Source organism: Pseudomonas sp. S60 (assembly GCF_016647865.1).
Lineage (GTDB): Bacteria > Pseudomonadota > Gammaproteobacteria > Pseudomonadales > Pseudomonadaceae > Aquipseudomonas > Aquipseudomonas parafulva.
On sequence record NZ_JACVVH010000022.1, the window covers coordinates 56,469 to 97,898 of the forward strand.

Consider the following 41,430-nt stretch of genomic DNA (forward strand, 5'->3'; position numbering starts at 1 on the left):
TTACTCGTGGGTCAGTTCCAGCACCCGGTCCACCAGCTTGTAGATGCCCCCGGCTGCGTCGCTGATGGTCTTGGCCGACATGTAGGCCGGGGTGGTCACCAGCTTGCGCTGCACGTCTTCGACGATGTCGTGTACGTCGCACTCTTCATGGGTACCGCCCATCTTCACCACGGCGGCGGCGGTATCGGCATCGGTACCGATGGTGCACACCACGCCAGGCCCGTAGATCTTGGCCGCCAGCGCCGGCGAAATGCAGATCAGGCCAACCGGCTTGCAGGCCGCAGCGAACGCCTCGGCCAGGGCCAGGACGTCTGCGTTGACGCTGCAGTCCGCCCCGTCAGCCGCGAAGGTGGACAAGTTCTTGGCCGCCCCGAAACCGCCCGGCACGATGAGCGCGTCGAAGTCCTCGGCCTTGGCCTCGCGGATATCCTTCACCTCACCGCGGGCAATGCGCGCCGACTCCACCAGCACGTTCCGCGATTCGGGCATCTCTTCGCCCGTCAGGTGGTTGATGACGTGCAGTTGGGCGATGTCCGGGGCAAAGCACTGTACCTGCGCACCACGCTGGTCGAGGCGCAGGAGGGTGATCACGCTTTCGTGGATTTCTGCGCCGTCATACACGCCGCAACCGGAAAGAATCACCGCTACTTTTTTTGTCATGCTCATTTCTCCAGGGTCGATGCGCTCGATACCCGCCAGCCTGGCAGCGCTGCCCAGCGCGGGGACGTCCTGTTTGGTTGGATTGCGCGGGCGCGCGGGTGTTCAGTCCTGCGACTCGCGCGCGGCCCGGCGTTCTGCCCGCAGCGTGCGGAAACGCCTGCGCAGCCACAGCCCCACACCCAGCACCAGCAAGGCGCCAAGCACCCACAGCTCGTAACGTTTGATGTTGCCCAGCAGGCCTTCGAGAATAGCGCCGAAGTGGTAGGCCGCAGCACCCAGAGCCAATGCCCAGATGGCTGCACCAATGCCGTTGAGCAGCAGGTAGCGCCGTGGCGGGTAGCCAGACAGGCCAATGGCAACCGGCATGACCGTGCGCAGGCCGTAGACGAAGCGGAAGCTCAGCACCCAGATATCCGGGTGGCGGCGGATGTGGTCCAGGGCCCGGTCGCCCATGGCCTGCCAGCGTGGCTTGCGTGCCAGGATCTTGCGCCCGTGCCGCCGGCCCATGAAGTACCACAGCTGATCCCCGGCATAGCTGCCCAGAAAGGCCACCAGGCACACGAGTTTGATATCCATGTAACCGCGGAACGCAAGAAAACCCGCAAGCACCAGAATGGTCTCGCCTTCGAAGAAGGTGCCTAGAAAAAGGGCAAAGTAGCCGAAATCCTGCAGGAATTGTTGGAGCATTTTCTGAGGTGCTGGCGAAATGAACGCGCAGCCTACCCCTTCGTGGGCATTCGGGAAAGTGTCCAAATGTGTCTCGACGTGAACAATGCCTACACGGACAATGCCTGATGCTACGCGCCATGCCTTGCCCTGTTATGTAACACAGGCGTCATAATGGGCGCTTATCTTGCCGCTCAATTGATGATAGGGCGTTAACGTCCTCAGGACCGCCAGATGAACAACGAAGTGCTCACCCCTGTCGTGATCAAAGAGGCCCAGGAGCTTCCGGAAGAACTGGTGCAAACCCCGCCAGACCTGCCCCCCGTGCCAGAGCCTCTGGTGGAGCAGGCCGCTGAGCCGGTCGCGCCGCCGCCGGCCCCTGCGCCTGCCATCGCCGTACCAGGCCTGGACGACACCAGCCTGTACATTCATCGCGAGCTGTCGCAGTTGCAGTTCAACATTCGCGTACTGGAACAGGCGCTGGACGAGAGCTACCCGCTGCTCGAACGCCTCAAGTTCCTGCTGATCTTCTCCAGCAACCTGGACGAGTTCTTCGAAATCCGCGTAGCCGGCCTCAAGAAACAAATCAATTTTGCCCGTGAGCAGGCCGGTGCCGACGGTTTGCAGCCGCACCAGGCGCTGACGCGCATCAGCGAGCTGGTCCACATCGAAGTGGACCGCCAGTACGCCATCCTCAACGATGTGCTGCTGCCCGAGCTGGAAAAGCACCAGATTCGGTTCATTCGCCGCCGTTACTGGACACCCAAACTCAAGACCTGGGTGCGCCGCTACTTCCGCGACGAGATCGCCCCGATCATCACCCCGATCGGCCTCGACCCCACGCACCCGTTCCCGTTGCTGGTGAACAAGAGCCTCAACTTCATCGTCGAGCTCGAAGGCGTCGACGCCTTTGGCCGCGACTCGGGCCTGGCGATCATCCCGGCTCCGCGCCTGCTGCCCCGGGTCATCCGGGTGCCAGAAGAGGTGGGCGGCGCGGGGGCCAACTATGTGTTCCTGTCGTCGATGATCCATGCCCACGCAGACGACCTGTTCCAGGGCATGAAGGTCAAGGGCTGCTACCAGTTCCGCCTGACCCGCAACGCAGACCTGGCACTGGACTCCGAAGAGGTCGATGACCTGGCCCGCGCGTTGCGCGGTGAGCTGTTCTCGCGCCGCTATGGCGATGCCGTGCGCCTGGAGGTAGCCGACACCTGCCCGAAACACTTGTCGGACTACCTGCTCAAGCAGTTCAGCCTGAGCGAGAGCGAGCTGTACCAGGTAAACGGGCCGGTGAACCTTACGCGCCTGTTCAGCATCACCGGGCTGGATAGCCACCCCGAGCTGCAGTACCTGCCGTTCACCCCGGCCATCCCCAAGCTGCTGCAGAATGCCGACAACATCTTCAGCGTGATTGGCAAGCAGGACATCCTGCTGATGCACCCGTTCGAGTCCTTCACGCCGGTGGTCGACCTGCTGCGCCAGGCCGCCAAGGACCCGCATGTACTCGCTGTGCGCCAGACCCTGTACCGCTCCGGGGCCAACTCGGAAATCGTCGATGCCTTGGTGGATGCAGCGCGTAACGGCAAGGAGGTTACCGCGGTGATCGAGCTGCGGGCGCGCTTCGACGAAGAGTCCAACCTGCAAATGGCCAGCCGCCTGCAAGCGGCCGGGGCGGTAGTGATCTATGGGGTGGTTGGCTTCAAGACCCACGCCAAGATGATGCTGATTCTGCGCCGCGAGCAGGGCGAGATCGTGCGCTACGCCCACCTGGGCACGGGTAACTACCACGCCGGCAACGCCCGCCTGTACACCGACTACAGCCTGCTCACCTCCGATGATGCCCTCACCGAAGACGTCGGCAAGCTGTTCAGCCAGCTGATCGGCATGGGCAAGACCCTGCGCATGAAAAAACTGCTGCATGCGCCGTTCACCCTGAAGAAGGGCATGCTGGACATGATCGCGCGGGAAACCCAGTTTGCCCTCGACGGCAAACCGGCGCACATCATCGCCAAGTTCAACTCGCTGACCGACGCCAAGGTCATCAAGGCGCTTTACAAGGCCAGCCAGTCGGGCGTGAGGATCGACCTGGTGGTGCGCGGCATGTGCTGCCTGCGCCCAGGCATTGCGGGGGTTTCGCACAATATCCAGGTGCGCTCGATCATCGGCCGCTTCCTGGAGCACACCCGGGTGTTCTACTTCCTCAATGGCGGCGAAGAGCAGATTTACCTGTCCAGTGCCGACTGGATGGAGCGCAACCTCGACAAGCGTGTCGAGACCTGCTTCCCGGTGGAAGGCAAGAAGCTGCTGTTGCGGGTGAAGAAGGAACTGGAAGCCTACCTCACCGACAACACCCATGCCTGGACCCTGCAGCCGGACGGCCGCTATGTGCGTAGCTCGCCAACCGGCAACCAGAACCCGCGCAGTGCCCAGGCGACCCTGCTGGAGCGCCTGAGCAACCCGGTACTTAACGTACGCTGAGGATGAACCCGACCCGGGCCAGCCACTCCGCCTCGTTGGCGAAGTCGGCCTGGGTCAGCTGGTTCTGCTCCAGCCAGCCCTGCGGGAAAACCACTTCAAGCCGGTCATCGTCTGCCTTGAGTTCCACTTTTGGCATCTGCTGGTTGCCACGGATGTGGTGGAACAGAATGGCAAAGCGCAGCAGCACGCACAGGCGCAGCAGCTTCACGCCTTCATCGCCCAGTTCGGCGTAGCGGTCCTTGGGGATGTTGCGGCGGTGGCCGCGCACCAGCAAGGCCATCATCTGCTGGTCCTCGCGGGAAAACCCGGCAAGGTCGGAGTGCTCGATCAGGTAGGCGCCATGCTTGTGGTAGTGGTAGTGGGCGATATCCAGGCCGATCTCGTGCACCTTGGCAGCCCAGCCCAACAGGTCGCGCCAGTTACCGCCCTGCAGGTCCCACGCGGCGGCCACCTGGTCGAAGGCGTGCAGGGCTTTGCGCTCTACCCGCGCCGCCTGGCCCTGGTCCACGTGATAGCGCTCCATTAGCGAGTTCAGGGTGCGTTCGCGCACGTCTTCGTGGTGGTGGCGGCCCAGCAGGTCGAACAGCACACCTTCACGAAGCGCGCCGTCACAGTGGTCCATGCGCTGCAGTTCGAGGGCATCGAAGATCGCCTCGAGAATGGCCAGCCCTGCGGGGAAGATGGTACGCCGGTCTGGCTTGACGCCGTCGAAGTCGATCTTGTCGACCTCGCCCAGCTTGAACAGCTTGCGCTTGACCCACGCCAGGCCTTCGGCGTTGACCTCGCCATTGCCCAGGCCGCCGGCCTTGATGGCTGCGCCGATGGCGCGGATGGTGCCGGACGAGCCGATGGCCTCGTCCCAGGTCAGGCGATGCAGGGCATTTTCGATGCTCATCAGTTCCAGGCGCGCGGCGGTGTAGGCCTGGGCGTAGCGGGCCGGGGTGATCTTGCCGTCGCGGAAGTAGCGCTGGGTGAAGCTGACGCAGCCCATCTGCAGGCTCTCGCGCAGCAGCGGCTCGAAGCGCTGGCCGATGATGAACTCGGTGCTGCCGCCGCCGATATCGGCCACCAGGCGCTTGCCTGGGGTGTCAGCGAGGGTGTGCGATACGCCCAGGTAGATCAGGCGCGCCTCTTCGCGGCCGGAAATGACCTCGACGGGGTGGCCCAGAATGGCTTCGGCACGCTGGATGAAGGTGTTGCGGTTGCGTGCTTCGCGCAGGGCGTTGGTGCCCACGATGCGTACGGCGCCTGCCGGCATGCCGTTGATCAACTGGGCAAAGCGCTTGAGGCACTCCAGGCCTCGCTCCATGGCTTCTTCGCTGAGCGTGCGCTCTTCGTCGATGCCGGCGGCCAGCTGCACCTTTTCGCCCAGCCGCTCGAGGATGCGGATTTCGGTATGGTGGGCCTTGGCCACTACCATGTGGAAACTGTTGGAGCCAAGGTCGATGGCTGCGATCAGGGACAGGTTCTTCGCGGTGGTTTGCGGCATGATCTGGTCGTTCTCGGTCGTTAACCTGGCAATCGTGCCACGATAGCAGGCTGTCGCCAACGCGTGGCACCTCGCCTTCGTACTGTGCTTGATGCAAAGCAATGTGCCATTCGATTCTATGAAGGCCATGTGACAGTTTCGATTCGCGGCGTCTTCCACAACTATAGTTACACTCAATCGTCTGCGGCTTCCTGTAGGCGGCGGGTGCAGCTATGATGGGCAACGTTTTTTTGCATACGAACCTGGAGATATCCATGAGCAGCGATCTGATCAAACATGTGACCGACGCCACCTTCGAGGCTGATGTCCTGAAGGCCCAAGGCCCGGTGCTGGTGGATTACTGGGCTGAGTGGTGCGGCCCCTGCAAGATGATCGCTCCAGTGCTGGACGACATCGCGGGTACCTACGAGGGCAAGCTGACCGTCGCCAAGCTGAACATCGACGAGAACCAGGAAACCCCTGCCAAGCACGGCGTACGTGGTATCCCGACGCTGATGCTGTTCAAGGGCGGCAACGTCGAAGCCACCAAGGTAGGCGCGCTGTCCAAATCCCAGCTGCAAGCGTTCCTCGACGCCCACCTGTGATACAAAGGCCCCGCAAATGCGGGGCTTTTCTTTTCTACTGCACTAGACGCAGAAAAAAGCAAGTGTTACATTCGGCCTCGCACTGCTTCTCCAGTGCCCTCTACATGCCGTCGCCGAAGCATCCCCAATTCGAATCAGTACGCGATCCTTTCGCCATCTAGCGGCGCGGCCTCATTAAGCCAAAGCTTAATTCTCCCTTCTTACATGATTACGTCATTCCCCTTATGAACCTGACTGAACTCAAGCAAAAGCCGATTACCGATCTTTTGGAAATGGCCGAACAGATGGGCATCGAAAACATGGCCCGTTCGCGCAAACAGGACGTGATCTTCGCCCTGCTGAAAAAGCACGCGAAGAGCGGCGAAGAGATTTCCGGTGATGGCGTGCTGGAGATTCTCCAGGATGGTTTCGGTTTCCTGCGGTCCGCTGATGCGTCTTACCTGGCCGGCCCTGACGACATCTACGTCTCGCCAAGCCAGATCCGCCGCTTCAACCTGCGCACCGGTGACACCATCGTCGGCAAGATCCGCCCGCCGAAGGAAGGGGAGCGCTACTTCGCGCTGCTGAAGGTCGACACCATCAACTTCGACCGCCCGGAAAACGCGAAAAACAAGATCCTGTTCGAAAACCTGACGCCGCTGTTCCCCAACAAGCGCCTGAAGATGGAAGCCGGTAACGGCTCCACCGAAGACCTCACCGGTCGCGTCATCGACCTGTGCGCCCCGATCGGCAAAGGCCAGCGTGGCCTGATCGTCGCGCCGCCCAAGGCGGGCAAGACGATCATGCTGCAGAACATCGCGGCGAACATTACCCGTAACAACCCTGAGTGCCACCTGATCGTCCTGCTGATCGACGAGCGCCCTGAAGAAGTGACCGAAATGCAGCGCACCGTGCGCGGCGAAGTGGTTGCGTCCACCTTCGACGAGCCACCCACCCGTCACGTGCAGGTGGCCGAGATGGTCATCGAGAAGGCCAAGCGCCTGGTCGAGCACAAAAAGGACGTGGTGATCCTGCTGGACTCCATCACCCGTCTGGCACGTGCCTACAACACCGTGATCCCGAGCTCCGGCAAGGTACTCACCGGTGGTGTCGACGCCCACGCCCTGGAAAAGCCAAAGCGTTTCTTTGGCGCTGCGCGTAACATCGAAGAAGGCGGCTCGCTGACCATCATCGCCACCGCGCTGGTCGAAACCGGCTCGAAGATGGACGAAGTGATCTACGAGGAGTTCAAGGGCACCGGTAACATGGAGCTGCCGCTGGACCGCCGCATCGCCGAAAAGCGCGTGTTCCCGGCCATCAATATCAACCGTTCCGGTACCCGCCGCGAAGAGCTGCTCACTGCCGACGACGAGCTGCAGCGCATGTGGATTCTGCGCAAGCTGCTGCACCCGATGGACGAGATCGCCGCGATCGAGTTCCTGGTCGACAAGCTCAAGCAGACCAAGACCAACGACGAGTTCTTCCTGTCGATGAAGCGCAAGTAAGCATTTCCGGCGGTTATTGATTGGGGCTGTTTTGCAGCCCTTTGCGGGTTTGCCCGCGAAGGGCTGCGAAGCGGCCCCAATTCATTTGCGCTACACTCTGCACCCCCGATCGACACGGCCAACACGAGGCTTCTGCATGCAGTATCGCGACTTGCGCGACTTCATCCGTGGCCTGGAACAGCGCGGCGAGCTCAAGCGCATCCAGGTCCCGGTCTCTCCCGTCCTGGAAATGACCGAGGTCTGCGACCGTACCCTGCGCGCCAAAGGCCCGGCATTGTTGTTCGAGAAGCCCACAGGCTTCGACATGCCGGTGCTGGGCAACCTGTTCGGTACGCCACAGCGGGTGGCCATGGGCATGGGCGCCGAGTCTGTCGACGAGTTGCGCGAAATCGGCAAGTTGCTGGCCTTCCTCAAGGAGCCTGAGCCGCCAAAAGGCCTCAAGGATGCCTGGTCAAAGCTGCCGATCTTCAAGAAGGTCGTGTCGATGGCGCCCAAGGTGGTCAAGGACGCCGTGTGCCAGGAGGTGGTGCTGGAGGGTGATGAGGTCGACCTCGGTGCGTTGCCGGTGCAGCACTGCTGGCCAGGCGACGTGGCGCCGCTGATTACCTGGGGCCTCACCGTTACCCGCGGCCCGAACAAGGACCGCCAGAACCTGGGCATCTACCGCCAGCAGGTGATTGGCCGCAACAAGGTCATCATGCGTTGGCTGAGCCACCGTGGCGGTGCCCTCGACTACCGCGAATGGTGCGAGAAGCACCCCGGGCAGCCATTCCCCGTCGCCGTTGCGCTGGGCGCCGACCCTGCGACCATTCTGGGCGCCGTGACCCCGGTGCCCGATACGCTTTCCGAATACGCCTTCGCCGGCCTGTTGCGCGGCAACCGCACCGAGCTGGTCAAGTGCCGTGGCAGCAACCTGCAGGTTCCGGCCAGTGCCGAGATCATCCTCGAGGGTGTGATTCACCCAGGCGAGATGGCCCCCGAAGGGCCTTACGGCGACCACACCGGTTACTACAACGAAGTCGACAGCTTCCCGGTGTTCACCGTGGAGCGCATCACCCATCGGCAGAAACCGATCTATCACAGTACCTACACCGGTCGGCCGCCGGATGAGCCTGCCATCCTGGGTGTGGCGCTCAACGAAGTGTTCGTGCCGATCCTGCAGAAGCAGTTCCCGGAAATCGTCGACTTCTACTTGCCGCCTGAAGGTTGTTCGTACCGCATGGCGGTAGTGACCATGAAGAAGCAGTACCCGGGGCATGCCAAGCGCGTGATGCTGGGTGTATGGTCGTTCCTGCGACAGTTCATGTACACCAAGTTCGTTATCGTGACCGACGACGACATCAATGCCCGCGACTGGAACGACGTGATCTGGGCCATCACCACGCGCATGGACCCCAAGCGTGATACGGTGATGATCGACAACACGCCGATCGACTACCTGGACTTCGCGTCACCGGTGTCGGGGTTGGGTTCGAAGATGGGCCTGGATGCCACCCACAAGTGGCCGGGCGAGACTACACGCGAGTGGGGGCGGGTTATCGTCAAGGACGAAGCCGTTACCCGGCGTATCGATGAGCTGTGGGATCAGTTGGGAATAGATTGATGCAGGTAACGTTGCAGCCGTCCGGGGCGGTGTTGGCGCTCGAGCCCGGTGAAAGGATCCTGGATGGAGCGCGCCGGCTGGGTTATGACTGCCCCAACAGCTGCCGCAACGGCAATTGCCATGTCTGCGCCGCGTTGTTGGTAGAAGGCCGCGTGCGCCAGGACGGTGAGGTGCGCGATCATGGTGAGCTGTTCACCTGCCTTGCCGAACCCCTGGAGGACTGCGTGCTGCTGTGGGATGGCGTGCTTGCCCTGGGCGAACTGCCGGTGCGTAAACTGGCGTGCACCGTGAGTGAGTGCCGCGAGGTTGGCGGCGACGTCTGGCGCGTCCGCTTGCTGGCCCCAGCGGGCAAGCCACTGCGTTACCATGCCGGGCAGTACCTGATGATCGAACGCCAGGGCGGCAAGCAGGCGGCGTTTTCGCTGGCATCCGCCCCCCATGCCGGCCGCGAGCTTGAGCTGCATGTGCTGGCGCGCGAACCCAGCGCGGTACAGTTGATCGAACAACTGCAGCACGACCGCCTGGCGCGCATTGAAATGCCCTTCGGCGACACACACCTGGCCGAACTGCCTGACGGGCCACTGGTGCTGATCGCTGCTGGCACCGGCATGGGGCAGATGCACAGCCTGGTCGAGCACTGCCGCGCTCAAGGGTTCAAGCACCCGGTCCACCTGTACTGGGGCGTGCGCCGGCCAGAGGACTTCTACCAGATCGAACACTGGGACGAGTGGTTGCAGTTGCCCAACCTGTACCTGCACCAGGTGGTCAGCGACCTGTGTGGTTGGGAAGGGCGCTGCGGCATGCTGCACCAAGCGGTCTGCGAGGACATCAGTGACCTCAACAGCGTACACGTCTATGCCAGCGGCTCGCCCAACATGATCTATGCCACCCTCGACGCCCTGGTTGAAGCGGGCATGGATGCGCACCGTATGCGTGCCGACGTCTTCGCCTACGCCCCCCGGGGCTAATAACCGAAGTTTGAACATCGGGGTATAAGGCGGTAATTGTTGCCGCCTTGATCACTAACTTTCACTGGCCTTGAAACAATAAGTTCCGGTCGTCGGCTGCTTGCATGAAAATTTCGACATGCGCTTGTCCGCCTCAACTTCCTGACTTAGCTTATACAAGGTCCGGGCCCGCTTTGTTGGCGTCCCGGCCCATGCCGGCCGCGGCGAGTGGGCACTGCGTGTGCCTCAAGGCCTAGTTGGGTTACATGTTTTTGTATGCGGAGACTCCTGGCGGCAGCTTATGTCGGCACTTGAAAGTTCGTCCTGGAAAGTTAACTACCCCCCGTCACTCGATTTTGGCCAGCCCCTCACACGTGAGCAGTTGCACACTTCCATGCAGGCCACCCTGTCGCAGCACCCGGGTGGGCCAGTGTGGTTGTTTGCCTACGGCTCATTGATCTGGCGGCCAGAGTGCAGCGCCGTGGAGCGTCAGCGGGCGCGGGTGCACGGCTATCACCGCGGCCTGTACCTGTGGTCGCACGAGCACCGTGGCACGCCAGAAACCCCTGGGCTGGTCTTCGGCCTGGACCGTGGTGGCTCCTGCAGCGGCTTCGCCTACAGGCTGGACGAGCGCACACTGGACGCCTCGCTGATGGCCTTGTGGCAACGGGAAATGCCCTACCCGGCGTACCGCCCCCATTGGCTGAATTGCCGGCTGGGCGACGGCAGCAAGGTGCAGGCATTGGGCTTTGTGCTGGAGCGCCATTTGCCGTGCTACGCAGGTAACCTGCCAGACACGCTGCTCAGCCACATTCTGGCCCGTGCAGCAGGGCGCTACGGCACTACGCGCGATTATGTCGAGCAAACACTCAACGCCCTGCGTACTCACCAGATGCCTGACCGCAGCCTGGAGGCGCGTTTCAGGCGCTGTCACAACCTGGGCGAGGCCTGAGGCGGTAGCGCCCTCACGGCACTGACACCACCAGCTTGCCCACTGCCTGCCGCTGGCCCAGCTTGTCGATGGCCGCCCCGGCCTCGGCCAGTGGGTAGATGTGCGACACCAGTGGGTTCAGCTTGCCCTCGGCGTACCAGGCAAACAGCTGCTGGAAGTTTGCCGCGTTGTCCTGGGGCTGGCGCTGTGCGAAAGCCCCCCAGAACACGCCCAGCACCGCCGCGCCCTTGAGCAGCACCAGGTTGGCTGCAAGCTGCGGGATCACACCACTGGCAAAGCCCACTACCAGCAACCGGCCGTTCCAGGCCAGCCCGCGTACCGCCTGTTCGAACAGCTCGCCGCCCACCGGGTCGTAGATCACATCCACACCGTTACCCCCGGTCAAGCGCTTGATTTCTTCGCGCAGGCTGCCTGCGCTGTAGTCGATCAGCTCGTCTGCCCCGGCAGCTTTGGCCACCGCCAGTTTCTCGGCACTGCTGGCCGCTGCGATTACCCGGGCGCCCATAGCCTTGCCGATTTCAACCGCCGCCAGCCCCACGCCACCGGATGCGCCCAGCACCAGCAGGGTTTCCCCTGGCTGCAACCGGCCCCGCTGGTGCAGGGCATGCATCGAGGTGCCATAGGTCATGCCGAAGGCTGCGGCGGTGGTGAAATCCATGCCCGCCGGTATCGGCAGCAGGTTGTAGGCCGGTACCGCCACCTGCTCGGCGAATGCACCCCAGCCGGTCAGCGCCATCACCCGGTCTCCTACCTTGAAGGCACCAGCCTTTTCGCCAACCGCCGCCACCACCCCCGCGGCCTCCCCGCCAGGTGAAAAGGGCAGGGCAGGCTGGAACTGATACTTGCCTTCGATGATCAGGGTGTCCGGGAAATTGACCCCGGCGGCACGCACATCCAGCAGCACCTCGTTTGGCTTGGGGAGCGGGCTTGCCACCTCTTCGAGTACCAGGCCACTTGCCGGGCCCAGGGTTTTGCACAGCAAGGCTTTCATCGTGGGCTATTCCTTTACGGGTAATGGCCGATAAGTGTAGGAGGCCGGCCCGCCGGGTCAACGAGCATGGCCTGCCCTGATGGGCAGGCATAAGCCCGGGCTTGGGTTTGCGCGGCGCGCTGGGTAAGCTGGCGGCAACTGTATTGAGGAGCGAATTCGTGAAAGCGTGGATCTTGATGGTACTGGCCCTGGTGCTACCTGCCGCAGCCCTGGCCGAAGAAGCCAAGGAAGGCGCGCCCAAGGTCGCCTATATCAGCCTCAACCCTCCATTCGTAGGCAATTATGCCCTCGACGGTGGCCCTCGCCTGCGGGTGTACAAGGCTGACGTAGCCCTGCGGGTCACCGGCGATGAAGCGGCCAAGGCTGTGCAGAGCCACGAGCCGTTGATCCGTAACCAGCTGGTGGCACTGTTCGCCCAGCAGACGGTAGACAGCATGAGCAATGTCGAGGCCAAGGAGCACCTGCGCCAGGAGGCACTGAAGCAGGTTCAGCAGGTGATGGAAGCCGAAGAGGGCAAGCCGATCGTCGAGGACCTGCTGTTCAACAACCTCATCGTCCAGTAAGGCGGGCGGGCTGGCTGTGAGGCCTAGCGCAAGGCCAGCACCGCCGCCCACTGCGCGGGGGTGACCGGCATCACTGAAAGGCGGCTGCCTTTTTGCACCAGTGGCAGCTCGGCCAGTTCGGCTTGCTGCTTCAGCCAGCCCAGCTCCAGCACCCGCGGCAGGGTCTGCACATGGGCTACGTCCACCGCGCTCCAGGGGTTTTTATCGGCGGTGGCCTTGGCGTCGTGATAGTGGCTTTGCGGGTCGAGGGCGGTGGGGTCCGGGTACGCCGCGCGCACCACCTTGGCGATGCCCGCAATCCCAGGCTGCGGGCAGCTGGAATGGTAGAAGAAGAACTCATCGCCAACGCTCATGGCCCGCAGAAAATTGCGCGCCTGGTAGTTGCGCACCCCGTCCCAGCGCGCCTCACCCAACCGCCCCAGGGCCTCGATGGACAGCTCGTCGGGCTCGGACTTCATCAGCCAATAGGCCATGCGCGGTGCTCCTGAAAAGTTTTGAAATAACGTATTGAACTAAACCGACAGCCGGTTGACGTCAAGGTTTGCTTGCGGACGCATGTTGTCGGAGAATGCGCCCCGTTTGAAGTGCGATGCTACGGCGCTACGCAAAAAGTCGCCGAGCACTGAACAGTTTGCCTGGGGGGCAATCGTCGATGAATCAACGTAAAAAGCCGGACCTGCTTTGGGTCCTGGTGTTCATTTTTGGCTTGGGTGTGGTCACCACCGGTTATGCGCAAGGGTTCTGGGAGCGCAAGCTGGACAACGCCTATCAGGCGGCCGCCGAGGCCAGCCAGCCGCAACGTTGACCCCCACAAGCGGCACGGCCTACTGCGGCGCCAGGTACCAGTGGTGGTCCGAGACCGTGCCCTGCAGCGGTACATCCCAACTGGCCTGCGCCAGCCGCTCCACCTTCTGGCATTCATGGGCCAGCCCCAGCAGCAGTGGCTTCTTCCACGTTTTACGGCGTGCCTGATAGGCCAGGCTGCGATCGTAGAACCCGCCGCCCATCCCCAGCCGCCCGCCCGCATCATCAAAACCGACCAGTGGTAGCAAAATCAGGTCCAGGGCCCAGATCGGGCGCTGCCGCCTGCGGTCGATGACCGGCTCAGGGATGCGAAACCGGTTGGGTTTGAGGGCTTCGCCCTGTTCGAAGCGCTGGAACACCATGCGCGTGCGTGGCCATGCATGCAGTACCGGCAAGTAGGTGCGCTTACCCCGTCGCTGGGCTTCACGCAGCAACAGGCGAGGGTCTATTTCACCATCATTGGGCAGGTACAGGGCAATGTGCCGGGCGCGCCGGAACAGCGGGTGCTGCGCCAGCTGGCGATACAGGCCGGCAGCGGCCTGGCGTTGCTGGGCGGGGGTGAGTGCGCGGCGGGCTTGGCGAAGCAGGCGACGAAGCTGGGGGCGGGTGAGCGGCGCGGTGTCGGTCATGGCACAGGCGGTCCCAGGAGTGCTGGCCGACGCTTGCGGCCAAAACGAATTGCCCGCCGAAGGGCGGGCAAGAGAATTCAGGCTCCCCGATAAGACCGCTATCGGTGTAGCCCTTGAACCCGAAAGTTCAAGGTGGAGATTGCAGGGGGCGTTAAGGCTTTCCGTCGAGCGGACATGCACACCGGCCCCAGCGTGCAACCCCCGTGGTTGTGCGTATCGGCTCAGGGACATAACCGACTGGCGCATCCCCCAGGGAGTGGCGCCAGTATACCAATCTCAACTGATTTTGGTATCCGCATCGTCGGACAGCGCCTGATCGACCCGTTCAAGCAGGTCGCGCACCTGCTCGCGGCTCGCCCCACCCGCAGGTGCAGCGGTGCGGTCTTCCTGGCGGTGCAGCATTTCGTGGGTGATGTTCAGCGCCGCCATCACCGCGATGCGGTCGGCCCCGATCACCTTGCCGCTGCTGCGGATCTCGCGCATCTTGCTGTCCAGGTAATGCGCGGCGCTCACCAGGTTGTTGCGCTCTTCGGGTGGACAGATGATCGAGTATTCCTTGTCCAGGATCTGCACGGTGACGCTATTGCTTGAACTCATGAGTCTTGCTCCAGAGCCTTGAGGCGTAAGATCATCGACTCGACCTTGCGCTTGGCGATCTCGTTCTTTTCGATGAGGTGGGCGCGCTCTTCGCGCCAGGACTTTTCCTGAGCTACTAGGAGTGCATTTTGCCGTTTAAGTTGCTCGACACGTTCAATCAGCAGCTCGAATCGGCTCATCAGTGCCTGCAGGTCTTTGTCTTGCGTGGGTTGCACTCGATTCGCTCCGTCGTTGACTCACCTGACGATGATGCCTCTCCCTGGGTGGCGCCGGCCAGTGCCGATGGTCTTGGCGCGCCTGCCGGTGCTAGGATACAAGGCCTCCATTCTAGTCATTGCGCCGTCTGGCGCCTAGCTGCCCATGCCCAATACCCAATCGCCCTACGTCGCCTTCGCCATGCTGCTGTCGAGCAATGGTCACCCTGTCACCCCGGCCGAGTTGCACGGCCTGCTCATTGGCCGCAGCTGCGCCGGTGCCGGCTTCGATGCCGATGCCTGGCTGGCCGATGCGGCCCAACTGCTGGAAACCGAACCCGGCGATACCGTACGCAACGCCCTGATCGGCCTGCAGGAAATGGTCAAGGGTGAACTCACCGGCGACGAAATGGCCATCGTCCTGCTGTTGCCTTCCGATGATGCCGCCCTCACCGACCGCGCCACCGCGCTGGGCCAGTGGTGCCAGGGCTTCATTACCGGCTTCGGCCTGAACGCCGGCGGCAAGGACCTGTCCATCGAGGCCAAGGAAGTGCTGCAGGACCTGGTCGCCATCTCCCAGGTGCAAGAAGCCCTGGAAGAGTCCGAAGACGGCGAAAGCGACTACATGGAAGTCATGGAATACCTGCGTGTAGCGCCGCTGCTGCTGTTCTCCGAGCTGGCCACGCCGGCTGCACCCGCGCCCAAGCCATCTCTGCACTGACCAACCCGGGGGTAGTCTGCCCATGAGCCGTATTCCCAAGGCCGAGTATGCCCGCCGGCGCAAGGCGCTGATGGCGCAGATGGTCCCCAACAGCATTGCCATCCTGCCCGCCGCTGCGGTTGCCATCCGCAACCGCGACGTCGAGCATGTGTACCGGCAGGACAGTGATTTCCAGTACCTCAGTGGTTTCCCCGAGCCCGAGGCGGTGATCGCCCTCATCCCTGGCCGCGAGCATGGCGAGTACGTTATGTTCTGCCGCGAGCGCAACCCCGAACGTGAGCTGTGGGATGGCCTGCGTGCCGGCCAGGAAGGCGCGGTACGCGAGTTCGGCGCCGATGATGCGTTCCCCATCACCGACATCGACGAAATCCTGCCGGGCCTGATCGAAGGCCGCGAGCGGGTGTACAGCGCCATGGGCAGCAACCCGGAATTCGACCGCCGGCTGATGGACTGGATCAACGTGATCCGCTCCAAGGCTCGCCTGGGCGCGCAGCCGCCGAACGAGTTCGTTGCCCTGGATCATCTGCTGCACGACATGCGCCTGTATAAATCGGCGGCGGAAGTGAAGGTGATGCGTAGCGCCGCGGATATTTCTGCGCGGGCCCATGTGCAGGCCATGCAGGCGTGCCGGGCCGGGCTGTATGAGTACAGCCTGGAGGCCGAGCTGGACTACGTGTTCCGCAAGGGCGGGGCGAAGATGCCGGCGTATGGGTCCATCGTGGCCGCCGGGCGCAACGGTTGCATCCTGCACTACCAGCAGAATGACGCCCTGCTCAAGGACGGCGACCTGGTGCTGATCGATGCCGGTTGTGAGATCGACTGCTACGCCAGCGACATCACCCGCACCTTCCCGGTCAGCGGGCGCTTTTCACCTGAACAGAAGGCCATCTACGAGCTGGTGCTCAAGGCCCAGGCGGCGGCGTTCGCCGAAATCGCCCCCGGCAAGCACTGGAACCACGCCCACGAGGCCACGGTACGGGTCATTACCGAGGGCTTGGTGGAACTGGGCCTGCTTGAGGGTGAGGTGCAGGCGTTGATCGACAGCGAAGCCTACCGTGCGTTCTACATGCACCGTGCCGGGCACTGGCTGGGCATGGATGTGCACGATGTGGGCGACTACAAGGTCGGGGGTGAATGGCGGGTGCTCGAGCCTGGCATGGCCCTGACCGTCGAACCCGGTATCTACATAGGTGCCGACAATCAGGCTGTGCCCAGGAAGTGGCGCGGCATTGGTGTACGGATCGAGGACGATGTGGTGGTGACCAGGCAAGGCTGTGAAATCCTGACGTCGGGCGTGCCGCGCACGGTCGCCGAAATCGAGGCGCTGATGCAGGCCGCGCGCGTATGAACCGGGTAAACCTGGCGATCATCGGTGGTGGCCTGGTGGGCGCAAGCCTGGCCCTGGCCCTGCAGGCGGGCGCCAAGGCCCGCGGCTGGAAGATCCTGCTGGTCGAGCCTTTCGCGCCCGGCGACAGCTTCCAGCCCAGCTACGATGCCCGTTCATCGGCGCTGTCCTTTGGTACCCGGCAGATCTACGAGCAACTGGGGCTGTGGAAGGCCATTGGCCGCAGGGCCGAACCGATCACGCAAATCCATGTGTCGGACCGTGGCCGCTTTGGCACCACCCGCCTGGACGCCGGCCAGGAGGGCGTGCCAGCGCTTGGCTACGTGGTAGAAAACGCCTGGCTGGGGCAGTGCCTGTGGCAAGGCCTGGACCGTGACGTGGTGAGCTGGCGCTGCCCCGCAGAGGTGTCTGCGCTGCAGGCCATCGAAGGCGGTTACCGCGTGCGGCTCAACGACGACACGCTGTTCGAGTGCGACCTGGCTGTGCTCGCCGATGGCGGACGGTCGGGGCTGCGTGAGCAGCTGGGCATCCATGTGCGCACCACGCCTTACCAGCAGAGCGCGCTGATTGCCAACATCACGCCGGGTGAAGCCCATGGCGGCCAGGCCTTCGAACGCTTCACCGAAGCCGGGCCCATGGCCTTGCTGCCGCTGCCTGAAAACCGCTGCGCGCTGGTCTGGACGCGCCAGGGCATGGATGCACAGCGCCTGGCCGAGGTGGACGAACGCAGCTTCCTGCGTGAGCTACAGGGTGTTTTTGGCTATCGCCTGGGGGCGCTGCGCCAGGTCGGTGCCCGGCACCTGTATCCGCTTTCGCTGGTCGAAGCCCAGGAACAGGTGCGGCCGCACCTGGTGGTGCTGGGTAATGCCGCGCACAGCCTGCACCCCATCGCCGGGCAGGGCTTCAACCTGTCGCTGCGTGACGTGCAGTCCCTGGCCGAGGCACTTCTGGCCGGCCCCGCGATACCGGGCGACCTGCCGACCCTGCAGGCGTACCATCGTCGCCAGCAACTGGACCAGGCCCTGACCATTGGTTTTTCCGATCAGGTCACGCGCCTGTTCGGCAGCAACCAGCCGCTGGTAGCGGCGGCACGTAACCTTGGCCTGCTCGGCCTCGACCTGCTGCCGCCGGCCAAGCGCTGGTTCGCGCGCCAGGCCATGGGCCTGGGTACCCGGCCGGACCTGCGGAGCAAAGCATGAGCAACCCCCGCAAGCTGGCGCGGCGTGCACGCATGCTGCGCTGGATGCTCAACCTCTACCCGCCGTACCTGGGGGCTGGTATCCGTGTGCAGCACATCAGCCCGGACATGCGCAGCATTCAGGTGGCGATGAAACTCACGCGCTGGAACCGCAACTACGTCGGTACCCAGTTCGGCGGCAGCCTGTATGCCATGGTCGACCCGTTCTACATGCTGCTGCTGATCGAGCAACTGGGGCGCGACTACATTGTCTGGGACAAGGCCGCCAGCATCGATTTCATTTCGCCGGGCAAGGGCCCGGTGTATGCCGAATTCCACATCGATGACGTACTGCTGGACGAAATCCGCCAACAGACCGCTACTGGCAAAAAATGCCTGCCCAGGCTGCAGGTGGATATCCGCGACGGTGCCGGCGAGCTGGTGGCGCGGGTCGACAAAACCCTATACGTGCGGCTCAAGCCGCAAGCGAGGCTGGCGTAAGGCATGGAAATGCGCGCAGATCTTCTGATAGTAGGTGCCGGCATGGTCGGCAGTGCCCTGGCCTTGGCCTTGCGCCACAGCGGCTTGCACGTGCTGCTGCTCGATGGCGGGCCGCTGACAGTGCGGCCTTTCGATGCCAGTGCCGCCTTCGAGCCACGGGTCAGTGCCCTCTCGGCCGCCAGCCAGCGCATTCTCGAGCGGCTGGGGGCCTGGGAAGGCATCGCGCAGCGCCGTGCTACACCGTACTGCCACATGCAGGTGTGGGACGGCAGCGGCACGGGTCAGATCCACTTCTCGGCCGCCAGTGTGCATGCCCAGGTACTCGGCCACATTGTCGAGAACCGTGTGGTGCAGGACGGCCTGCTGGAGCGCCTGCACGACAGCGATGTCGGCCTGCTGCCCAACGCCCGGCTGGAGCAATTGCGCCGGTCCGGCAAGGACTGGCTGGTGACCTTGCACGATGGCCGGCAACTGCGAGCGCCACTGGTGGTCGCTGCCGATGGCGCCAACTCTGCGGTACGCCGCCTGGCCGGGTGCGAAACCCGCGAGTGGGACTACCTTCACCACGCCATCGTCACCAGCGTGCGCTGCACGGCCGGCCACCAGGCCACCGCTTGGCAGCGCTTTACCGATGATGGCCCGCTGGCGTTCCTGCCGCTAAGCCGTGATGGCGCGCAAGACTGGTGTTCGATCGTGTGGTCGACCACCCCGGAGCACGCCGAGCGGCTGATGGCGCTGGACGAACCGGCATTCAACAAGGCGCTGCAGCAGGCATTCGAAGGGCGGCTGGGCGATGTGCTGCAAACCGACCCTCGGGTGTGCGTGCCGCTGCGCCAGCGCCATGCCAAACGCTACGTGGATGAAGGCCTGGCATTGATTGGCGATGCCGCCCACACCATTCACCCGCTGGCGGGGCAGGGCGTGAACCTGGGCTTCCTGGATGCTGCTGTGCTGGCCGAGGTACTGATCGGTGCCTGCGAGCGGGGCGAGCGGCTGGCCGATGTGAAAGTGCTGGGCCGCTATGAGCGCCGGCGCATGCCGCACAACCTGGCGCTGATGGCGGCCATGGAAGGCTTCGAGCGTTTGTTCCAGGCCAACCCCCTGCCGCTGCGCTGGTTGCGCAACAGCGGTTTGAAGCTGGTGGAACAGATGCCAGAAGCCAAGGCGGTGTTCGTGCGCCAGGCGCTGGGCCTGAGTGGCGACCTGCCGCAACTGGCCAAGGCCTGAAACGCCGGGGGCACCCCGTGGCCCACTGCAACATCCGGTAACGGCTAAGTGGATGAGCTGGAAAATGGGATTCACTACCATTTGCGCCTCTCTAACGATCCGAGGAGCGCTTTCCATGTTGCCACGCAAGCCCCTGTTTGCCGCACTGGCCCTTACCCTGTTCGGTGGCGCTGCCCAGGCAGCTGACGAAGTGGTGGTGTATTCCTCGCGCATCGATGAGTTGATCAAGCCGGTGTTCGATGCCTATACCGCCAAGACCGGGGTCAAGATCAAGTTCATCACCGACAAGGAAGCGCCACTGATGCAACGCATCAAGGCCGAGGGCGACAACGGGGTGGCGGACCTGCTGCTTACCGTCGATGCCGGCAACCTCTGGCAGGCCGAGCAGATGGGCATTCTGCAACCGATCAAGTCGGACATCATCGACCGCAACATCCCTGCACAATACCGCGCCTCGTCCCATGACTGGACTGGCCTGAGCCTGCGCGCCCGCACCATCGTCTACGCCAGTGACCGGGTCAAGCCTGAAGAGCTGAGCACCTATGAGGCGCTGGCCGACAAGGACTGGGAAGGCCGCCTGTGCCTGCGCACGGCCAAAAAAGTGTACAACCAGTCGCTGACGGCCACCCTCATCGAAAACCACGGCGAAGCCAAGGCCGAGCAGATCGTGAAGGGTTGGGTCAACAACCTGTCCACCGATGTGTTCTCCGACGACAACGCAGTGATCCAGGCCATCGAGGCCGGGCAGTGCGACGTAGGCGTGGTCAATACCTACTACTACGGCCGCCTGCACAAGCAGAACCCGAACCTGCCGGTGAAAATCTTCTGGCCCAACCAGGGCGACCGCGGTGTGCACGTCAACCTGTCCGGTATCGGCCTGACCAAGCATGCACCGCACCCGGAAGCGGCCAAAAAGCTGGTGGAGTGGATGACCGGTGAAGAGGCGCAGAAGCTGTTTGCCGACATCAACCAGGAGTTTCCAGCCAACCCGAAGGTCAAGCCTTCGGATGAAGTCGCCGCCTGGGGCAGCTTCAAGGCCGACAGCATCCCGGTGGAAATCGCCGGCAAGCGCCAGGCTGAAGCCATTCGCCTGATGGACCGTGCAGGCTACAACTAAGCCCGCCTCACCCCACTCGGAACCCAGACCTTGCCCCACACCCCCCAACGCCGCTGGTACCTGCCGGTCGGCCTGATCGCCACGCTGGTACTGCTGCCGCTGAGCGTGCTGCTGCTGTCCTGGCAAGCGGTGGACCTGCAGATCTGGTCACACTTGCTGGACACGCAAATGAGCCGGCTGCTGGGCAATACCCTGACGCTGGTGGTGGGTGTGGGCATCGGTGTCACCGTGCTGGGCGTCAGCCTGGCCTGGCTGACCAGCCTGTGCGAGTTTCCGGGGCGGCGCTGGCTGGATTGGGCGCTGATGCTGCCATTTGCGATTCCCGCCTACGTACTGGCGTTCGTCTTCGTTGGGCTGCTGGACTTCGCCGGCCCGGTGCAGACGGCCTTGCGTGAGGCCTTCGGGCCCATGCGCCTGCCGCGGGTACGCTCTACCGGTGGCGTGATCATCGTGCTGGTGCTGGTGTTCTATCCCTACGTGTACCTGCTGGCGCGTACGGCCTTCCTGGCCCAGGGCAAAGGCCTGATGGAAGCGGCGCGGGTGCTTGGCCTGTCGCCGTTGCAGGCGTTCTGGCGGGTGGCCCTGCCGATGGCGCGGCCAGCGATCGGCGCAGGCATCGCGCTGGCGCTGATGGAAACCCTGGCCGACTTCGGCGCCGTGGCGGTCTTCAACTTCGACACCTTCACCACGGCCATCTACAAAACCTGGTACGGCTTCTTCAGCCTCTCCACTGCCGCGCAGCTGGCCAGCCTGCTGCTGTTGGCAGTCATGCTGGTGCTGTATGGCGAGCGTCGCGCCCGGGGGGCCAGCCGCAGTGGCAGCGAACGGCCGCGCGGGCAGGCGTTGTACCGGCTGCGCGGCCTGAAGGCGCTACTGGCCAGTGGCTGGTGCCTGCTGGTATTCGCCTGTGCATTCGTCATCCCGGTACTGCAGTTGCTGTGGTGGTTCTGGCAGCGCGGGCGTTTCGACCTGGATGAGCGCTATGTGGGCCTGGTGCTGCATACCCTGTATCTGGGGGGGACGGCGGCGTTGCTCACGGTTTGCGTGGTCTTGCTGCTGGCCTTTGCCCGGCGCCAGGCACCTGCGCCCGGTGTCCGCATGGGGGTAGGGCTGGCCAACCTGGGCTACGCCTTGCCGGGCTCTGTGCTGGCCGTGTCGATCATGCTGGCGTTCAGCTATTTGGATAACCACCTGGTGATTCCGCTGTCCACTTGGCTGGGTGGTGCCGGCAAGCCTTTGTTGCTGGGTAGCCTTGCGGCGCTGCTGTTGGCCTACCTTGTGCGGTTCATCGCCGTAGCCTACGGGCCGCTGGAAAGCAGCCTGGAACGGATTCGCCCTTCGCTGCCGGAGGCCTCCCGCAGCCTGGGCGTGGGCGGCCCCAGGTTGTTTTTCAGGGTGTACCTCCCGCTCTTGGTGCCCGGTGTACTCAGTGCCGCGTTGCTGGTGTTCGTCGACGTGCTCAAGGAGATGCCGGCCACCCTGCTGATGCGCCCGTTTGGTTGGGATACGCTGGCTGTGCGGGTGTTCGAGATGACCAGCGAGGGGGAGTGGGCGCGTGCGTCGCTGCCGGCGCTGACGCTGGTGCTGGTGGGCCTGCTGCCGGTTGTCGGCCTTATCAGGCGTTCTGCACGGCGGCCCGGTCAGTCGCGCTGAGGGTGCCACTTGGCGGGCTTGCCGCTACAATGCGCGGCATTCGCGCGGCAGGTGATGGCGTAGCAGCAGGTCTGGCACAGCCGGACGGCGCCCAGTTTCGCACCGCCGCCGCTTCGCCACGCCCGGAAGGAGAAACCCATGGGACAGCGCACGCTTTTGTATGACCTGCACCTGGCACTCGGTGCCAAGACGGTCGATTTCGGCGGCTGGGACATGCCGCTGCACTACGGCTCGCAGGTTGAGGAGCACCACCAGGTGCGCAAGGACTGTGGGGTGTTCGACGTTTCCCACATGACCGTCATTGATGTCCAGGGCGACGAGGCCACCGGTTGGCTGCAGCGGCTGCTGGCCAACGACGTCGCCCGCTTGGGCGAGGTCGGGCAGGCCCTCTACAGCCCACTGCTGAGCGAGCATGGCGGCGTCATCGATGACCTGATCGCCTATCGCACCGCCAATGGCTACCGCCTGGTCACCAACGCGGCCACCCGGGCCCGGGTGCTCGGCTGGCTGCAATTGCAGGGCGAGGGCTTTGCCGTGCAATTTCAGGTGCGCCCCGACCTGGCCATTCTGGCGATTCAGGGCCCCCATGCCCGAGAAAAGGTCGCCGCGCTGGTCAGTGCCTCGCGTGCTGCCCTGATTCGCCAACTGCGCCCTTTCGAGGGCCTCGCCGACGGCGACTGGTTCTTCGCGCGCACCGGATACACCGGCGAGGATGGCCTGGAGATCATCTTCCCCGGCGACCAGGCCGTGAACTTTTTCAACGACCTGGTGGGTGCCGGCATCGCGCCCAGTGGCCTGGGCGCCCGCGATACCCTGCGCCTTGAAGCGGGCATGAACCTGTATGGCCAGGATATCGACGAAACCCACACCCCGTTGACGTCCAACCTTGGCTGGAGCATTGCCTGGGAGCCCGTTCGCGACTTCATCGGTCGCGCCGCCCTGCTGGCTGAAATCGAGCAGGGTGTGCAGGAAAAACTGGTCGGCCTGGTGCTGGAAGAACGCGGTGTTCTGCGCGCCCATCAGGTCGTGCGTGTAGCAGGGATTGGCGAAGGGGAGATCACCAGTGGTAGTTTCTCCCCTACGCTGAGCAAGTCCATCGCCCTTGCACGCGTGCCCATGGCTACGGGTGACCGGGCCGAGGTAGAAATTCGTGGCAAATGGTACCCGGTGCGCGTGGTCAAGCCGACCTTCGTGCGCCATGGCAAGGTCCTGATCTGAACCATCACATAACGGCGGGCGTACCGCTGAGCCAATCGAGGAATTCAAGACATGAGCAATATCCCCGCCGAACTGCGTTTTGCCGACAGCCATGAGTGGGCTCGCCTGGAAGCCGACGGCACGGTTACCGTAGGCATCAGTGACCACGCCCAGGAAGCCTTGGGTGATGTGGTTTTCGTGGAACTGGCCGAAGTGGGCAAGGTGTTCGCCGCTGGCGACGCAGCGGGCGTGGTGGAATCGGTGAAGGCGGCCTCGGACATCTACGCCCCGGTGGGTGGCGAAGTGATCGCCGTCAACGAGGCTTTGGCTGACAGCCCTGAGCAATTGAATGAACAGCCTTACGATGCCTGGATCTTCAAGCTCAAGCCAAGCGATGCCGCAGAGTTGCAAAAGCTGTTGGATGCTGCCGGTTACAAGGCAGCCATCGGCGAGTGATGCAATGCTCAGGGCTGCCGGGCAGCCCTTTTGCAGTCACCGGTTACAGGTTTAGTCGGCCACCGCATTCTTCGCCAGAATGGCGTTGGCCAGCTCCATGTCAGTCGCCTTCAGGCCCGGGTTCTCCACCCGTACCTGGCGCATCGCCGACTCCAGGAAGGGGCCGCGAATGGCGCCATCGCTGGCCACGAAGCTGCCAGCATCGTCCTGTGCAGCCATGACCAGCTTGTGGTCGCGTGAGGTCAGGTACGTCGACCCGGTGGTTGCGCCGGACGAAAGCACATTACGCCAGAACGTATCGGCCATGGCCGAGCCGACGGGCAGCGAAAGCAAGGCAGCGACGGTGATGGCGGTTTTGAGACGCATGATCGAACACCTCGAAGGGTGGGGGTTTAAGATGCGATTTGGATCTTTTCCAGCACGCCAAGTTCCTTGATGCCCAAGGTGGGTCAGTTACAGGCTCGCAGCACTTCCTGCTCCACCGTTTGGCCGCTTGCCAGCTTTGCCTGGGCAGCGCGGCGCAAGTCGATCAGGCCATCGGCCAGTGCCTGGCGGCGCAGGTCTGCAAGGTCCGTTCCGGGGCCGATCATTGCCTTGAGGCGCTCACTGGGTACCAGCAGCTCGAACAGCCCCGTGCGGCCCCAGAAGCCTGTGCCGCGGCAGGTGCGGCAGGCTGCGGATGCGTTGGGTTGGCAGCGCCGGCAAACCGTGCGCACCAACCGCTGCGCCATCACCCCCACCAGGGTCGCTTTTATCAGGTAGTCGGCCACGCCTAGTTCCTGCAAACGGATGATCGTTGCGCAGGCATCGTTGGTATGCAGGGTAGACAGCACAAGGTGCCCGGTGAGTGCCGCCTGCACGGCGACCAGGGCGGTTTCGCGGTCGCGTATCTCGCCAATCATGATGATGTCCGGGTCTTGGCGCAGCATCGCCCTTACGCCCTCGGAGAACCCCAGGCCCAGGCCGTGCTGCACCTGAAACTGGTTGAAGGCGGGCTCGATCCGCTCCACAGGGTCTTCGATGGTGCACAGGTTGACCTGGGGCGTAGCCAGGTAGTTGAGGCTGGCGTAAAGCGTACTGGTCTTGCCCGAGCCGGTAGGGCCAGTGACCAGGATGATGCCCTGGCGCTGGCCAAGCAGGGTTTGCCACTGTGCCAGTTGCTGCGCCTGCAGGCCCAGTTGCTCGAAGCTCTCATGCAGCCGCTGCGGGTCGAACAGGCGCAGTACCAGCTTTTCGCCGAACGAGGTGGGCAGCGTGGATAGCCGCAACTCCACTGCCTCGCCGCTGGCCAGACGGCTGTGCAACCTGCCGTCCTGAGGGCGACGCTTCTGCGCCACGTCCATGCCGGCCAGGTGCTTCAGCCGGCTGACCAGCGCCAGCGACACCCCGGCCGGGAAGCTGTAGACGGCGTGCAGCAGGCCGTCGATACGGTAGCGCAAGTGGCCCTGGTCGCGGCGCGGCTCCAGGTGAATGTCGCTGGCGCGTTGTTCCAGGGCATACAGCAGCAGCCAGTCGACGATGTGCACGATATGCGCATCATCTGCGCTTGCGTCGGTGTGGCGCCGGCCCGCTTCCAGCCATTGTTCCAGCTCGCCCAGGCTGGTCGATTGCTGGTTCTGGGCGCCTGTCACCGACTGCGCCAGGCGCTGGAACGATTGCCCGCACTCGCGTATGTGCACTGGGCTGGCCACCGCGCGCAGCACCTTGCGGCCGAGACTGCGCGCAAGGTCTGCCTGCCAGTCGTCCTGATAGGGCTGGGCGCTGGCCACGGTGACGCTGAGGGCGTCGGCTGCGACGATCAGAATGCCGTGGCGCCGGGCGAAGGCGGGTGATACAAGGCCCGACACCTGGGGCAGGTTAAGTTGCAGAGGGTCGATGCGCAGGTAGGGCTGGCCGACCTTGCCCGCCAGCCACTGGCACAAATGGTCCAGGTCCAGTGGCTGGCCGGGGGATTTGCGGTTGTCCAGGGCGCAGGCGGCGATCTGCTCAAGCGGGTGGTCGACGGGGTGTTCGGCCGCGTGTTGCAGCACGCGCAGGCTGTCGTTGGCATCCACCAGCCTGTCGGCGAGCAGGGCTTCGAGTATGCGGTGCAGGTCGAGTGTGAGGGTGTCGGGGTTGTGCATGAGGGCGTCCGTGCCTGATGGGTACGTCCATCAAGGCTAGCCGGGCGACCGCAGGCGGCAGTTGCAAAGGGTTTCGAGGTTTTGCAGAGCTGCGCTGGCGCTAGATCACTGCCAGTTCCACACGGTGTTGGTTGGTCAGGTTCACATCGGCCACGCACACCAGGTTACGAAGTTTTTGTGCAATCACCTCGGCGCGGTGCCAGCTCAGCCCGGCAATGCCGATTTCAATGGCCAGCCAATCCTCGTGCTGGCTCACGTGGACGCTGTGCGGCGTCAGAAACTGCAACGCGAAGAGGTTGAGCACGCGGCACAGGCTGTCCGGCTCGGCTTCGGCCTGCAGCTGGTAGCTCACGGTGCTGTGGGCGTTGCTGGCAGCCCAGGCGTCGGTACGGGGCATCGGGTTCATGGGCATCTCCAGGTTCATGCAGAAATTCTTGCATGCCTGAAACGGTATTGTTTCGCTATGATCGAGCTCGTTCGCTGGTAAGGCGAATAAAGTGATTCGAAAAAACACATATTGGAGAATGATCAATGCGCAGCGAACTGGATGCTTATGACCGTCGCATTCTGGAACTGCTGCAGGAAGACGCGTCGCTGTCGAGCGCACAGATCGCCGAGCGTGTAGGCCTGTCGCAATCGCCGTGCTGGCGCCGTATTCAGCGGTTGCGCGAGGAAGGCGTCATCCGGGGCCAGGTCACCTTGCTGGACCGCAAGAAAATTGGCCTGAACACGCAGATATTTGCCGAGGTGAAACTCAACGCACACGGGCGCTCCAACTTCACCGAGTTCACCGACGCAATCCGTGGGTTTCCGGAGGTGCTGGAATGTTATGTGCTGATGGGGTCTGTGGACTTTCTGCTGCGCATCGTCACGCCCGACATCGAAGCCTACGAGCGGTTCTTCTTCGAAAAACTGTCGAACGTGCCTGGCATACAGGAGGTGAACTCGATCGTTGCCCTCTCGGAAATCAAGTCCACCACCAGCCTGCCGCTGGCCCGTTGAGGGCGCAGCGGGGCGTAAGCGGGGTCAGGCCTTGAGCAGGTGCTTCCAGCCCCGGCTCTGATCCACGGCACGCGCCTGTTCGATGCGGGCTTCCAGCAACTCATCGCTGATGGGTTGCTCCGCCAGCTCATGGAGCTTTTTCAGGTCGCCGTACAGGCGGTCCATCTGCGGCGCTTCCAGTACCTGCCGGGCATGGTGCAGCCAGGCCAGCAACTGTTCGATGCGCGGCAGCTGTTCTGCCAGGTCTTCAGGGCGTTGGGTGTACAGCGGCAACTTGAGCGCGCGGCCTTCTTCACCCACCAGGTGTGCCAGCCAGCTGGCCAGTTGCGCCTTGCCCTGACGCTCGCCACGGCCCTTGCGCTCCACCGTCCAGGTACGGGCCAACAGCCAGCGCGAGGTTTCCAGCGAGAACTGGCCCCAGCGGGTGTCTTCGAGCTCTTCGGCAAACTGCTCGGGGGCTGCGCGGCGCACGTCTTCGTCGTCGTTGCCAGCCTGTACCAGCGGGCGCCAGTCTTCCAGCAGCGCATCAAGGCGGCCGCGCAGGTCGCGGGTAGCCGCACGCGGGGCGGCCTGGCCCAGGCTGGCGGTAAGGGCGCGCAGTTCGCCCAGGCATTCCACCCAGTCCTGCAGCAGCCGCCAATGGCCATTGTGGCGGTACTGCTCGGCCAGTCGCTGGCTGCTGCCCAGCAGTTGCCAGGCCAGGGCGGCGTAGGCATCGTCCACTGCCATCTCGGCGTCCAGCTCGGTGGCTGGCAGCCCCAGGTCGTAGCTGTCAGGCTCCAGCAGGCGGTAGCCACGCTCGGCCTTGCTGATGTCGCATGGCATCAGTGGCAGGCTGGCGGCAAGCTCCGCGGCGAGCTCCAGCAAGGCCTGCGGGTCACCCTCGCGCAGTTCCAGCTCCAACTCGCAGATGGCTTCCTTGCGCTTGCCGGCGACCACAAAGCCTTGGTCCAGGGCTGCTTCGATCACAACCTTGCTCTTGCCGCGGCCCCAGGCGATTTCGGCGTATTCACGGCTGAAGTCGGTGGTGAACAGCGGCTTGATGGTTTTTTTGTCCAGGCTGGCCAGTTGTGCTGGCCAGCAGCTGTCGTCGAGCTTCTTGAGGTCCAGCTTGGCCTTGTCCAGCGGCCATTCGTACTCGTTGCGCTCGGACAGCCCGGCCACGCTCTGGCCGCGGCATTTCAAGGTCTGGATGACGGCATCGCCGTCGCGGCGCAGGCGCAGGGCGACGCGGGCGGCAGAAAGCTCGCGCTCGGGGGTGTCGAAGTACTGGTTGAGCAGTTCGCGGGTCTGCCAGCCAGACTTGTTGCGCTTTTTCAGCAGCGGGTGCTCGCGCAGCGCGGCAAGGGTCTCGCGGCTGGCGCGCAGCTTGAGTTCGGTTTCTTTGTGCATCACAGGCTCGAAGGAGGGGGCGTGGTTGACGCAGAGTCTACAGCAGTCGACCGCCAACGGTTTATTCCAGACAGCGGATAGTCCTATGATGGGCAACGCTTCCGAGGAGTACGCGCATGCCGTTGCCGTCGCTGAAAGACCAATTTGCCGCCTTGATCGCTGCGCCTTCGGTCAGTTGCACCCAGCCTGCGCTGGACCAGTCCAACCGCCAGGTGATCGACCTGCTGGCGGGTTGGCTCGGTGACCTGGGGTTTGCCTGCGACATTCAGCAGGTCACCCCCGGCAAATTCAACCTGCTGGCCAGCCGTGGTACTGGCCCGGGCGGGCTGGTGCTGGCCGGGCACAGCGACACCGTGCCGTATGACGAGCAACTGTGGGCCAGTGACCCGCTCAAACTCACCGAGGTGGGCGGCCGCTGGGTGGGGCTGGGCAGCTGCGACATGAAAGGTTTTTTTGCGCTGGTCATCGAGGCGGTCATCCCGCTACTCGAGCATGGCTTCAAGCAGCCCTTGCTGATCCTGGCCACCTGTGACGAAGAGAGCTCGATGTCCGGTGCCCGCGCCTTGGCGCAGGCCGGCCAGCCGCTTGGCCGTGCAGCCGTCATCGGCGAGCCGACCGGCCTCAAGCCCATCCGCATGCACAAGGGCATCCTGATGGACCGCATCGACATCCTCGGGCGCAGCGGCCACTCCTCCGACCCGAGCCTGGGCCACAGCGCCATGGAGGCCATGCACGAGGCCATGGGCGAACTGATGGGCCTGCGCCGGCAATGGCAGGCGACCTACCGTAACCCGCAGTTCACGGTACCTACGCCGACCATGAACTTCGGCTGTATTCACGGGGGCGATAACCCTAACCGTATCTGTGGGCAATGCGCCCTGGAGTTCGACCTGCGGCCGTTGCCGGGCATGGACGTGGAACAGTTGCGTGCCGCCATCCGTGAAAAGTTGCAGCCGGTCGCCGAGCGCCACGAAGTGCGCATCGACTACGCGCCGCTGTTCCCCGAGGTGCCGCCGTTCGAGCAGGCGGCCGACGCCGAGCTTGTCCAGGTGGCCGAGCGCCTCACTGGCCACCGCGCCGAAGCGGTGGCATTCGGCACTGAAGCGCCTTATCTTCAGCAGCTGGGCTGCCAGACCATCGTGCTGGGCCCGGGTGATATCGCCTGCGCCCACCAGCCGGGCGAATACCTTGAAATGTCACGTATCGAGCCTACCGTGCGTCTACTGCGTGACCTGATCCGGCACTATTGCCTGCAGTAAACGTCCATCGCATTCAATCGTTTCTGCCTAGAGGAGACCGCGCGTGACCGCAAGCCTGTTCCGACGATGATGCCGAACGCCCCCTGTACCGCCGTTCTCCGTCCACTTACCCACAGGCCCTGTCATGCCCGATTACGTCAACTGGCTGCGTCATGCCTCCCCGTACATCAACGCCCATCGCGACTGCACCTTCGTGGTCATGCTCCCCGGCGATGGGGTTGCACACCCTAATTTCGGCAATATCGTCCACGACCTGGTGCTGCTTCACAGCCTGGGCGTGCGCCTGGTGCTGGTGCATGGTTCGCGCCCGCAGATCGAAAACCGCCTGGCCGAGCGTGGCCTTGCCCCGCGCTACCATCGCGGCCTGCGCATCACCGATGCGCCCACGCTGGACTGCGTGATCGATGCGGTGGGGTCGCTGCGCCTGGCCATCGAGGCACGGTTGTCGATGGATATCGCCGCCTCGCCGATGCAGGGTTCACGTTTGCGGGTAGCCTCCGGCAACCTGGTCACCGCACGGCCCATCGGGGTGGTGGAGGGTGTGGACTTCCACCACACCGGCGAAGTGCGCCGGGTTGACCGCAAAGGCATCAGCCGGCTGCTCGACGAGCGCTCCATCGTATTGTTGTCACCGCTGGGCTATTCGCCCACCGGTGAAATCTTCAACCTGGCCTGCGAAGACGTCGCCACCCGTGCTGCCATCGAACTGGGCGCCGACAAGTTGCTGCTGTTCGGTGCCGAGTCGGGCTTGCTGGACGAGCAGGGCAACCTGATACGTGAGCTGCGCCCGCAGCAGGTGGCGCCCCATCTGCAGCGGCTGGGCAGTGACTACCAGGCCGAGTTGCTGGACGCTGCAGCCGAGGCGTGCAAGGGCGGCGTGGCGCGCAGCCATATCGTCAGTTATGCCGAAGATGGTGCGCTGCTGAACGAGCTGTTCACCCGGGGAGGTGGCGGTACGCTGGTGTCGCAAGAGCAGTTCGAGATCGTGCGCGAGGCCACCATCGAAGACGTGGGCGGTTTGCTCGACCTTATCAGCCCGCTGGAAGAGCAAGGCATCCTGGTGCGTCGCTCCCGTGAGGTGCTGGAGCGCGAGATCGAGCAGTTCAGCGTGGTGGAGCGTGAAGGCATGATCATCGCCTGCGCGGCGTTGTACCCGATTGCCGAGTCCGATACCGGCGAGCTGGCATGCCTGGCGGTAAACCCGGAGTACCGCCACGGCGGGCGCGGTGACGAGCTGCTGGAACGCATCGAGAGCCGCGCCCGGCAGTTGGGGTTGAGTACCTTGTTCGTGCTCACCACGCGTACGGCGCACTGGTTCCGCGAGCGCGGTTTTGCACCCAGTGGTGTCGAGCGCCTGCCGGCGGCGAGGGCTTCGCTGTACAACTACCAGCGCAATTCGAAGATTTTCGAGAAGGCTCTGTAAACCTGGGGTGGGCTCTTCGCGGGAGACCCCAAAAAAACGCCGCCTGGAGGGGCGGCGTTTTCATTTACACGGTGTGCAGATACCAGTTGTACTCGAGGTCAGAGATCGAGTGCTCGAACTCCTCCAGCTCGCTCTCCTTGCACGCGACAAAAATGTCGATGTACTTCGGATCGATGTACTTGTTGAGGATCTCGCTGTCATCCAGCTCGCGCAGTGCATCGCGCAGGTTGTTCGGCAGGCTCTGTTCCAGCTGCTCGTACGAGTTGCCTTCGATCGGCTCGCCAGGTTCGACCTTGTTGGTCAGGCCATGGTGAACGCCTGCCAGCACGGCAGCCATCATCAGGTACGGGTTGGCATCGGCACCGGCCACGCGGTGTTCGATACGCACCGCGTCCGGCGAGCCAGTAGGCACGCGCAGGGCGACGGTACGGTTGTCCAGGCCCCAGCTCGGCGCATTGGGCACGTAGAACTGCGCGCCAAAGCGGCGGTACGAGTTCACGTTCGGGCACAGGAACGCCATGGACGCGGGCAGGGTCTCGAGCACACCGCCGACAGCGTGACGTAGCGCGGCGTTCTGCTCGGGATCCTCGCTGGTGAAGATGTTGTTGCCATCTTTGTCCAGCACGGAAATATGTACATGCAAACCGTTGCCTGCCTGGCCCGGGTAGGGCTTGGCCATGAAGGTGGTGTCCATCTCATGGTCGTAGGCGATGTTCTTGATCAGCCGCTTGAGCAGTACTGCGTAGTCGCACGCCTTGAGCGGGTCGGGCACGTGGTGCAGGTTGACTTCGAACTGGGCAGGGGCGCTTTCCTTGACGATGGCGTCAGCCGGGATGCCTTGTTCCTTGGCGCCTTCGAGGATGTCCTGCAGGCAGTCGGCATACTCGTCGAGGTCGTCGATCAGGTAGACCTGGGTCGACTGCGGGCGTTTGCCTGAAATGGGCGAGCGTGGTGGCTGCGGGCGGCCGTTCACGTTCTCCTGGTCGATCAGGTAGAACTCCAGTTCGAATGCGGCGCAGATGGTCAGGCCCATGTCATCGAACTTGCTCACCACCTGGCGCAGCACTTCACGCGGGTCGGCGAAGAACGGCTCGCCTTCCAGCTCGTGCATGGTCATCAGCAGCTGGGCAGTCGGGCGTTTTTGCCATGGCTCGTTGGAGAGGGTGTCCGGAATCGGGTAGCAGATGCGGTCGGCATCGCCGATGTCCAGGCCAAGCCCGGTGCTTTCGACGGTGGAACCGTTGATGTCCAGGGCGAAGAGGGAGGCCGGCAGGTTGATGCCTTTCTCGTAAACCTTGTGGAGGCTGGTGCGCTCTATGCGCTTGCCGCGCACCACACCATTCATATCTGCAATCAGAAGGTCAACGTAGAGAACCTCAGGATGTTCCTTAAGGAACGCGTTCGCTTCGTTAAGCTGAACGGCACGCGGGGGTACCGACATGATGCAACACCTTTGTTGTTAAAAATATCAATCAAGGGGGGCTTGCAGGACCAGTCAATCGAAAAGCCCAACTGATGTCAAGCCGACCCCATGATGCCCTGAAATGGCTCATCTACGGCAGATTTGCTGCATATCGGGGCGTGCCATTATCCGCTATTTCCATCGAGAAGGGCTATCTGAAGCTTGCCGTCGTTTATTTTTTACGCAGTAGTTGTGTAAAAAAATGAACGAGGCTAAGCTCGATCACACCCCAGAACACAATAAAACGAGGGTCACATGGTCCGCTTGTCACGGCCTGAAAGCGCTGCACGTACAGTGCTGCAGGGTGTTCCAGTCATGCTTGCGCGGTGCGTCGACACAAGGTCCGTACTGGCCGCAATAATTGACGTCTGGCATCGCTCGGCCCGCCCTCGTCATTGGTTTTCGCCTTTTCTCTGTATTCCTGCCCCGATACCCCATTACGGATACGCTCCACGTGCAGTGTATCCACCCCCCGCGTGGGCGGAGGGTTTTGCTTTAGCTACCTACTGCAGCCAGAATCAAGTCGCGGACCACCTTACCTCCTGAGGTATTTATGAGTAACAACCTCGACCAGCTCACCGATTGGTTGAAAGAGCACAAGATCACCGAAGTCGAATGCATGATCAGCGACCTGACAGGCATCACGCGCGGCAAGATTTCGCCCACCAACAAGTTCATCGCCGAAAAAGGCATGCGCCTGCCCGAGAGCGTGTTGCTGCAGACCGTGACCGGCGATTATGTGGACGACGACATCTACTACGAGCTGCTGGACCCAGCGGACATCGACATGATCTGCCGCCCCGACGAGGGCGCCGTGTTCCTGGTGCCCTGGGCCATCGAACCGACCGCGCAGGTGATCCACGACACCTACGACAAGAAGGGCAACCCGGTTGAGCTGTCGCCGCGCAACGTGCTGAAAAAGGTGCTCAAGCTCTACGCCGACAAGGGCTGGCTGCCCATCGTCGCGCCCGAGATGGAGTTCTACCTGACCAAGCGCGTTGAAGACCCCGACTTCCCGCTGCAACCGCCCGTAGGCCGTTCAGGTCGCCCAGAAACGGGGCGCCAGTCGTTCTCGATCGAAGCCGCCAACGAATTCGACCCGTTGTTCGAAGACGTCTACGACTGGTGCGAACTGCAGCAGCTCGACCTGGACACGCTCATTCATGAAGACGGCACGGCGCAGATGGAAATCAACTTCCGTCACGGCGATGCCCTGCACTTGGCAGACCAGATCCTGGTGTTCAAGCGCACCATGCGTGAGGCGGCGCTCAAGCACAACGTGGCGGCTACCTTCATGGCCAAGCCCATGACCGGTGAGCCCGGCAGCGCCATGCACCTGCACCAGAGCGTGGTGGACGTGGCCACCGGCAAGAATATCTTCAGCAATGCCGATGGCAGCATGAGCGAGCTGTTCCTCAACCACATTGGCGGCCTGCAGAAGTTCATCCCCGAGGCGTTGCCGCTGTTCGCCCCCAACGTCAACTCGTTCCGCCGCTTCCTGCCCGACACCTCGGCACCGGTGAACGTGGAGTGGGGTGAAGAAAACCGTACCGTCGGCCTGCGCGTACCGGACGCCGGCCCGCAAAACCGGCGGGTGGAAAACCGCCTGCCTGGCGCCGACGCCAACCCCTACCTGGCCATTGCAGCCAGCCTGCTGTGTGGCTACATCGGCATGGTCGAAGGCATTGCCGCCAGTGCGCCGGTACAGGGGCGTGGTTACGAGCGGCGCAACCTGCGCTTGCCGCTGACTATCGAAGACGCCCTGGAACGCATGGAGAACAGCCGTGCCCTGGTGCAGTACCTGGGCAAGAAGTTCATCACCGGCTATGTCGCCACCAAACGTGCCGAGCACGAGAACTTCAAGCGCGTCATCAGTTCCTGGGAGCGTGAGTTCCTGCTGTTTGCTGTCTGATCAACCCTGGTGCCGCAGCAGCGCGGCTGTCTGTCTACGGAGAAGCACATGAGCCTCAACAACCCGCAAACCCGTGAATGGCAAACCCTGAGTGGCGAGCACCACCTCGCCCCCTTCAGCGACTACAAACAGTTGAAGGAAAAGGGGCCGCGCATCATTACCAAGGCCCAGGGCGTGCATTTGTGGGACAGCGAGGGGCACAAGATTCTCGACGGCATGGCCGGCCTGTGGTGCGTGGCGGTAGGTTATGGCCGTGAAGAACTGGTGCAGGCGGCAGAGCGGCAGATGCGTGAGTTGCCTTACTACAACCTGTTCTTCCAGACCGCGCACCCCCCGGCCCTGGAACTGGCCAAGGCCATCACCGAGGTTGCCCCGGCAGGCATGAGCCATGTGTTCTTCACCAGCTCAGGTTCCGAGGGCAACGACACCGTGCTGCGCATGGTTCGCCATTACTGGGCCCTGAAGGGCAAACCGCAGAAGCAGACCGTGATTGGCCGCATCAACGGCTACCACGGCTCCACGGTAGCCGGCGCCAGCCTGGGCGGCATGAGCGGTATGCACGAGCAGGGCGGCCTGCCGATACCCGGCATCGTGCACATCCCTCAGCCGTACTGGTACGGCGAGGGTGGCGACATGACGCCGGACGCCTTCGGGGTCTGGGCTGCCGAACAGCTGGAACAGAAAATTCTCGAGGTGGGCGAAGACAACGTTGCGGCGTTCATTGCCGAGCCCATTCAGGGCGCCGGGGGTGTGATCATCCCACCCGACACCTACTGGCCGAAGGTAAAGCAGATCCTCGCCAAGTATGACATCCTGTTCGTGGCCGACGAGGTAATCTGCGGCTTCGGCCGGACCGGCGAGTGGTTCGGCTCGGATTACTACGGCCTCACGCCCGACCTGATGACCATCGCCAAAGGCCTTACCTCCGGTTACATCCCCATGGGCGGTGTGATCGTGCGTGACACGGTGGCCCAGGTACTCAGCGAAGGCGGCGACTTCAACCATGGCTTTACCTATTCTGGCCACCCTGTGGCCGCAGCAGTGGGCCTGGAAAACCTGCGCATCCTGCGCGACGAGCACATCGTAGAGAAGGCCCGCAGCGAAGCGGCACCGTATTTGCAACAGCGTTTGCGTGAGCTGCAGGGCCACCCGCTGGTGGGTGAAGTGCGTGGCCTGGGCCTGCTCGGCGCTATCGAGCTGGTGAAAGACAAGGCCACGCGCAGCCGTTACGAGGGCATGGGTGTTGGCATGATCTGCCGCAATTTCTGCTTCGACAACGGCCTGATCATGCGCGCGGTGGGCGATACGATGATCATCGCGCCGCCCCTGGTCATCAGCCATCAGGAGATCGACGAACTGGTGGAAAAGGCCCGCAAGTGCCTGGACCTCACCCTCGAAGCGATCAAATGAACCTAGCGATGTGACATTAAGTCGTTACAAGGTTGTGGTTTTCTTGAAACACAGCCTCGTAACTTGCCAGACTAGCGGCTGCTGCAGTCGCCCAAACGCAGGTACTGCGTGGCCTGGCAGCTGAACGGATGGCTAACCGAACAATCTGGAGCATGACGCATGAATAAAATGGGCAAGACGTTGCTGGCCGCAGCCCTGATGGGCGCGATGGCGGGTGCTGCACAGGCTGAAGACAAGGAATTGAACGTCTACAACTGGTCGGACTACATCGCTCCGGACACCATCGCCAAATTCGAAAAACAGTCGGGTATCAAGGTCAAGTACGACGTTTTCGACAGCAACGAAACCCTGGAGGCCAAGTTGCTGGCCGGCAAGTCGGGCTACGACATCGTGGTGCCGTCCAACAACTTCCTGGCCAAGCAGATCAAGGCGGGTGTCTACCAGGAGCTGGACCGCTCCAAGCTGCCCAACTGGAAAAACCTGGACGAAGATCTGCTCAAGGCCGTGGGTGATGCCAGCGACCCGGGCAACAAATACGCCTTCCCCTACATGTGGGGTTCGATCGGCATCGGCTACAACCCAGAGAAGATCAAGGCCGCACTGGGTGTCGACAAGATCGACTCGTGGGATGTGGTGTTCAAGCCCGAGAACATCGCCAAGCTCAAGAGCTGCGGCGTGAGCTTCCTCGACGCCCCCACCGAGATGCTGCCGGCTGCGCTGCACTACCTGAAGCTGCCGACCAACAGCACCAAGAAAGAAGACCTGAAGGCCGCCGAGGACCTGTTCCTCTCCATCCGTCCTTCGATCACCTACTTCCACTCCTCCAAGTACATCGGCGACCTGGCCAACGGCAACATCTGCCTGGCGGTCGGCTACTCGGGTGACCTGGAACAGTCCAAGACCCGCGCCCACGAAGCTGGCGACAAGGTCAAGCTGGACTACGTGATTCCGAAGGAAGGTGCCGGCACGTTCTATGACATGGTCGCCATGCCCAAGGACGCCGAGCACAAGGAAGCGGCCTACAAGTTCATGGACTTCCTGATGCAGCCAGAAGTCATGGCCGAGATCACCAATGCCGTGCGCTTCCCCAACGGCAACAAGGCCGCCACTCAATTTGTGGACAAGGACATCACCAGCGACCCGAGCATCTACCCGTCCGCCGAAGTGAAAAAGCAGCTGTACGCAATTGCAGCGCCTGATGCGGCTGTACAGCGGGTTATCACCCGTAGCTGGACCAAGATCAAATCGGGCAAGTAAGCCCGTTGCAGCACCTCTGGGCCGGGCTTTTCCGGCCTGGAGGCCAAGAATGGCAATTGATGATTGCGGCATCGAGGCTGCGAAGGTAAGTTGCGCGCCGGTTTTGCGTGTGCGGCAGCATTGTCGCTACCCAGGCACTGATTGTGAGGACCTCCCACTTGTCCAATTCTGTATTACGCAAGGCCTTCATGGCTGCAGCGGGCCTGACGCTGGCATGCAGCGTCCAAGCGGCGCCGACGGTGCACGTGTACAACTGGTCCGACTACATCGGCCCAACCACACTCGCGGACTTCGAAAAAGCCACTGGCATCAAGCCTGTGCTGGATGTGTTCGACTCCAACGAAACCCTGGAGGGCAAGTTGCTGGCCGGTAACACCGGCTACGACGTGGTCGTGCCGTCCAACCACTTTCTCGGCAAGCAGATCAAGGCGGGCGCCTTCCGCAAGCTCGACAGAAACCTGCTGCCAAACTATTCCAACCTTGACCCGTCGCTGATGAAGCGGCTGGACAAGAACGACCCGGGCAACCTGTATGCCGTGCCCTACCTGTGGGGCACCAACGGCATTGGTTACAACGTCGACAAGGTGAAGGCTGCGCTGGGCGTGGACACCATCGACTCCTGGGCTGTGCTGTTCGAACCCGAGAACATGAAAAAGCTCTCCAAGTGTGGGGTGGCGTTCCTCGATTCGGCAGACGAAATGCTCCCGGCAGTGCTCAACTACATGGGGCTGAACCCCAACAGCACCAATGCCAAGGATTACCAGGCCGCAGAGCAGAAGCTGCTGGCCGTGCGCCCGTACGTGACGTACTTCCATTCTTCCAAATACATCACCGACCTGGCCAACGGCGATATCTGTGTGGCAGCGGGGTTCTCGGGCGATGTGTTCCAGGCCAAGGCCCGCGCCGCAGAGGCGAAGAAGGGCGTGAACCTGGCCTATGCCATTCCCAAGGAAGGCGGCAACCTCTGGTTCGACGTACTGGCCATCCCCAAGGACGCCAAGAACGTCGAACAGGCCCATGCCTTCATCAACTATTTGCTGAAACCTGAGGTTATCGCCCAGGTCAGTGATTACGTCGGTTACGCCAACCCCAACCTGAAGGCTGGCGACCTGATGGACCAGGCCGTGAGGACTGACGCCGCGGTTTACCCACCGCAGGACGTACTGGACAAGATGTTCGTGAACGCAGAGCTGCCGCCCAAGGTGCAGCGCCTGATGACCCGTAGCTGGACCAAGGTCAAGTCGGGCAAGTAATCCACCAGGCCCGCACCGGTGCCTGCGCGTCAGGCCCGGCGGGCATAAAAAATCTTGTTGGGAGTTTCACTCATGGCAGTTGCCTCCGGTGCCTATAAAAAAGCCCTCGAGGGTGGCCAGCAACCCAAGCAGGTGCTGGTCAAGATCGACCGGGTCACGAAAAAATTCGACGAAACGGTCGCCGTGGACGATGTGTCCCTGGAAATCCGCAAGGGCGAGATCTTCGCCTTGCTCGGTGGGTCCGGCTCTGGCAAGTCCACCTTGCTGCGCATGCTCGCCGGCTTCGAGCGGCCCACCGAGGGGCGCATTTTCCTCGATGGTGTCGACATCACCGACATGCCGCCCTACGAACGGCCCATCAACATGATGTTCCAGTCGTACGCGCTGTTCCCGCACATGACCGTGGCGCAGAACATCGCCTTTGGCCTGCAGCAGGACCGCATGCCCAAGGCCGACATCGAAGCCCGTGTGGCCGAGATGCTGAAACTGGTGCACATGACCCAGTACGCCAAGCGCAAGCCGCACCAGTTGTCCGGTGGCCAGCGCCAGCGTGTGGCCCTGGCCCGTTCGCTGGCCAAGCGCCCCAAGCTGCTGCTGCTGGATGAACCGATGGGCGCGCTGGACAAGAAGCTGCGCTCGCAGATGCAGCTGGAGCTGGTGGAGATCATCGAGCGTGTGGGCGTAACCTGCGTCATGGTCACCCACGACCAGGAAGAGGCCATGACCATGGCCCAGCGCATCGCCATCATGCACCTGGGCTGGATCGCCCAGATCGGCTCGCCGGTGGACATCTATGAAACCCCCACCAGCCGCCTGGTGTGCGAGTTCATCGGCAACGTCAACCTGTTCGACGCCGAGGTGATCGACGATGCCGAGGGCCACGCCCTGATTGCCTCGCCAGAGCTCGAACGCAAGATCTATGTGGGCCACGGGGTTTCCACCTCGGTGGAAGATAAGCACATCACCTACGCATTGCGCCCCGAGAAGATGCTGGTCACCACCCAGCAGCCAGACTTTGAATACAACTGGTCACGCGGCAAGATCCACGACATCGCCTACCTGGGCGGCCACTCGGTGTTCCATGTGCAACTGCCGAGCGGCAAGATCGTCCAGTCGTTCGTCGCCAACGCCGAGCGCCAGGGCGCCCGCCCCACCTGGGACGATGAAGTCTACGTGTGGTGGGAAGACGACAGCGGCGTGGTACTGCGGTCATGAAGCTGCGCAAGCTCAAGCGAGCCTTCCGGCGCATCACCCCTGAGGGGCGGCACCTGGTGATCGGTGTGCCGTTCGTTTGGCTGTTCCTGTTCTTCATGCTGCCGTTCTTCATCGTGCTGAAGATCAGCTTTGCCGAAGCTGACGTGGCGATCCCGCCGTACACCGAGATCTACAGCTACGTCGAAGACAAGATCCAGCTGGTGCTCAACCTGGCCAACTACGGCCTGCTGACTGAGGACGACCTGTACATCTCGGCCTACCTCGGCTCGCTGAAGATGGCCTTCTTCAGCACCCTGTTGTGCCTGTTGATCGGCTACCCCATGGCCTATGCCATTGCCAATGCCAAGAAAGAAACCCAGACGGTGCTGCTGTTGCTGATCATGATGCCCACCTGGACGGCGATCCTGATCCGCGTCTATGCGTGGATGGGCATTTTGAGCAACAACGGGCTGCTCAACGGCTTCCTCCTGTGGACGGGCCTGATCGACCAGCCGCTGCAGATCCTCAATACCAACCTGGCGGTGTACATCGGCGTGGTCTATTCGTACCTGCCCTTCATGATCCTGCCGCTGTTCGCCAACCTGGTGAAGCATGACTCAAGTTTGCTTGAAGCCGCGTCCGACCTTGGCTCCAGCACCTTCAACAGCTTCTGGAAAATCACCGTGCCGCTGTCGAAGAACGGCATCATTGCCGGCTGCATGCTGGTGTTCATTCCGGTGGTGGGTGAGTTCGTGATCCCAGAACTGCTCGGCGGGCCGGAAACGCTGATGATCGGCAAGGTGCTGTGGCAGGAGTTCTTCAACAACCGCGACTGGCCGGTGGCGTCTGCGCTGGCGGTGGTGATGCTGGCGATTCTGATTGTGCCGATTCTGCTGTTCAACCGTAGCCAGGCCAAAGAAATGGAGGGCAGGGCATGAAGCGCTTCAGTTTCTCCAAGCTGATGCTGGTGCTCGGCTTGCTGTTCATCTACCTGCCGATGCTGATCCTGGTGATCTATTCGTTCAACGCCTCCAAGCTGGTGACGGTGTGGGGCGGCTGGTCGGTCAAGTGGTATGTCGGCCTGCTCGACAACACCCAGTTGATGGGGTCGGTGATGCGCTCGCTGGAAATCGCCTGCTACACGGCGGTGGCGGCGGTGGCATTGGGGACCATGGCGGCGTTCGTGCTGACCCGGGTCACCCGCTTCAAGGGCCGGACGCTGTTCGGTGGCCTGGTCACAGCGCCACTGGTCATGCCTGAGGTGATCACTGGCCTTTCGCTGTTGCTGCTGTTCGTGGCCATGGCGCAGATGATCGGCTGGCCGCAGGAGCGTGGCATCGTCACCATCTGGATCGCCCACACCACGTTCTGTGCGGCGTATGTGGCGGTGGTGGTATCGGCGCGGCTGCGCGAGCTGGACCTGTCGATCGAGGAAGCGGCGATGGACCTGGGTGCCAAGCCGTGGAAGGTGTTCTTCCTGATCACCATCCCGATGATCGCGCCTTCGCTGGCGGCTGGCGGCATGATGTCGTTTGCGCTGTCGCTGGATGACCTGGTATTGGCCAGCTTCGTATCGGGCCCGGGTTCGACCACCTTGCCGATGGAAGTGTTCTCGGCGGTGCGGTTGGGTGTGAAGCCCGAGATCAACGCGGTGGCCAGCCTGATTCTGCTGTCTGTCTCGTTGGTGACCTTCTTCGTCTGGTACTTC

The 41,430-nt window shown here is 62.9% G+C and carries 40 protein-coding genes and 1 other RNA gene; 27 read left to right on the plus strand and 14 right to left on the minus strand.

The window, feature by feature from the left end:
• Both elbB and IAE33_RS13130 read right to left on the minus strand, forming a co-directional pair.
• The gene (elbB, locus tag IAE33_RS13125; protein ID WP_028632941.1) at positions 1-660 is read right to left on the minus strand and encodes an isoprenoid biosynthesis glyoxalase ElbB; all 660 of its coding nucleotides are present in this window, start codon (positions 658-660) and stop codon (positions 1-3) included.
• 102 nt (positions 661-762) lie between these two features.
• Positions 763-1,347: a DedA family protein gene (locus IAE33_RS13130; protein WP_201163804.1), complete on the minus strand. Its 585-nt coding sequence runs from the start codon at positions 1,345-1,347 to the stop codon at positions 763-765.
• A gap of 213 nt (positions 1,348-1,560) precedes the next feature.
• Between IAE33_RS13130 and ppk1 the strand changes: the two genes are divergently transcribed.
• On the plus strand, positions 1,561-3,804 hold the full coding sequence (ppk1, locus tag IAE33_RS13135; RefSeq protein ID WP_201163805.1) for a polyphosphate kinase 1: 2,244 nt from the start codon (positions 1,561-1,563) through the stop codon (positions 3,802-3,804).
• Here ppk1 and ppx read toward each other — a convergent pair.
• Positions 3,791-5,293: an exopolyphosphatase gene (gene ppx, locus IAE33_RS13140; RefSeq protein ID WP_201163806.1), complete on the minus strand. Its 1,503-nt coding sequence runs from the start codon at positions 5,291-5,293 to the stop codon at positions 3,791-3,793. The two genes, ppk1 and ppx, sit on opposite strands and share 14 nt — an antisense overlap.
• Positions 5,294-5,547: 254 nt before the next feature.
• Here ppx and trxA point away from each other — a divergent pair, with 254 nt between their 5' ends.
• The 5 genes from trxA (at position 5,548) to IAE33_RS13165 (ending at position 10,863) form a co-directional block, all read left to right on the plus strand.
• Complete coding sequence (trxA, locus tag IAE33_RS13145; protein WP_060480878.1) at positions 5,548-5,877, plus strand: thioredoxin TrxA; 330 nt, start codon at positions 5,548-5,550, stop codon at positions 5,875-5,877.
• Between the two features lie 224 nt (positions 5,878-6,101).
• Positions 6,102-7,361, plus strand: a complete 1,260-nt coding sequence (gene rho, locus IAE33_RS13150; RefSeq protein ID WP_003253661.1) for a transcription termination factor Rho — start codon at positions 6,102-6,104, stop codon at positions 7,359-7,361.
• Between the two features lie 136 nt (positions 7,362-7,497).
• The gene (gene ubiD, locus IAE33_RS13155; protein WP_201163807.1) at positions 7,498-8,964 is read left to right on the plus strand and encodes a 4-hydroxy-3-polyprenylbenzoate decarboxylase; all 1,467 of its coding nucleotides are present in this window, start codon (positions 7,498-7,500) and stop codon (positions 8,962-8,964) included.
• On the plus strand, positions 8,964-9,932 hold the full coding sequence (locus tag IAE33_RS13160; RefSeq protein ID WP_201163808.1) for a CDP-6-deoxy-delta-3,4-glucoseen reductase: 969 nt from the start codon (positions 8,964-8,966) through the stop codon (positions 9,930-9,932). The genes ubiD and IAE33_RS13160 overlap by 1 nt, the downstream gene beginning before the upstream one ends.
• Before the next feature lie 280 nt (positions 9,933-10,212).
• Positions 10,213-10,863 (plus strand): gamma-glutamylcyclotransferase, encoded by a 651-nt coding sequence (locus IAE33_RS13165; protein WP_201163809.1) that lies wholly within the window; start codon positions 10,213-10,215, stop codon positions 10,861-10,863.
• A gap of 13 nt (positions 10,864-10,876) precedes the next feature.
• Here the strand turns inward: IAE33_RS13165 and IAE33_RS13170 are convergent, their stop codons facing one another.
• On the minus strand, positions 10,877-11,854 hold the full coding sequence (locus IAE33_RS13170) for an NADPH:quinone oxidoreductase family protein (RefSeq protein WP_201163810.1): 978 nt from the start codon (positions 11,852-11,854) through the stop codon (positions 10,877-10,879).
• A 158-nt stretch (positions 11,855-12,012) separates the two neighbouring features.
• On the opposite strand from IAE33_RS13170, the gene IAE33_RS13175 reads away from it, so the two are divergent.
• Positions 12,013-12,417, plus strand: a complete 405-nt coding sequence (locus IAE33_RS13175) for a flagellar basal body-associated protein FliL (RefSeq protein ID WP_028632949.1) — start codon at positions 12,013-12,015, stop codon at positions 12,415-12,417.
• A gap of 23 nt (positions 12,418-12,440) precedes the next feature.
• Here the strand turns inward: IAE33_RS13175 and IAE33_RS13180 are convergent, their stop codons facing one another.
• Positions 12,441-12,890, minus strand: coding sequence for an EVE domain-containing protein (locus tag IAE33_RS13180; RefSeq protein ID WP_028632950.1), 450 nt, complete (start codon positions 12,888-12,890; stop codon positions 12,441-12,443).
• 179 nt (positions 12,891-13,069) lie between these two features.
• Here IAE33_RS13180 and IAE33_RS13185 point away from each other — a divergent pair, with 179 nt between their 5' ends.
• Positions 13,070-13,222: a hypothetical protein gene (locus IAE33_RS13185; RefSeq protein ID WP_201163811.1), complete on the plus strand. Its 153-nt coding sequence runs from the start codon at positions 13,070-13,072 to the stop codon at positions 13,220-13,222.
• Between the two features lie 19 nt (positions 13,223-13,241).
• Here the strand turns inward: IAE33_RS13185 and IAE33_RS13190 are convergent, their stop codons facing one another.
• The 4 genes from IAE33_RS13190 to IAE33_RS13205 all read right to left on the minus strand — a co-directional run bounded on the left by IAE33_RS13190 (position 13,242) and on the right by IAE33_RS13205 (position 14,626).
• Positions 13,242-13,850 carry a 5-formyltetrahydrofolate cyclo-ligase gene (locus IAE33_RS13190; RefSeq protein ID WP_201163812.1) on the minus strand — a complete coding sequence of 203 codons (609 nt, stop codon included), beginning with the start codon at positions 13,848-13,850 and terminating at the stop codon, positions 13,242-13,244.
• 79 nt (positions 13,851-13,929) lie between these two features.
• Positions 13,930-14,109, minus strand: a non-coding RNA gene (gene ssrS / locus IAE33_RS13195) — 6S RNA.
• Between the two features lie 17 nt (positions 14,110-14,126).
• A complete protein-coding gene (locus tag IAE33_RS13200) occupies positions 14,127-14,447 on the minus strand; it encodes a cell division protein ZapA (RefSeq protein ID WP_028632952.1) in 321 nt (106 codons plus the stop codon).
• Entirely contained in the window at positions 14,444-14,626 is a 183-nt protein-coding gene (locus IAE33_RS13205; protein WP_029886233.1) for a TIGR02449 family protein, read from the minus strand. Before IAE33_RS13205 ends, IAE33_RS13200 begins: the two co-directional genes overlap by 4 nt.
• Before the next feature lie 181 nt (positions 14,627-14,807).
• On the opposite strand from IAE33_RS13205, the gene IAE33_RS13210 reads away from it, so the two are divergent.
• The 9 genes from IAE33_RS13210 to gcvH all read left to right on the plus strand — a co-directional run bounded on the left by IAE33_RS13210 (position 14,808) and on the right by gcvH (position 24,035).
• Positions 14,808-15,362, plus strand: a complete 555-nt coding sequence (locus IAE33_RS13210) for a YecA/YgfB family protein (protein WP_028632954.1) — start codon at positions 14,808-14,810, stop codon at positions 15,360-15,362.
• 22 nt (positions 15,363-15,384) lie between these two features.
• The gene (pepP, locus tag IAE33_RS13215; RefSeq protein ID WP_201163813.1) at positions 15,385-16,710 is read left to right on the plus strand and encodes a Xaa-Pro aminopeptidase; all 1,326 of its coding nucleotides are present in this window, start codon (positions 15,385-15,387) and stop codon (positions 16,708-16,710) included.
• Positions 16,707-17,906, plus strand: a complete 1,200-nt coding sequence (gene ubiH, locus IAE33_RS13220) for a 2-octaprenyl-6-methoxyphenyl hydroxylase (RefSeq protein ID WP_201163814.1) — start codon at positions 16,707-16,709, stop codon at positions 17,904-17,906. Before pepP ends, ubiH begins: the two co-directional genes overlap by 4 nt.
• A complete protein-coding gene (locus IAE33_RS13225; protein ID WP_060480871.1) occupies positions 17,903-18,385 on the plus strand; it encodes a DUF4442 domain-containing protein in 483 nt (160 codons plus the stop codon). Before ubiH ends, IAE33_RS13225 begins: the two co-directional genes overlap by 4 nt.
• A gap of 9 nt (positions 18,386-18,394) precedes the next feature.
• Positions 18,395-19,612 (plus strand): 2-octaprenyl-3-methyl-6-methoxy-1,4-benzoquinol hydroxylase, encoded by a 1,218-nt coding sequence (locus IAE33_RS13230; RefSeq protein WP_201163815.1) that lies wholly within the window; start codon positions 18,395-18,397, stop codon positions 19,610-19,612.
• 115 nt (positions 19,613-19,727) lie between these two features.
• On the plus strand, positions 19,728-20,729 hold the full coding sequence (locus IAE33_RS13235) for an extracellular solute-binding protein (RefSeq protein ID WP_201163816.1): 1,002 nt from the start codon (positions 19,728-19,730) through the stop codon (positions 20,727-20,729).
• Positions 20,730-20,759: 30 nt separating this feature from the next.
• On the plus strand, positions 20,760-22,382 hold the full coding sequence (locus tag IAE33_RS13240) for an ABC transporter permease (protein WP_201163817.1): 1,623 nt from the start codon (positions 20,760-20,762) through the stop codon (positions 22,380-22,382).
• 138 nt (positions 22,383-22,520) lie between these two features.
• Positions 22,521-23,600 (plus strand): glycine cleavage system aminomethyltransferase GcvT, encoded by a 1,080-nt coding sequence (gene gcvT / locus IAE33_RS13245; RefSeq protein ID WP_201163818.1) that lies wholly within the window; start codon positions 22,521-22,523, stop codon positions 23,598-23,600.
• 51 nt (positions 23,601-23,651) lie between these two features.
• Positions 23,652-24,035: a glycine cleavage system protein GcvH gene (gene gcvH / locus IAE33_RS13250; RefSeq protein ID WP_028632962.1), complete on the plus strand. Its 384-nt coding sequence runs from the start codon at positions 23,652-23,654 to the stop codon at positions 24,033-24,035.
• Positions 24,036-24,086: 51 nt separating this feature from the next.
• Here the strand turns inward: gcvH and IAE33_RS13255 are convergent, their stop codons facing one another.
• The 3 genes from IAE33_RS13255 to IAE33_RS13265 all read right to left on the minus strand — a co-directional run bounded on the left by IAE33_RS13255 (position 24,087) and on the right by IAE33_RS13265 (position 26,564).
• Positions 24,087-24,401: a DUF2388 domain-containing protein gene (locus IAE33_RS13255; RefSeq protein ID WP_201163819.1), complete on the minus strand. Its 315-nt coding sequence runs from the start codon at positions 24,399-24,401 to the stop codon at positions 24,087-24,089.
• Between the two features lie 83 nt (positions 24,402-24,484).
• Positions 24,485-26,158: a GspE/PulE family protein gene (locus IAE33_RS13260; protein WP_201163820.1), complete on the minus strand. Its 1,674-nt coding sequence runs from the start codon at positions 26,156-26,158 to the stop codon at positions 24,485-24,487.
• Positions 26,159-26,258: 100 nt separating this feature from the next.
• On the minus strand, positions 26,259-26,564 hold the full coding sequence (locus tag IAE33_RS13265; RefSeq protein WP_201163821.1) for a hypothetical protein: 306 nt from the start codon (positions 26,562-26,564) through the stop codon (positions 26,259-26,261).
• A 125-nt stretch (positions 26,565-26,689) separates the two neighbouring features.
• On the opposite strand from IAE33_RS13265, the gene IAE33_RS13270 reads away from it, so the two are divergent.
• Positions 26,690-27,160, plus strand: coding sequence for an Lrp/AsnC family transcriptional regulator (locus tag IAE33_RS13270; protein WP_201163822.1), 471 nt, complete (start codon positions 26,690-26,692; stop codon positions 27,158-27,160).
• Between the two features lie 24 nt (positions 27,161-27,184).
• Here IAE33_RS13270 and IAE33_RS13275 read toward each other — a convergent pair whose 3' ends face one another.
• Positions 27,185-28,552, minus strand: a complete 1,368-nt coding sequence (locus tag IAE33_RS13275) for a CYTH domain-containing protein (RefSeq protein ID WP_201163823.1) — start codon at positions 28,550-28,552, stop codon at positions 27,185-27,187.
• A gap of 116 nt (positions 28,553-28,668) precedes the next feature.
• On the opposite strand from IAE33_RS13275, the gene argE reads away from it, so the two are divergent.
• On the plus strand, positions 28,669-29,811 hold the full coding sequence (argE, locus tag IAE33_RS13280; protein WP_201163824.1) for an acetylornithine deacetylase: 1,143 nt from the start codon (positions 28,669-28,671) through the stop codon (positions 29,809-29,811).
• A 124-nt stretch (positions 29,812-29,935) separates the two neighbouring features.
• Positions 29,936-31,234, plus strand: coding sequence for an amino-acid N-acetyltransferase (argA, locus tag IAE33_RS13285; RefSeq protein WP_201163825.1), 1,299 nt, complete (start codon positions 29,936-29,938; stop codon positions 31,232-31,234).
• 64 nt (positions 31,235-31,298) lie between these two features.
• Here argA and IAE33_RS13290 read toward each other — a convergent pair whose 3' ends face one another.
• Positions 31,299-32,675: a glutamine synthetase family protein gene (locus IAE33_RS13290; RefSeq protein ID WP_028632970.1), complete on the minus strand. Its 1,377-nt coding sequence runs from the start codon at positions 32,673-32,675 to the stop codon at positions 31,299-31,301.
• 574 nt (positions 32,676-33,249) lie between these two features.
• Between IAE33_RS13290 and IAE33_RS13295 the strand changes: the two genes are divergently transcribed.
• From IAE33_RS13295 to IAE33_RS13325, 7 genes are all read left to right on the plus strand, one after another.
• Positions 33,250-34,608, plus strand: coding sequence for a glutamine synthetase family protein (locus tag IAE33_RS13295; protein ID WP_201163826.1), 1,359 nt, complete (start codon positions 33,250-33,252; stop codon positions 34,606-34,608).
• Between the two features lie 48 nt (positions 34,609-34,656).
• Positions 34,657-36,018 carry an aspartate aminotransferase family protein gene (locus tag IAE33_RS13300; protein ID WP_201163827.1) on the plus strand — a complete coding sequence of 454 codons (1,362 nt, stop codon included), beginning with the start codon at positions 34,657-34,659 and terminating at the stop codon, positions 36,016-36,018.
• 159 nt (positions 36,019-36,177) lie between these two features.
• Positions 36,178-37,275 carry a polyamine ABC transporter substrate-binding protein gene (locus IAE33_RS13305; RefSeq protein ID WP_028632973.1) on the plus strand — a complete coding sequence of 366 codons (1,098 nt, stop codon included), beginning with the start codon at positions 36,178-36,180 and terminating at the stop codon, positions 37,273-37,275.
• Between the two features lie 158 nt (positions 37,276-37,433).
• On the plus strand, positions 37,434-38,528 hold the full coding sequence (locus IAE33_RS13310) for a polyamine ABC transporter substrate-binding protein (protein ID WP_028632974.1): 1,095 nt from the start codon (positions 37,434-37,436) through the stop codon (positions 38,526-38,528).
• A gap of 72 nt (positions 38,529-38,600) precedes the next feature.
• Positions 38,601-39,743 carry a polyamine ABC transporter ATP-binding protein gene (gene potA / locus IAE33_RS13315; protein WP_028632975.1) on the plus strand — a complete coding sequence of 381 codons (1,143 nt, stop codon included), beginning with the start codon at positions 38,601-38,603 and terminating at the stop codon, positions 39,741-39,743.
• The gene (locus IAE33_RS13320) at positions 39,740-40,660 is read left to right on the plus strand and encodes an ABC transporter permease subunit (RefSeq protein ID WP_201163828.1); all 921 of its coding nucleotides are present in this window, start codon (positions 39,740-39,742) and stop codon (positions 40,658-40,660) included. The genes potA and IAE33_RS13320 overlap by 4 nt, the downstream gene beginning before the upstream one ends.
• The coding region (locus IAE33_RS13325) for an ABC transporter permease subunit (protein ID WP_201163829.1) at positions 40,657-41,430 on the plus strand (774 nt) is incomplete at its 3' end. The genes IAE33_RS13320 and IAE33_RS13325, both read left to right, overlap by 4 nt.

What these genes read in the sequence shown, in the direction of transcription:
- IAE33_RS13165 (WP_201163809.1), top strand. Translation starts at nt 10,213, where the DNA reads ATGTCGGCACTTGAAAGTTCGTCCTGGAAAGTTAACTACCCCCCGTCA.
- ppk1 (WP_201163805.1), top strand. Translation starts at nt 1,561, where the DNA reads ATGAACAACGAAGTGCTCACCCCTGTCGTGATCAAAGAGGCCCAGGAG.
- IAE33_RS13210 (WP_028632954.1), top strand. Translation starts at nt 14,808, where the DNA reads ATGCCCAATACCCAATCGCCCTACGTCGCCTTCGCCATGCTGCTGTCG.
- gcvT (WP_201163818.1), top strand. Translation starts at nt 22,521, where the DNA reads ATGGGACAGCGCACGCTTTTGTATGACCTGCACCTGGCACTCGGTGCC.
- pepP (WP_201163813.1), top strand. Translation starts at nt 15,385, where the DNA reads ATGAGCCGTATTCCCAAGGCCGAGTATGCCCGCCGGCGCAAGGCGCTG.
- argE (WP_201163824.1), top strand. Translation starts at nt 28,669, where the DNA reads ATGCCGTTGCCGTCGCTGAAAGACCAATTTGCCGCCTTGATCGCTGCG.
- IAE33_RS13305 (WP_028632973.1), top strand. Translation starts at nt 36,178, where the DNA reads ATGAATAAAATGGGCAAGACGTTGCTGGCCGCAGCCCTGATGGGCGCG.
- IAE33_RS13170 (WP_201163810.1), bottom strand. Translation starts at nt 11,854, where the DNA reads ATGAAAGCCTTGCTGTGCAAAACCCTGGGCCCGGCAAGTGGCCTGGTA.
- IAE33_RS13260 (WP_201163820.1), bottom strand. Translation starts at nt 26,158, where the DNA reads ATGCACAACCCCGACACCCTCACACTCGACCTGCACCGCATACTCGAA.
- IAE33_RS13190 (WP_201163812.1), bottom strand. Translation starts at nt 13,850, where the DNA reads ATGACCGACACCGCGCCGCTCACCCGCCCCCAGCTTCGTCGCCTGCTT.
- potA (WP_028632975.1), top strand. Translation starts at nt 38,601, where the DNA reads ATGGCAGTTGCCTCCGGTGCCTATAAAAAAGCCCTCGAGGGTGGCCAG.
- IAE33_RS13255 (WP_201163819.1), bottom strand. Translation starts at nt 24,401, where the DNA reads ATGCGTCTCAAAACCGCCATCACCGTCGCTGCCTTGCTTTCGCTGCCC.
- IAE33_RS13180 (WP_028632950.1), bottom strand. Translation starts at nt 12,890, where the DNA reads ATGGCCTATTGGCTGATGAAGTCCGAGCCCGACGAGCTGTCCATCGAG.
- IAE33_RS13130 (WP_201163804.1), bottom strand. Translation starts at nt 1,347, where the DNA reads ATGCTCCAACAATTCCTGCAGGATTTCGGCTACTTTGCCCTTTTTCTA.
- IAE33_RS13275 (WP_201163823.1), bottom strand. Translation starts at nt 28,552, where the DNA reads ATGCACAAAGAAACCGAACTCAAGCTGCGCGCCAGCCGCGAGACCCTT.
- IAE33_RS13230 (WP_201163815.1), top strand. Translation starts at nt 18,395, where the DNA reads ATGCGCGCAGATCTTCTGATAGTAGGTGCCGGCATGGTCGGCAGTGCC.
- IAE33_RS13265 (WP_201163821.1), bottom strand. Translation starts at nt 26,564, where the DNA reads ATGAACCCGATGCCCCGTACCGACGCCTGGGCTGCCAGCAACGCCCAC.
- ubiH (WP_201163814.1), top strand. Translation starts at nt 16,707, where the DNA reads ATGAACCGGGTAAACCTGGCGATCATCGGTGGTGGCCTGGTGGGCGCA.
- IAE33_RS13300 (WP_201163827.1), top strand. Translation starts at nt 34,657, where the DNA reads ATGAGCCTCAACAACCCGCAAACCCGTGAATGGCAAACCCTGAGTGGC.
- IAE33_RS13205 (WP_029886233.1), bottom strand. Translation starts at nt 14,626, where the DNA reads ATGAGCCGATTCGAGCTGCTGATTGAACGTGTCGAGCAACTTAAACGG.
- trxA (WP_060480878.1), top strand. Translation starts at nt 5,548, where the DNA reads ATGAGCAGCGATCTGATCAAACATGTGACCGACGCCACCTTCGAGGCT.
- IAE33_RS13290 (WP_028632970.1), bottom strand. Translation starts at nt 32,675, where the DNA reads ATGTCGGTACCCCCGCGTGCCGTTCAGCTTAACGAAGCGAACGCGTTC.
- IAE33_RS13270 (WP_201163822.1), top strand. Translation starts at nt 26,690, where the DNA reads ATGCGCAGCGAACTGGATGCTTATGACCGTCGCATTCTGGAACTGCTG.
- ppx (WP_201163806.1), bottom strand. Translation starts at nt 5,293, where the DNA reads ATGCCGCAAACCACCGCGAAGAACCTGTCCCTGATCGCAGCCATCGAC.
- IAE33_RS13185 (WP_201163811.1), top strand. Translation starts at nt 13,070, where the DNA reads ATGAATCAACGTAAAAAGCCGGACCTGCTTTGGGTCCTGGTGTTCATT.
- IAE33_RS13200 (WP_028632952.1), bottom strand. Translation starts at nt 14,447, where the DNA reads ATGAGTTCAAGCAATAGCGTCACCGTGCAGATCCTGGACAAGGAATAC.
- elbB (WP_028632941.1), bottom strand. Translation starts at nt 660, where the DNA reads ATGACAAAAAAAGTAGCGGTGATTCTTTCCGGTTGCGGCGTGTATGAC.
- rho (WP_003253661.1), top strand. Translation starts at nt 6,102, where the DNA reads ATGAACCTGACTGAACTCAAGCAAAAGCCGATTACCGATCTTTTGGAA.
- IAE33_RS13160 (WP_201163808.1), top strand. Translation starts at nt 8,964, where the DNA reads ATGCAGGTAACGTTGCAGCCGTCCGGGGCGGTGTTGGCGCTCGAGCCC.
- IAE33_RS13320 (WP_201163828.1), top strand. Translation starts at nt 39,740, where the DNA reads ATGAAGCTGCGCAAGCTCAAGCGAGCCTTCCGGCGCATCACCCCTGAG.
- ubiD (WP_201163807.1), top strand. Translation starts at nt 7,498, where the DNA reads ATGCAGTATCGCGACTTGCGCGACTTCATCCGTGGCCTGGAACAGCGC.
- IAE33_RS13235 (WP_201163816.1), top strand. Translation starts at nt 19,728, where the DNA reads ATGTTGCCACGCAAGCCCCTGTTTGCCGCACTGGCCCTTACCCTGTTC.
- IAE33_RS13225 (WP_060480871.1), top strand. Translation starts at nt 17,903, where the DNA reads ATGAGCAACCCCCGCAAGCTGGCGCGGCGTGCACGCATGCTGCGCTGG.
- IAE33_RS13295 (WP_201163826.1), top strand. Translation starts at nt 33,250, where the DNA reads ATGAGTAACAACCTCGACCAGCTCACCGATTGGTTGAAAGAGCACAAG.
- gcvH (WP_028632962.1), top strand. Translation starts at nt 23,652, where the DNA reads ATGAGCAATATCCCCGCCGAACTGCGTTTTGCCGACAGCCATGAGTGG.
- argA (WP_201163825.1), top strand. Translation starts at nt 29,936, where the DNA reads ATGCCCGATTACGTCAACTGGCTGCGTCATGCCTCCCCGTACATCAAC.